This is a genomic window from Roseimaritima sediminicola (genome assembly GCF_009618275.1).
In the GTDB taxonomy this organism is placed as follows: Bacteria; Planctomycetota; Planctomycetia; order Pirellulales; family Pirellulaceae; genus Roseimaritima; species Roseimaritima sediminicola.
Window position 1 is genome coordinate 1 of the sequence record NZ_WIAD01000053.1, and the last position, 41501, is coordinate 41501.

Sequence of the window (41501 nt, forward strand, 5' to 3'; positions counted from 1 at the left end):
GAAGCCTGACTCGCTTAGGCTCGCCAGGCTTCGGGGGAGAGGGGAGAAAACGATTCTTCTTCATACATAGAATCCGCCGGAGTCAGCAAATCTCAAATCGAGCACGATTCGAACTCGCCACTTCCAAAGTCTGGCGACTTCAGCTGCGTGTGGCGGTGTCCAAGCTCTGGCGACACTCGGCTGCGGTGTTTGGCTGCTTTCGGCGGAGCGAAAGGCGACACTCGGCTACAACGCGGGGACGTCGACCAGTTCCAACTGGACGCGGATGACCTCTTCGCTGCCTGCGAAGAAGCTGTCCAGGACGCGCGGATCGAACTGCGTGCCGCGGCCTTCCTCGAGGATCTGAAAACACTTCTCGCGAGGCATCGGGTCTTTGTAGGGCCGAGCGCTGCTGAGCGCGTCGTAGACGTCGGCCACGCTGGTGATCCGAGCCTCCAGCGGGATGTCCTCGCCCTTGAGCCCCAGCGGATAACCGGTTCCGTCCCAGCGTTCGTGGTGCGACAGCGCGATGGTCGACGCCAGCCGCAGCAGCGGGCTGGCCTGGGCCGCCAACAACTGGCCCCCGGCCATCACGTGCCGGCGCAGGGTTTCGGTTTCCGCCGGCGAATGGGCGCGGATGATTGAATGCCCGATCGCCGCGTGGCGTTTGATGAAATCGAATTCATCCGGATCCAGACGTCCCGGTTTGTGCAGCACCGCGTCGGGGATCGCGATCTTGCCGACGTCGTGCAGCTGGGCGGCCAGCTCGATATTGCTGACCTGCTCGGCCGAAAAACCCATGCGCTTGGCGATGATCCCGGCAAAGCGGCCGACGCGGACAACGTGGTTGCCCGTTTCGGTGTCGCGATACTCGGCCGCCCGAGCCAAACATTCGACGACTTCCCGCCGCGAACATTCCAGCTCCCGCGTGCGCTCCGCAACCCGCTGCTCGAGCTGCTGGGCGTAGCGGGCCATCTGGTTCTGATAGGACCGCATGATCAACGTGTTGCGGACGCGGGGCAGCAGGTCGTTGGGGTCGACCGGCTTGGCCAAAAAGTCGGTTGCGCCCAGCGTCAAACAGGTGCGCTTGGTCTCGTCATCGGCGTTGGCCGTGATGATCAGGACGGGCAGGAAGCGGAGCCGGGGATGTTGACGCAATTGTCCCAGCAGGTCGATTCCGGAAACCTCCGGCATCATTACGTCCAACAGCAACAGGTCGGGCCGCTGTTGCTCGAACCACTGCATGGCGATGGTCGAATCGGTGCTGGTTTGGATGTTGGTGTAGCCGCTGCCTTCGAGGTACCGCTTGAGCACCCGGACGTTGGCCAGCTCGTCGTCCAGGATCAGCACTTTGGCGGAGGTGATCGCCGGAGGCTTGCCCGCCGGTGGCGATGGTGGCCGATTTGCCGCGGGACGCCCGGCGGTCGCAGCTTGTGCCGCCGCACCGCCCTGCCCTGGACGGACTGGACCTCCGGCCGGGGAGGCCGACCCCGGACCAACGACCGGTGGACCCGCGGGCTGAGCGTGCTCGCCGGGAAGAGGATTCGCCGTCGACATCTGCAATCCTTTTCTAGCCGCCTAGTCGCTGGGAAGAGAACCGTACTTCCCGATTTATCGGCAAGCGGCCAGCCCAGCATTAAGCAAACGGTAACCCGCTCACGTCGCTGGAGTCTAGGCTTTAGCCGAGCGGGCCGCGTGCGCTGTGAATCGCCTAAAGGCTAGACTCCAACGCCGAACTCCGGCGAGGAACGCCCCCGTCGCTGGAGTCTAGGCTTTAGCCGAGCGGGCCGCGTGCACTGTGAATCGCCTAAAGGCTAGACTCCAACGCCGAACTCCGGCGTGGTTCGGCTAGACGGGGACTTCGACGTGATCGATCATCTCGAGCAAACGTGCAACCAGTTCGCCACACGCCTCCGCGTCTTGGCGTTCGGCGGCTTGCTGCAGCCGGGCGGCCGGATCGACCAACGGTTGAAAGCCGGTCGTGCCCGCCGAACCTTTCATCCAGTGCGCGATCTCGCTGAGCGGTTTCCACTGGCCGGCTTCGAAGGCCTGCTGCAGGGCGCGACCGCGTTGCTCGAGCCGGGGCAGGAAATCGATCACGATCTCGCGGAACTCGGCGTCGTCCATCGGCAGCGACGAGCGGATCGGCCGATGCGCTGCCGTGGACGTCGGCGGCGTGTCCAGCTGGGCTGCGATGTCGGCCTGCAGTTCGGATACGCCGGCCAACAGGGTATGCGCGGTGTCCGGGGCCGCCGCCTGCCGCGCAAGTGGCTGGGGTTGTCGGGCGGACGGTGCCGGCCCTGTCCCCGGCGATGCGTCCCCCGGCGATGCGTCCCCCGGCGACGCGGTCGACGATTCGGCGGCGGTTTCCGGTTCCGCTTCCACGCCGACGTAGCCGGCGACGGTTTGCACCAACAGATCGACGTTGACGGGTTTGGTCAGAAACTCATTACAGCCCACCTGCAAGCATCGCTGGCGGTCGCCTTTCATGGCGTTTCCGGTCAGCGCGATGATCGGCACATCGCAGCCGGTCGAACGGATCATACTGGTCGCCTGATAGCCGTCCAGGACGGGCATCTGCATGTCCATCAGGACCAGGTCGAACGCCGTGCGGCTGAGCTCTCGCAGCGCTTCGCGGCCGTCGCACCCGGTCCGCACTTGGGCTCCGGCGCGTCGCAGGATCAATTCGATCAGCCGGCGATTGGCTTCGCCATCGTCGACCACGAGGATCTGTTTGGCCGGCAGCCGCACGGTCGCCGCGGCGTTGGGTTCGGCGGTCAGCCGTTTCACCGCCGCTTCGATCTCTTCGACCGACAGCATGCGGGTGTGGCGGAGCGAGCCGGTGGGAATGCGCACCAGGAATTTGCTGCCAACGCCTTCTTCGCTGCTGACCGTCAGGCTGCCGCCCATGGCTTCGGCGAATTGACGGCTGATCGCCAGCCCCAGCCCGGTGCCGCCGAATCGGCGAGTCGTCGACCCATCGGCTTGCTGGAAGGCATCGAAGATGCGGGCCTGCTGTTCGGGCGTCATACCGATGCCGGTATCGGCCACTTCGATTTCGATGTTGGGCTGTTTGCCGCGCGTCATTCGCACTCCGATGCTCACACCGCCACTCTCGGTGAACTTGATCGCATTGCCGGTCAAGTTGGTGACGATCTGACGCAGTTTGGTGGGGTCGGACTGGATGAACTCGGGCAGTTCGGTTTTGAAATCGGCCTGGAGGTACAGCCCCCCCTCTTCGGCTCGCTGCGACAGCACGCTGACCACGTCGTGGGTGATCTGCCATACCGAGCAATCGATTTTCTCGACCTGCAGGCGGCCGGATTCGATCTTCGAAAGGTCCAGGATATCGTTGATCAATTCCAGCAGATGTTGGCCGCTGCGATGGATCATATCCAGGTACTCGACCTCCTCTTGCCGGCTGGCGGCCATCCCACGGCGGAGCACATCGGCAAAGCCCAACACGGCGTTCAGCGGGGTGCGGATCTCGTGGCTCATATTGGCCACGAACGCACTTTTGGCGGCGCTGGCGGCGTCGGCCTGGTCGCGGGCGGCGCGCAGTTGCACCTTGATTTCTTCCAGGTGCGTGACGTCGTCGCAGCAGACCATGACGCCGCGGACCACACCGCCGCTGGCCAGCACCGGCGAGCAGCTGATGTTCAACGTTCGCTGGTCGCCGTGGGCGTCGGTGATTTCCAGCATCTGACCCACCAGGGCGCGGCCGTTCTGCTGGGATTCTTCCCACGGCAGCAGCACGGTGTTCGGGTCGCTGCGCCGGGGCTGGTCGGCGGGCTCGGCCCAGGGCAGGCTGCGGACGGGACGCCCGACCAATTGTTCCGGTGACACCTGCAGCAGCTCGGCAAAGACGCGGTTGGCAAAGCGGATAACGCCTTTGTGATCGATCAACAGCAGGCTTTCGGCCAACACGTCCAGAGCTTCGCGAACTCGGCCCGGCACGGCGCTGTTGGGATCCAGTTGCCGCAGCATGCGTCCGAAGTAGACCCAGAACATCAAACACGTGACCGCCCCGATCATCAGTGGCACCGAGATCGCTTTTTGACGAACGAACCCAAACAGACTGTCGTCGTTGAGAGGTTGGAAAGCGACTTCGACCGCGCCCCAGGGATCGCCTTTGGCGATCAGAGGGACGCGGATCTGGTCGGCCGTCGAGGCAGCGTCCTCGCCGAGCAACCATTCGCTTTCGTGCGCGCCGGTGGAAACCATCAAGCGGCCACCGCTGCGGCGGATACCCACGCTGCGGATTTGAGGGTTGTGTTCGGCGACGGCCACCAAAGCCATCTCCATCATCGGCACCTGGTCCTGGGCCAACATGGCGGAACTGTATACGGCGATCGATTCGCACAGCTGGGCCCGGCCCTGGGCGACCACCGGGCGTTCGTCGGGAAGGATTCCGAAAAACACCGACATCAACAGGGCGCTGACGACAATCCCCGCAGCTCCAAATGCCAAACGCAGCCGTGCGGTTATTTGACGATTCATTCCGTTGTGCTCATCGATCGGCGTCGGTCTGCGGCGGAGCCTCCTCCACCATCGATTCCAATGACTCTCCGTCGTCTTCGGTCCCATCGACGGCATTCAGGATGGCCATGGGGTCCATTAATCGCCACATCGGCAGATTGGCCATCACACTGCTAAGCAAAATCCCGCCGCGGATCACCCAAACCACATACCCCACCGTAATGCTGGTCGTAGCCGTTACAGTCGCGCCAATCGTGACCGTCGTGTTGGAGACCGACGAACCGACTTCGTTTTGCATGGAATGGATCGCCTGCCACATCTGCGGTTGAGTGATGGCGGCTCGGATCTGGGAGGCAGCGGTGGCGTAGGCGGTGCGGAGCTCCTCGGCTTGTTCGGCCAGCGGCGTCTCGCCGACGGCCCGCTCGGCCGTCTCCACCACGGTCTCCAGCGTTTGTTCGGCCACCAGGGTCCAGCCAGCCGGCGGTGCGGTTTTCGCAGCCAGGACGGCAGCCGTGGGGTCGACGCCCGTGGTCGATGCCTGGACCGCTTGGCCGCTTTCAACCGGCGCGTTGGGCACGGCCGGTGCCGCGGCGTCTTGGCCGGTTTCGCTCTCTTCGCTCTGTTCGCTCGCGGCGTCCGCGTCGGCGTCACTGTCGGCCGGCTCGCTCTCGACGCTCGGTTCGGCAGGCGGCGCGACGGGCGCGGCGATCGGAGCCGTGTGGGTGGGCGGCGGTACCAGCGGAGGTGCCAGGTGGACACAAACCGGATCGCTGGTCGTCGTGCCATCGGACAGGCGGTAAGTGAACGAGACATCACCGCGGCCGTCCGAGCGGTATTCGAACTGACCGCCGCCCAGATCCACCAGCACACCCTCCTCGGGCAGCGTCAGGATCTGAACCGTCAGAGCGTCTCCGTCGACGTCGATGTCGTTGGCCAACAGATCGGCAACCGAAAACCGAATGACTTCGTCGGTCACCACGATCCGGTCGGCACGACCCACCGGTCGGTCGTTCACCGGCGTGACCGTTACGTTCACCGTATGGGTGACGCTGGCGCCGGAATCGTCGATGGCTCGAACGTGAATCTGCGTGGTGCCGTGCCAGTGGTTCCTGGGGGTCACGTGCAGGTCGTCGCCCTGGATGCTGGCTCGCAGCTGGCTGCCGTCGGCGACGTCGACGCGGTACTCGAGCGTGGCATCATCGATGTCCTGGAACCAGGACGCCAGCGATACCGTCTGCGGCGTGTCTTCTGCCGTGGTGATCGCGTTCGCGGGCGAATCGATCACCGGCGCGTCGTTGACGTCCTGAACCTCGACCACGAAGGATTCGCTGCTGCTCGTTACGCCGTCGCTGACCGTGACGGTGATCGTGGCCGATCCGGTCTGGTTGGCCACCGGTTCGAAGGACAGCGTGCGATCCCGACCGCCGGCGGTCACCCAGATCGAAGCATCCGAAATCAACGCCTGGTTATCGGAGGTGGCCGTGACGACCAGGGTATGCTCGGCATCGTCCACGTCGTCGATCGTGATCCCGAGGTTGCTGCGCACGTCTTCGGGGACGGTTTGACTTCCGATCGGCGTGATCTGCGGGGTGTCGTTCACCGCATCGACCTGGACCACGAATGAGGTGGTGGTTGAGTACACGCCGTCGCTGGCCGTAACAGTCACCGTGGCGGTGCCGGATTGGTTGGCGGAGGGCGAAAGCGTGATCGTGCGATTGGCCCCGCTGCCGCCCAGCACGAGGCCGTCGGCTGCGAACAACGCCGGGTTATCGGTCACGGCCGTGACCGTCAGATCGCTCGCCGCACTTTCTCCATCGCCCACCACAAATGCCAGCGGACCGCTGCTGGTGTCTTCGTCGAATCGCTGGTCGGCGATCGCCGTGATCGCGGGCGGCTCGTTGACGTCGGTCACCGTAATTAGAACGGTTTGTACCGTGCTCGCGCCGACACCGTCCCGGGCGGTGATTTCAACCTCGTAGACGTTGTTGGCGCCAACGTCCGAGGGGGCTTCGAAGTCGAATGCCGGTGCATGCAGGCGATCGTTACTGATAATACTGAATCTCGACTGGTCGGCGCCGCCGGTGATCGTGTAGGTGACGGTGTCGGGGGTCAGGTCGGCATCGGTAGTGACCAGGGTGTGCTGGAGGGCTTGGTTTTCGGCGATGCTGACGTTGGCGGGCGAAGTCCAAACGGGGGCGTTATCGTTGCGGTCCAAGACGGCCACGGTAAAGGTGCGGGTCGAGGACGATCCGTCACTGCTCCTCGCCCGGACCACGATGCTGTGGGACGTATCGGTTTCGGCGTCCAGCCCGCCCGCGACGGTGACCACGCCACTGGCGGCGTCGATCGCAAACCGTCCGCCGGCGGAATCGTCCAGGCTGTACGTGACCGTGTTATTGGTCGCATCCGCATCGCTGGCCTGCGCCGTGAGGCCCACCGCGGTGCCCACCGCGGCGTCCTCAGCAACTTGGTTTGCCGCGGCATCATTGTCGCTGATCGCGCCGACGGGAACTTCGTTGACGTCGTTCAAGTCGATCCGCAGGTCGACCGTATCGTCTGGGGTCCCGCCGATCGTGTTGTCGTCGACGCGGACGCGGACGTCGTACTGCGACTTGGTTTCGAAGTCGAGCGAGACGCCGGACTTCAGTTTCAGATCATTGCCGACGATTTCGAACGCCCCGGCGTCCGCGCCGGCCAGGCTGAGCAGGTTCGCGCCGACGCCGTCATCGGAAATGACGATGTCGGCGACTTTCAGGCCGCCGGTCGTGTCGGTGTTTTCGTCGATGGAGGCGACGATGTTCGTCAGCGAGACGTTGGGCGCGAGGTTGGCGCTGACCGTGATCGAAGCCGTGACGGTATCGCCGCCGAGGCCGCTGTCGAGTCCCGACGATGAAGCCTGCACATCGAAGCTGGCCGTTCCGGTAAAGTCGTTCGTGGGGGTGAACTTCAGGCCTGCAGACCCTTGAGCGACTGTTATGAAATCGCCATTGCTGATCGGCGTGGTGCCGTCGTTGTGGTACAGCGTGCCGCCGGAGATGCCGGTGATCTTATAATGCGTCGTCCCGGACGGATTGGTGGCGTTGGGTGAAAGGACCAAGCCGCTGGTCGACTGGACGTTCTGGACCGTGGAAGCATCGGTAACGGTGGGCGTGTCGGTCACGTGAGCGACACTGACTTGGTGGTCTGGAAGCAGCGCGATGAAAGAAGGATGGTCCAGGCCGCCGGTTCCAGCCGTAACCAGGGTGCCCAGAGCGGCTCCGGTGGTGGTGTCGAACATCAAGATTTTGTCGTCGTCGTAGGCACTGGCGTACAGGATGCCCTCGGGCGAAACCGCCAAACCTTCGGCTTTGTCGATGCCGACGGCCAGCGTGCTCAGGCCGCCGTCGTACTTTTTGATTTCGTTCGCTGAACCGTCGGCAAGCAACAGATTGCCCGCGCTGTCGAAGGCGATCTGATAGGCCCCGGACAGCCCGGTACTGATCACCTGCGTCGCCCCGCCGGTGCTGATATCGAACCGATAAAGTTCTTTCTTCTTCCAGCTGGAGGCGTATAAATCGCCATCCGGGCCGAAGGTCAATCCCAGTGGTCCATCGATGCCGCTGCTGTCATCGGCAAACACGTCCACAAAGGCCCCGGTGGAATCGTAGCGCAGGATTTGGTCGGTGTTGAAGCTGGAAACGTACAGGTTTCCCTCGGCGTCGAATGCCAACCCGGCGGCGCCGTTCAGACCGCCGCTGCCGGCCGCAACGAACTCGCCCAGATACGTTCCATCGGCGGCATAGCGGACGACGTTGTCGGAATCGAACCCGGCCACGTAGACCATGCCACCGGGACCAACCAGCATCTGCAGAGGACGACTCAGTTGTCCGCCGGAATTGTCAAGCAATCCGATCAGGGAACCGGTATTGGCGTCGAAGCGATAGATCTTGTCGCTGCCGCCGCTGTACTCGCCGACCAGCAACTCGCGCTCGGTGTGGGTGCCGTCCTCGTCGGTTGCCGCGACCAGGATGTTGTAATTGCCGCCGCGGGTGTAGGTGTGCGTGGCCGTGCCGGCAGCAAAGTTGTGAGTCGTCGTATTGCCGTCGCCCCAGTCGACCGTCCAGCTGGTGATCGTATCGTCGCCGGCATCGATCGCGGACAGGTTCAGCGAATACACCGCGTCCTCGGTGCCATTCGCATCGCCACTGACCACCAAATCGGGCGCCTGATTGGCCACGGTCAGCGTGGCGGTGGCCGTTGCTACGCCGCCATAGCCATCGTCGACCTGCACGCCGATCGTGTACGTCCCGTCGTCGTCGATCCCGGCGCCGGCCAGCGTAGCCCAGCTGACGGTGGGCGACATCGCAGTCGGTTCACCGGTTTCCCCGTACACCCCGTCGTTATCCAGGTCCCAGCGGAAGGCGAGCGGATGGCCATCGGGATCGGAAGAAGCGGCAGCGGTCAGGTTCAGGCTTTGCCCCTCGGTGATCGAGTAGGAACCGCCGGCCGAAGCGGTGGGGGCTTGATTGGCCGGCATCGAGAGGGAATCGAAAACCGTGATCCCGTTGAAGGATTCGCCGGCCGGATTGTCGATCGTCATATCCGTTCCATCGAACAACAGCAACGCGGTGGCGGCGGTACCGGCAGCGGCGTCCTGTTCGGTCTGCGTCACGCTGAGTGCGGCCACGTCAAACTGGTCGACCACTTGGCCGCCGTAGGTGTCGGGGCCATCGACCACGACCAGCAGGGTGCCGCTGGCCAGCTGGGTGCCGCCGAAGTAGGTCGCTCGCTGCAGCAGATGCAGACCCTGCAGCTCGCGGGGGCTGCCGGAGATGGGATCCAGACCCAGCGGTTGACCGCCCAGCAGCAGTTCGGTGTCGGTGGTTTCAGTGGCCGCGCCTATGCCCGTACCGACGACATTGAAGGTGTAGATGTTGTGATGCAGCGAGGCATCGGAGTGGGCCACTAGGAAGGTCCCCTTGGTCAGCGTGGTGCCGCCGACGACCGTATCCTGTTCCACCAGGGACAGGGCGTGCACGTCGAAGGTCGTCGTCGCATCGTGAACGCCGCTGTCGGCGACCGCCCCGTCGCCATCGATCAGCATGCTGTACGTTCCGCTGCTGTAGTTGCCCGGCGTGTCGGGACGGAACACCAGGATGTCCTTGCCATCGACACTCAGGCCGCCCACCGTGCCGGCTCCCCCGCCGGTGTCGAAACTCAGAATCAGGTCGCCGTGCTGGACCGTGAACTGCGTGCCCGTGGTGCCCAGCGTGACGGTGCTTTGCACGTAGTGCATGGCCCGGATGTCGTAGGGAGCGACGAAGCCGGGCAGTTTGGCGATCGTGCCCGACGTCACGCCGCTGGCCGGATCGAAGGCGTCGCTGGCATCCCCGAACCGCAAGATTTCGTTGTCGTTCCAGTTGTTTCCGCCTCCGTCGGCCGATCCGTCGGTCGTGAACAGCAGCTGGCCATCGATGGGCGTGCCAAAGCGACGCGCAAACACGCCCGCCGTATCAGCTTGACCGGCTTGCTGGCCATTGCCCGTCCAGACGGCGATGAAATGGTTCAGGTCCTGCATTGCGACCGACGCTTGGTCCTGGGTACCGCCCGTCGTCTGGTTGATCCGGAACTCATCGCCCACCCGGTTGCCGCTGGCGTCGTACTTCTGGCCGAAGACGCCGCTGGAGTCCACTTGGCCGGTTTGATCGCCGTTGCCTTCCCAGACGATGATAAAGTTGCCCGCATCGTCCATGTCGATCGAAGGATCCTGTTGGTCTCCGCCACCGGTTGTCGCCACGTTGACCGCCGACGACAGAGGGTTGCCGCCGTTGTCGTAGCGTCGCATCCGCACGTCGCGTGAACCCGCGTTGCCCTCGCGCCAAGTAACCACCAGCGATCCGTCTTGGTGCATCGCCAACGCTCCGTTGCCGGCGTTCGTGCTGCCGTCGACCGTGATCGTGCCGCCGACGGGCGAACCGTCGGCCAGGTACCGTCGCAGCTTGACGCCGCCGGCATCGTCCCACAGCACCGCAAAGTCGCCGCTGTCATTGATCGCCACGGCCGGGTCGTAGTCGTTGCCCGCCCCGCCTGCGACGATCAAGTCGCTGCCGTCCAGGGCCGCACCGTTGGCGGCGAATCGGCGCGCATAAATATCCGCATCACCCAGGGCATCCAAGCCTTTCCAAGCGATCACGAAGCGGCCGTCGGAGGCAACGGCGATGGACGGAGTGGATCGAGCCGATAGCGATGCGTCGTTCACCCGGAACTCGCCGCCCAGGGCGTTGCCAGCGCTGTCGTAGCGGCGGGCCATCACGTCGGCGTCGCCCAGACCCGTCTTGTTGGTCCAGGCCACGACAAAATTACCGGCGGCATCCATCCCCACCGTGGCCCAGTGTTGATCATTCACCGTGGTGCCGCTGCTGACGTGAATTTCGCCGCCCTGGGCGACGCCAAGGCGGTCGTAGCGCTGGGCGTACACGCCCCAGCCGGATCCATCCTGGTTGTTCGAAGACCAAACCACTACGTAGTCGCCGCTGTCGGCCAGGGCCACCGAGCGGTGGCTGCCGCGGCCTTCCAGCGACGTCTGCTGCGAGCTGCCGGTGGTAGAGTTGACGCGAACTTCGGTGCCGGAGGTCAGCGAGTAATCCGCGGCGCGAATGGGAACCGCGCCGACCGCCCACTTGCCCGACGTGGCCACGCTCCAGGTCGGAGTCACGCTGGCTGCGCCGGCCATCAACGTGCCCGATCCGTTGGCTTTGCTGCGATGCAGGTCCCAGTATTCGGTTTGCCCGCCGCCGGGGACCAGGTTGTAATTGTTGCTGTCATTGAGAGCGGCCACGCTGAAGACGGTTTCGCCATCCGCCGAGGATACGTCCGCCGATAACGTCGAAGACGTACCCTGCCGCGACGCAAAACTGCCCAGCGCTGCCTCCTGATCCACACCATTAAAGGTCATCACCCCGATCGTGGCACCTTCGTGCTCCTCGTCCGTGAAACTGACGTGGACGTTGTGGGTACCCAGATCCGGAGCGAGCAAAGACCAGATCTCGACGCGGGCTGTCGAGCCGTCGTTGTGATCTTGAGCCCCGACGCGAGAGAGCGCCTTGCCGTTGTAGCTGACACTACTGACCCGCTCTCCTTTGTCTTCACCGAACGAGATACCTACCAACATCAAGCGGTCGGTTCCGGACGTGGTATGCGAGACGCTGCGGCTGTCAGTCTCCGACGCAGCGGTTGCGGTGCTGGTCGCATCGACCGTGACGTTCAGCAGGTGTCCCCAGTTCTGCTGCAGGTGCTGGCTGAAGGCGATGTCGGTTTCGATGTGACCGGTGCTGTATTCCAGAATCCAGTCTCCACCGAACAATGCGTGGCCGGTATCGTCGGTGCTGGCGGCGACGTCGCCGTCGGTGATGCGGGCCAAGGCGTCGATCAGTTCTTGCCCCTGTTGTGAAGCCGCCAGGTCGCAGCCATAAAACAACAGATCGGCATCCGCACGGAGAGACGCCTGCCACTGAGAGAGCGCCTGGGTGTGCTCGGGCAGCGTTTCGTTGCTCAGCCAGGAATTGCCCAGCCGCAGCGCCCCGTCTTCGCCGTGCGAGACGATGTGTACCGCGTCGATGTCCTCGTACTCGGCCAGCCACTCGGTAATCTGTGCGAGCCCGTCGCGGCTGCCATCCAGGACCAGCACGTCCGTCACGGAGGCGTTGGTTTCGGCCAGATCCAGCAGCAGCTGTTCATGATCTGCGGCGGCCGGATCGATAATGACCAGTTCGCGCCGCGGCTGCGCTGCGGTGGTGGTATCGGCGGCCGGAGTGAGCGGCATCTCCGCCGCGGAACCATCCGCGCCCGTTTCGGCGACCGCCTGCACGATGGGGGTCGCGCTCAGCAGCAGTCGCTGTTCCAGCGCGGTCGCGTTCAATCCGTCACAACCGTGGCCACCGGTATCATCGGTGCGCAGGGCCTCGCCCAGCAGGTACCGCGCCCGGTCCAGCCAGGTGCTGCATCGATGTCGCAGAGCCGGCAGCGAGCCGAACGGTTTGGATTGGGAGGGTTCCGAAGGTTGAACGGCCATCGCGGAGGGTCTCGGTGAGCAAACAGAGGGATCCACTTGAAACCTAGGTCTCAACCGACCGCCGCGTGCCTTCAAGCAGCAGAAAAGTTCGGCAGGTCATACGACTGCAAGTCGGTCAAAGCAACGAGGAGGCGATACGCGGGTTCGTCGAGCGCAACCGCAGGACCAGCCCGCAGGGCGACACAGCCCTTGCCGGCGGTGTCAACCGCCGGTCCGCGCCCCCAAACCAATAAAAGCCCCGGAGGGGCGACAGAGCAGCGTGCGGGCTGTGTCGCCCTACGGGCTAGCTATCTCGCACTCAGGACCCGGGGACTCACGTCCCCGGCAGGGGCTGTGCCGCCCTCCGGGCTAAAGGGGTAACGGTTCCATCACGTTCCCGCCGTGGGCACTGGGTTCTAAACAATCTGCCTCGCGCCTCCGCTCAACTCGCACCAGCGGTACAACCGGAACCCGCGGCCGGCGGGTCACGCTGTGAGGGCTGCGAAGCCGATGACAGCGAAACCGGATCATCGCACCGGCGGCACGGATGTCGCAAACGCGATTCCTTGGCCGCGTTCCGGGCAGGATGGTCGCTTTCATGGCAGGTCCCACCGCTAAGGCAACCCGCACCACCGCCCTGTTGTTGGTGCTCGCCGTGGCAAGCCTGGCCGCCGGTCAATCACCCCAGTGGTGGCACGGAGCGATCCAGAAACCGCTGGGCATCGCTCCCAGCGCACAGCCGATCACCGCCGACGATGCCACTGCCCAGGCGCTGGCCCAGTCGCCCGAAGTTCGCCGGATCGAGCTGGCCCCGATGATCGCGCGGACCGAAATCACGCGCCAGAGAGCTGCCTTCGACTGGAATAATTTCCTCGAAACCAACTGGGCCAACCGCAGCGATCCGATCGGCAGTATCCTGACCACGGGCGATCTGAGCGGACGCTTCGAAGACGATCTGTTGACCGGTGGCGCGGGCGTGCGAAAACAGACCACCAGCGGTGCCCAGTGGGAATTGGCTCAGCGATCCGGTTGGCAGCGCAACAATTCGACGTACCTGATCCCCAATCCCCAAAGCACTTCGCGGCTGGAATTGACCGTCACCCAGCCGCTGCTGCGCGGACGTGGCCGCCAGGTGAATTACTTTCGCGTGCTCGAAGCCCAGCTGCAGACGGAAGTTTTGCAGGCCGATGCGGTCGCTCGGATGCAAGAACATGTGTTGCAGGTCGGCACGGCTTACTGGGATCTATACCGCACCCGCTGCTCCTTTCTGATCCGCCGGCAAGCGGCCCAGCGCGCCGACCAATTGGTCCAATCCTTGGACCAGCGGCGCAGCGTCGACGCGACCGCGCGCCAGATCCTGCGTGCCCAGACCGCGGCGGCCCGTCGCCGAGCGGCCTTGATGACGATCGCCTCGGAGGCGGATCGCACGGCCACGCGGCTGCGCCGACTGATGGGACGCACCGATTACGCGATCGAACTGGTGCCCACCCAGCTGCCCCTCCAAGATTCGCCCACCTACGATCGACAAGCCGCGGTCCAGCTGGCGCTGAGCAACCGTCCAGAAGTCAGCAAGGCCGTGCGTGAAGTCCGCACGGCCAGCCTGCGAGTGGGGGTCAGCCGCAATGCGTTGCTGCCTCAACTGGACCTGATCGCGGGCAGTTACGTGGCCGGATTGGCCAGCAACCGAAACGTATTTCCCGCCTACGGCAACCAATTCGTCGATGGTCGGCCCAGCGTGAACCTGGGCCTGCTGTGGCAACGACCGGTCGGCAACCGGGCTGCGCGCAGTTTGGTTCATCAGCGCGAATTGGAACTACAGGAAGCGATGGCCGGTTACGAAGCCGCCCTGCAAGCGGCGCGGGCCGATGTGGAACTCGCCCTGGTCCGCTTGAACGTCACCTACCAGACCATCGACCAACGCACCCATTCACTGGCCGCCGCCGATCGGGAACTGCGCTACTTGCAAGATCGCTGGCAGACCGCTCCCGGCGCGGGCGGCTCGGCGATCCTATTGCTCGAGGATCTGATCGAAGCCCAGGGGCGGTTGGCCGATGAAGAGGTCGCCCTGGCGACCGCCGAAGCGGAATTCAACATCGCAATCCTGCAACTGCATCAGGCGCTGGGAACCTTGTTGCGACCCGCCGCCCTGGCCTGCCCTCCTTGGCAATCGGAGTCCGCCGCCTTGCTGGACGCGTCCGACCAAGGAATGGATGCCCAGAACGAAGGCATGACGGTCGAGGGCATGACGGCCGAAACACTGCCGCCGCCGGTGCGTCTCGACCAACCCGAGGTGGCGCCATGATCGCAGCCACGCCGAAACCGTCACCGCCGAAACCATCGTCGCCGCAACCGGCCGCGGCCCCGCGCACCGAACTGGCGCGGCAAGCTCACGCGATGGCGTCGCGGATGGATGCCACCCCGCTGCGGTCGCACTTCGACGCCTTGCGGGTCGCCGTGCTGCGCGGGGCGCGGCCCGATGAAGACGAAGTCTTGGTCGCGGCCCTGGCGCTGATGGCGTCGGCGCTCCGGCGCTGCTGTGGCATCACGCCGTACGTGGTCCAGCTGCACGCGGCTGTGGTGATGGCCCGTGGCGGAGTGGCCGAGATGGCCACGGGCGAAGGCAAGACGTATTCGGTGGCCCTGGCCGCCGCCGCCCTGGCCACGGCCAGCCGCGGTGTGCACGTGGCCACGGCCAATGACTACTTGGCCGCCCGCGACTGCGAATCCCTAACGGACGCCTTTGCACTGCTGGGCCTGCGAGCTGCCCTGGTCGAACCGGCGCTGGACGAACCTCAAAAACGGTCCGCCTACGCCGCCGACGTGGTCTACGGCACGGCCAACACTCTGGCCTTTGATTACCTGCACGATGTGGTGGCCCGACGTCAATGGCGACAGGGTCCGCTGGGCCGTGGTCCCGCAGCGGTCCGCTTGAACCGCCGCCGCTTTGCCGTCCTGATCGACGAGATCGATCACATCCTGATCGATGAAGCCAGCACGCCGCTGATCCTTTCGATGGCCGCCTCGCCGACGCCCGATCCGGTCACCGTCGAACTGCATCGGCAAGCCGCCGAGATCGCCGATGGGCTGGTCGAAGGTGTCGACTGGACGGCGGCCGAAACCGGTTTTCACGTCGATCTGACCGCCGAAGGCCGGCGCCGCGCTGCGCAAATGCCGCCGCAAGGCTGCCAGGGCACCGAGCGATTGAAACGGCCGTGGTCCGAGTACGTCCAGCGAGCGGTGGAAGCCCTGCACCGAGTGCGACGCGACGTCGACTACGTGGTGCGCGAGGGCGAAGTGCAGATCGTCGACCCCGCGACCGGACGCATCAACCCGGATCGTCGCTGGCAGAACGGGCTGCATCAAGCGGTCGAGCACCGCGAGGGACTGACGCTTTCGGCCGAAACCGCCTCGACCGCCCAGATCACTCGCTGGCGGTTCTTCGATCGTTATCGCCGCTTGGCCGGCTGCAGCGGCACCGCCTGGGACGCCCGCGGCGAACTGCTTCGCGTCTACGGATTGCAAACGACTCGCATCCCCCTGCGCTGTCCCTCGGCGGCGGAGGAACTGCCCACGTGTTGTTGCGTTGACACGGCCACCAAGTACGAAGCGATCACCGACGAAGTCAAGCGGATGCACCGTGAGGGTCGCCCGGTGCTGCTGGGGACCGAGAACATCCAGCAGAGCCAGCAGCTGGCCGAGCACTTGATCGAAAACGGCCTGACGGTGCAGGTTCTCAACGGTGTCCAGCCCGCCGAGGAAGCCGACGTGGTGGCCGCCGCCGGAGCCGCCGGAGCGATCACGATCGCAACCGATCTGGCCGGCCGCGGTACGGACATCCGGCTTGATGACGATGTCGTGGCCCGCGGCGGATTGCACGTGATCGTGGTTTCGCCACGCTCCAGCCCGCGACTGGATCGCCAACTGGTAGGACGAGCCGCTCGGCAGGGACAACCCGGTTCCCACCGCACCTACATCAGTCTGGAGGACACCCTGATCCGCACGCACGCCCCCTACACGCGCCACGTCCAGTCGTTGTCGCAAGCCGCCGCGGCGGCCGCGGCCCGTGCCCAGCGACGCGCCGTCCACGCCCGGACGGTGCTCGCACAGCGCGACCGAGCCCGCGACAGCTTGGTGGGGTGAGTGCCCTCGCTGGACCCGAGAGCCCGACCCTCGCGGCGGGAGGGCGAGTATTCAACCTTTTTCAATCGCTACTGCCTTTATCGTTTGCCGGACTCATGACTACAAACCTCGACCTCCATCGTTCGATGCCGGACCATCGCGCCGCAGTGGCTTGTCTGCCCAGGCCGCTGCGGACCGTGGCCCTGGGCCTAGGCCTCCTGTTTGCCACGATCGCCTCGGCCCAGCAGTCGCAGCCTCTGGAAGGGTACACCGAGGCCTATCGGGACATCCACGTCGGATCCAGTGAGACCAGTCGGATCACGGCGGTCTGGGCCGAGGAAGGCGAACGGGTCACGATGGGACAGACGCTGGTCCAGTTGGACGATACCGTGTTGAAGGCCGCCCTCGAAGTCGCTCGGACCGCGGCCTCCGCCCGCGGCGAAGCCGAAGCGGCCGCCCATCAATTGGACCTCCGCCAGCAGCGGCTGGAACGACTGACGGCGCTGGCCGAGCGACAGCACGCCACCGAACAGGAACTGGTGCTGGCCCGCAACGAACGCGACGAAGCGGCGGCCCGCGTCAAAGCCTTTGAAGAACTGCAGCAGCGCCGCGAACTGGAACTGCGTCAAGCCGAACTGCAACTGGCCCGACTGACCATCAAGAGTCCCATCGAGGGCATCGTCGCCCAGGTCCTGAAAGACGTCGGCGAAGTGGTCTCGCCGGCCGACCCCAAACTGATCCAAATCGTGCAGATGGATCCCCTGCGAATCGTCGCCAGCGGCCCCGAAAAACGGCTCCGCGATCTCGAGGCGGGCATGCGCCTGCCGGTGGTCGTCGAAGGCCAAACGGTTCAGGCGACCGTGGAGTTCGTGTCGCCGATCGTCGATGCCCAGTCCGGCATGCGCTTCCTGAAACTGCGCCTGCCCAACCCCGACGGACGAATCGCCATCGGCGTGCCGGTCGAAATCCATCTGCAACCCGTGCCCCAGGCGATCGATCGCGAGCAGGCCATTCAGCAAACCCTGCGGCAATTCCGCTTCCTGAACCGCCGCTAGTGTCGCCAGAGTCGCCTTTCGCTCCGCGAAAGTAAGGAAACCAGAGTCTCCTTTCGCTCCGCGAAAGTAAATAAACCAGAGTCTCCTTTCGCTCCGCGAAAGTAATCAGAACCAGAGTCGCAACATTTCATTCGGCTTTACTCTCCCACTGGGAGAGTCGGGCTCTTAGGCCCGGAGAGGGTTTTCGTAAGGCCCTCCCCGGGCCTAAGAGCCCGACCCTCCCGCTGCGCGGGAGGGTGTTGTCGCGGGGTTTCACCGAAAGATTCATGCCGACGTGCTTAGGACAGTTTTGCCCACTACTTTCGCGGAGCGAAAGGCGACACTATGACTGAGCCATCCTGCGCATCACACGCGGCCCCGGTCGCCGGCAGCTCGGCGGATTCGCATCCGTTGATCGCCGCGCTGGAATCGGCTGCCGCCGCTGCCGCTCGGCCCGATCACAGCGAGGCCGCGTCCCTGGATCTGCTGACGCGCCTGTTGACCTGCCGAGACTCCACCGCCGCCTACCGCGACACGGCCCAGTGGTTGCAGGCGCACACCGATGCCGCGTTGGTCGTGATGGGCCGCTGTGACGATTTTCTATGTCGCGTCGAATCGCTGGCGGGAACGGCACATTGTCCGCCGGAGTTGTATCCGGATGTCGAAGCGGTCCTGAACGAGAGCATCGCTCTGGCGGGTCCGATCCGCGGTTCGACCCATCCGCAGCACCGCGATGTTTCGCTGACCTTCACGACGCTTTCCCAGCAGGTGCTCCAGCACAACCGCCGCCAGGTCGCCGCAGGCCGGCACTGCGGCCTCGTCCTGCCTCTGTTGGACGAGGACGACGCGGCAATCGGGGCGATCCTGGTCCTGTGGTTCGGACGCCAGGCAATCGATTCGCCGCAGGACCGGTTCCTGCGCCGGGCCGCACCCGGCGTAGCGGCCGTTTGTGGCTTGCTGGACCGTTCCCGCGAACCGCGCTGGCTCGAGCGCTGCAAGGCGCTGCGGAAGTCGCTGGCCGGACGCCGCGGGCAGATCCTGGCCATGGCTCTGGCCCTGGCGGTCGTCATCGGTTTGGTGCCCGTGGCCTATCCGGTGCGAGCGGACGTGACGCTGCATCCCCAGCACCGCCGGGTGATTGCGGCACCGTTCGACGCGCCGCTGGGAGAGATCCACGTCGAACCCGGCCAAGCCGTCCGCAGCGGCCAAGTGCTGTGTACGCTGGACACCGAACAAGCGGTCGCGGAACTGGCGGCTCACCAGGCCGAAGCGCGACGCATCGAAGCCGAGCGCGCCGGACACCTGGCAGCCGGCCGACTGGGCGAAGCCGAACTGTCGCGGATCGAAGGGCAACGCAATCGGGCCCAACGAGACCAACTGCGACAATACCTCCAGCGGGCCGAAATCCGCAGCCCGATCGATGGCATCGTCCTGGGCGAAGACCTCCAGCCCCATCGCGGCGTGCCGCTGGAAACCGGTCAACAACTGCTGGAGATCGCTCCGCTGGAAACCCTGATCGCCAAACTGGAGATACCGCCGGACCAGATTCGCTTCGTTCAAACGGGGCAAAGCGTTCGCCTGCACTTGGAAGCGGCCGACCGCATCGACTCGCTCCGCCTGCAGCGCGTGGCCCCGCGCGGCGAAGCCGACGGCCAGGGCGGGTATCGCTTCACCGCCCAGACCACCCTGGATAATCCGCGCGGACAATGGAAACCCGGCATGCAGGGAACCGCTCGGATCGATACCGTCCGGCGACCGCTGGCGTGGTGCCTGTTCCATCGCTTGTGGCAACGCGTCAAGAACTGGAGCTGATTCCGGCATGAGCACGGCTGCACCCGCCTGCATCGACGTCGCCCACTGTCGGTTGCGGCTGCGCGAAGGCGTGCAAGTGACCGTCCATCGCGATCGCCACCGACGTCCCTGGTTCCGGCTATGGCGGCCCGAAACGGCCCGCGACGCTGGCACAGCGCGTGAAGGGGCTCGCTTTCTGCGCCTGGGGCCGGCCGAATACCGGTTGCTGGCCCACTTGGACGGGCAGCGCACGTTGGAAGAGGCGCGGACGGCCGCGGCGGGCGAGGATCCGCAGTGGCGGTTATCGCCCGAGCAAGCCGAAGCGTTTGTGGCTTGGGCACAGCGCGAGCATCTGCTGCAAACGGATGCACCGGAGGGTGGCGGTGGGCGATCGCGGCAGTCGCTGGCCTGGATCCGCGTCCCTTTGCTGCGGGGCGGTCCCTGGCTGAATCCGCTGGTCCGCATCTTCGGATGGACGTTCACGGTTCCGGCTGCGCTGATCGCCGCGCTGCTGTGGATGGCCGCCGCCGCCGTGGTGATTGCCCAGCAGGATCGATTCGTGCACGACGTCCAGGCCGTGCTGCGCCCCTCGGGCTGGCTGTGGGCGGCGTTGGTTTGGGCGATATTAAAACTGCTGCACGAAGCCGCCCATGCGATCAGCTGTCACAAGTTTGGCGGGCGTGTGGGCGAGATCGGGTTGGCGTGGATGATCGTCGCCCCGGTGGCCTACGTGGATCTGACCGACGCCTATCGAATCCGGTCTCGAGCCGCTCGACTGGCTACGTCGCTGGCGGGCGTGTACGTGGAAAGCACCGTGGCGGCCGTCGCTTTGCTGTGTTGGTCGCAGACGCACTCGCCCGTTGCCGCGCACCTGCTGTGCACGATCGCCGCCACGGCCGGTTTGGCCACCGTGCTGTTCAACCTGAATCCCCTGATGCGGCTGGACGGCTACTATGCCCTGACCGATTGGCTGGACCGACCGAATCTGGCCAGCGACGCGCAGGTGCGGCTTCGTGACGCCGTGGCCTGGCTCGGTTTGGGCCGGGCTATGCCGCCGCGCTACAGCGCCGGTTCGCCGGCCGGGCTGTTGCTGTACGCCGTGGCTGCGGGACTGTATCGGATCAGTGTGATCGCAGCCTTGCTGTCGGCGGCCGTCCTTATGTATGGGCCTGCCGGGATGGTGCTCGGCGGGCTGGTTCTGGCCGCGCTGGTGTTGCGACCGCTCGTCGGCGCGGTCTGCGCCATCGCTTCGACGCTGCGCACGCGGCCGGCCGTGGCGCTGCGTCTGGTGGCCCTGGTGGGAGTGCTGGGCGGCGCGGGCTGGAGCGCGTACCGGCTCCGGCAAACGGTCTCGTTGGAGCGTGGTTGGCCGGCGGTGGTGGAGTTCGTGGACGATCGACCCGTACGCGCCGGCGCCGCGGGATTCGTTCGTGACGTACCGGTGCGCGATGGCCAGCGGGTCCGAGCCGGACAGGTGCTGGTACAGCTGGAGAATCCGTCGTTGGCGACCGAGTTGGCCGCCGCCCACAGCCGTCTGCAGGCCGCCGAGGCGCGCAGCCGAAACCACCGTCAACGGCACGAAACCGCCCAGGCGGTCGCGGAAGCTCAGGCCGCCGAGGCGCTCGCACAGCAGGTCCAGGAGCTGCAGCGGCAATGCGAACAGTTGACCGTGCGCGCCCCACGCGACGGAGTGTTGATCGCCGACCAGATCCAGCAGACGCTCGGCCAGTGGACGACCAAGGGGCAGTCGATTGGACTGGTGGTCGAGCCCCAGCGGATGAAGGCCATCGCGGCGGTGCCGCAGTCCCAGCTGGACGCGATTCGCAGCCTGCTGGCAACCGGCTCGGCGAAGGCCAGCGGCCCGCAGGCCCGGCCGAGGACGAACGATGAGGAAGGTTTGGAGCTGGTCGTGGGCGGTCAGCGCGTGAGCGTGACCCTGGCCAGCGTCGCCCAGCAGACCACCGTCTCGCCGCCCCACCCCGCGCTGTCGGCCGTGGCCGGGGGACCGCTGGCGGTGCGTCCCGACGACGACCAGCAGGCCGGCGAGCTGATCGAGCCGCAGCTGAAAATCGAGGTCCACTTGAGTCGTCCCTTGCAAAGCACCCGCGCCGGCCAACCCGCCCGTCTGCTCTACCGGCGGCATTGAGTTCGTCTTGCAAGGTTAAGATGCCGGTTTGGACCAGGGGATTCAAAACGCAGAGACGCAGAGAGCGCAGAGGAATGAGTTTTTCTGGCTCTAACGGAATCTATGTACGTCCATGGGGCTTTGAGGCTCGTGTTTTAGTCCCGCAGGGACGATAGGATGTAGCCACGGGCGCGAGCCCAATGCCATCTACTTTCACCATCGCTTGCGATTGAAGCGTTAGCGGAGCGGCGCAAGCCGCCCGGTGTGTGAAGGTTCGCACCGCAAAACCGGACGGCTCGCGCCGTTCCGCTACAAAGGAAGTGATAGTCCCGAAGGGACGACAGGAGATGCATTCCTGTCGTCCCTTCGGGACTAAATGCCGTTGGGGCCACCCATATCCATGAGCTGACGCCCATGGCTACATCGCGATCGCCACGCACGTGGCTGCTGCAACCGAGCTTCGCACGTCATACATAGAATCCGTTAGAGTCAGGAGCTATTAGATTCCTTTCTCTGCGCTCTCTGCGTTTAAACGAAGACACCCTACCTCGTTCGGAGCCGAAGAGGCATCATGGGAAGGCGGTTTCCGGCGGCCGGACGCCGAGCCCACCTGCAAGTGGCTACAATGGGCTGCTTGGTCTCTCCATCGGTTCGCGTCCTCCTCTTCGAAGGTTTTCCTAATGCGCCTGTTTGTTTCGCTGGCCGTCACTTGGGCCGTTTCACTGTCTGCGGTTGTGGCTGCGGAACCTGCCGCGGACTCGTCCGCTCGGCAATACTACGAAGTCCGCACCTACGAACTGGGCGCCGAGGGCGACGAAGCGGCGTTGGATGAGTACCTCGGCGAGGCGTTGATCCCGGCGCTCGAGCGGCAGGGAATCGGCCCGGTCGGCGCGTTCGCTCCCGTGGAGGCTCCGGCGGACCAGCGCAGCGTCGTGGTGGTGATTCCCTTCGACAACCCGGCCGGCGTGGCGCGTGTGGATCAGGCGTTGGCCGAAGATAAACGGTATCAGCAAGCCGCCCAGAGCTACCTGCAGAGCCCCGCCAAACGGCCGCCGTTCGCTCGCATCCGCAGCGAATTCCTGCGAGCCTTTGCGTGCATGCCTGAGTTGAAGGTGCCCGGCGAAGTAGCCCAGAACGAGGCTCGCGTCTACGAGCTGCGGATCTACGAGAGCGCGACCGAGCGCTTGGGCGATCTGAAGGTCGACATGTTCAACAACGGCGAGGTGCCGATCTTTCTGGACAGTGGCATTCGTCCGGTGTTCTTTGGCCAAGCGATCATCGGCCCCAATCGACCGAACCTGACGTACCTGACCGTGTACGCCGACGACCAGGCTCGCCAAGCCGCTTGGAAAGCGTTTCTCGCGCATCCCGATTGGCAGACCTTGAAAACCGTTCCCAAGTACGCCAATACCGTCAGCAAAATCCACAAGCAGGTTTTGGAGGCGAAACCCTATTCCCAGCTATAATGCAGCTTGATCCGCCTACGCTCCCAACGCCCCTTCTTTAGGATGAATCTCATGACACATGCATCGCAGTCCAGTCGCCGCCAATTCCTGCAGGGCGTGGCCGCGGCCGGCACCGCCAGCTTGCTCGCGCCCACGGCCGCACGAGCTCTGGCCGAAGCTTCGCCCAACGAGCGTCCGGTGTTTGCCACGATCGGCCTCCGCAACCAGGGCTGGGCGATCACCAACAAATCCTTCCAATTCGCCGACTTCGCCGCCCTGGTCGATGTCGACGCGGGCGTGTTGGAAGAGAACATCGAAAAGGCGGGGCAGAAACAAAAGCAGAAACCCGACGGTTACAAAGACTACCGCAAGGTTCTGGACCGCGACGATATCGACGCCGTGATGATCGCCACGCCCGATCACTGGCACACCAAGATCGCCGTCGAAGCCATGTTGGCGGGCAAGGATGTGTACTGCGAAAAACCGCTGACCCTGACGATCGACGAAGGCAAATTGATCGAAAAGGTCGTCCAGGACACGGGCCGGGTGTTCCAGGTCGGCACCATGCAGCGGACCGAATCGGGCCAGCGATTTTTGCAAGCCATCGCGTTGATTCGTGACGGCCGGATCGGCCGGGTCCGCAAGGTCACCTGCGGCATCAACGGCATGTCGGGTTCGCCCGAGATTCCCGTCGCGGACGTTCCCGACGGACTGGACTGGGATTTCTGGTTGGGACCCGCCCCCAAGGTGTCCTACCGCGCCCTGCCGGAAATGCGAAAAGGCTACGGCGGCGGCGTCCCGCTGTACAGCAATTGCCACTACGCGTTCCGCAATTGGCACGAGTATGCCGGCGGCAAACTGACCGACTGGGGGGCCCATCATGTGGACATCGCCTGTTGGGCCCTGGGGGCGACCGATACGGGCCCCAGCAAGATCACGCCGCTGGAGTACGAATTGCCGGTGCCGCACAAGGACGGTTATCCCACGGTCGAGGATCGCTACAACGCCGCGACCAGTTTCCGGCTCCGCGCCGACATGCCCGACGATGTCGAAATGATCATCACCAGCGAAGGGGACAACGGGATCCTGTTCGAAGGCGAGAAGGGTCGCTTTTTCGTCAACCGCGGCAAGATCGTCGGCAAACCGGTGGAGGAGCTGGAGTCCAACCCCCTGCCCGACGGCGCCATCGAAGACGTCTACGGCGGCCCGATCAGCGCGAACCATACGGCGAACTTCATCGAAGCGATGCACAGCCGCAAGCAGCCGATTTCCGACGTTTGGTCGCACAACCGGATGCTGGAAATCTGTCACCTGTCGAACATCGCCATGCGTCTCGGCCGCCAGCTCGAGTGGGATCCGCAAGCGCGAAAAGTCGTCGGCGACGAGCAGGCGAACAGCTTCCTCAGCCGCGAGAGTCGCCAGGGTTACGAGATCGACATGTAGGAGGTCGCCCTGCGACGGCCAGCGTGTTACCAGCGGAAGTCCCTGCGGCGGGCTTTCGCTGCATTGGTCTATTCTAGACCAGTTGGTAGAATAGGGCTCGCACGAAATCGGCCTTTAATGATTCAAATAGGGGAGACCTTCGTATGACCGAGATCTCCCAGTTGGCTGCAGACATGCTTCGCCAGGGCCGTCGCGGTTTGGCAGAGTGGGTTTGCAGTCGTCTCGAAGCCGCTGTCCCACCGGGGGATTCCCTGGCCGCCTCGACGCGATACGCGGTCTGGGTCCAGCAGGTTGAATCCCACATCCATACCCTGGCCGCATGTATCGCCTACAGCAGCCCGGCTCTGTTGGAGGAGTATGTCCGCTGGGCGACGGGCGTTTGCGAGCAGGCCACGCCGCTGTGCCGAAATATCTGCACGATCTACGACGAGCTGGTTGGGGCGGTTCGGGCCGAGTATTCCAGCGAGGTGCTGGAGGTGGTCGAGCGATACGTGGATCGGGCCCATCAGACGTTGCCTGTTGCTGCCACCGAAGCGATCCTCGACGGCTCAGCAAATCCCTACGCGGCGTTGCAGGAGGCTTTTATGTCCTCCCTGCTACAGACTCGCCGCAGTGACGCGCTGCGGCTGGTCCTACAAGCTCTCGAGGGCGGCACCAGCCTTCAGGCCATCTATCTGGACGTGATGCAGCCGACGCTCTACCGGGTGGGCCAGTTGTGGCAGAGCGGCGACATCACCGTGGCCCAGGAGCATTATGCGACGGCCGCTACCCAGTTCGTGATGTCCCAGCTGCAGCCGTACTTCTTGGCCGGTAAGCCCGCCTCACATTCGCTGATCTCGACCTGTGTGGGTGATGAACTGCACGAGGTGGGGCTGCGCGTGGTGACCGACATGTTGGAGATGAACGGTTGGAACACCATCTATCTTGGCGCCAACGCGCCGGCCCGCAGCATTGCCAATGCGTTGACCAACAGCGGCGCCGAAATGTTGGTGGTGTCCACCACGATGACCCGTCATCTGTTTACGCTGAGCGACCTGCTGCGAACGATCCGTACCACGCCGGGCTGTGAAGCGGTCAAGGTGTTGGTCGGCGGATACCCCTTCAACGTCGATCCCTTTCTGTGGGAAAAAGTCGGCGGCGATGGGACCGCGAACAACGCTCTGGAAGCGATCGAAGTGGCGGCCAAGCTTGCAGGAACGCCGCTCGAACAGATCCACTCCACGGCCGGCGAGTCCGAGTTGCCGGCCGCGCTACGGCTGGACTGGAACCTGCAACGCCAGATCGCCAACGAGGACGATCTAACTCGCCTGAATAACAACCTGATCACCCTGCAGCGTCAACTGCACCAAGCCAACCTGCAACTAGCCAAAGTCAACCAGGACAATCTTGACAAAGCCGAAGAATTGCAGCGGGCCGATCGCCGCAAGGACGAATTTCTGGCGATGTTGGCGCACGAGCTGCGCGGACCCCTGGCCCCCATGGAATTGGCCGTTGACCTGCTGCACAGCGACGAACTCGCTGCGGCCGAGCGGACCGAAGCCCGGGCCACGATGAAACGTCAACTGCATCAGATGCGGCATCTGATCAGCGACCTGCTGGATGCTTCGCGAATCGTTCACGGCAAGATCGAACTGAAACGCAAACGTTTGGATCTGGGGCGCGTGGTGCGGCGAGCCGTCGAGATCGCTCAGCCCTTGATCGATGAGAAACGGCACCGCCTGCATGTGAACCTGTCCGATCGCCGGCTGTGGGTCCAAGGCGACGAGATCCGTTTGACCCAGGTCGTTGCCAACCTGTTGACCAACGCGGCGAAGTACACGCCGGCCGGAGGCGAGATCTGGTTGGAGTCGTCCGGTCACGGTGATAACGGAACGCTGGAAGTGCGCGACAACGGCGTCGGGATCGAAATCGATCTGCTGCCCGATGTGTTTCAAGCGTTTACTCAAGAACAACGCTCGCACCAGCACTCGCGAGGCGGATTGGGGTTGGGGTTGAGTCTGGTGCAGCAGATCGTCCAATTGCACGGCGGCCAGGTCGAAGCCCACAGTGACGGCGCCGGGGAGGGCAGCCGCTTTGTGGTCACCCTGCCCATCGAAGCGGACACGGAAGAGCCACGAGACGCCGACAATCTGTCCGAGCACCCCTCCCACGACTTCGCCTCGCAGATAGCCACCGAACAAAACAGCGCCGAGGAGCGGATGCGACGGGTATTGATTGTCGAAGATACCGCCGGCATCGCTCGGATGACCGCCATCCTGTTCGAGAAACTGGGACAACAACCCATCGTGGCCTTCGACGGCGCGACGGCCCTGAAAGATTTTGAAGAGCTCCGCCCCGAGCTGGTCATCTTGGATCTGAACCTGCCGGATATGAGCGGGTTGGAGGTGATGCGCCAGATGCGTCGTCTGGAACCCGAGACGCAGACGTTGTTGGTCGCCCTGACCGGACACGGCGACGAACAACACCGCCAGCAAGCTGCCGAAGCCGGGTGCGACGAGTACCTGGTCAAACCGGTCGATATTCGCGATTTGATGCGGTTGGTCGACCATCCCAAATTAACGGCCGCCAGCAGCTCCTCCTGATCGGTTGTGCGCATCCGGGTCACACGCCTCTCCCTGCTGCAGTTGGCGGCTCTGGCGGACCAAAGCTTGCATCCGAGCGGCCGATTGCCGGCCGAATCGTTTCTGCATCCACCGCAGCACCGGGTAGGCCAGCACGGCGACCCAGGCCTGTGGCCGCGAGAAGGCCAGGATGTCGTACCAGACGGTACCGCCATCATCGATTTCGACCGTGAAACGTTCCTCGCCCTTGCCCACGTGTTCGGGCAGCGTGCCATAAGCAAAGCCAAACCGCTGGGCGTCCTCCGGGCCATCGATCGCATACACGATCCGGCACGCATTGATCCACCACACGCCCATCAGTTGCGCGACCACGGCGATCATCTGGCCTTCTTCGATCGGTGTTTCGACCGGTTCGGCTTGAACCCATCCGATGCGGAACTGATCCCAACGCTGTAGCGCAGCCCGTGCGGCCAAGAAGTCCTCCTCGCCCTGCCCGATGGCGACTCGCGTGTGATCGACCACAAAGCCGCTTGGCGGCCGGTGCCGCGTGGCTCCGAGGTCTGCATAGCTGAACGCCACATCGGTCCGCTCGTCCAGAAAGCGACGGATGGTTTCCGCGCTGGGCTTTTGCAACTTCAGCATCTCGGTCCTCGTGGGATCAGCAATACTTCTTGCCCTGCGCGGTATTCTATCAAGCCGGCAATAAATAAATGAACGCTTCGACGAGGAAGGTGGAAAATAGAATGCCGAACAACGACGTCTCGCCGACGCCCGGCACGCCGCGGGTGCTGCTGACCGGAGCGACCGGTTATGTGGGCAGTCGCCTGCTCGAGCGGCTGGAGCACGAGGATGTTCGAGTCCGCTGCCTGACGCGCCATCCCGAGCGGTTGGCGGAGGACGTTGCCGCGTCGACCGAGGTCTGCGGCGGCGACGTGCTGGAGCCCGACAGCTTGGGCCCTGCACTGGAGGACGTGGACACGGCTTACTACCTGATCCACTTGATGGCCGGCGGCGGTGATTTTCGCGAGCAGGACCGTCGGGCCGCCGAGAACTTTGCCGCCGCGGCGCGGGCGGCAGGCGTGCGCCGGATCATCTACATGGGCGGGCTGGGCGACGATTCCGACGGTTCGCTTTCGCCGCACCTGCGAAGCCGTCAGGAGGTGGGCGAGATCCTTCGCGACTCGGGCGTGCAGACGATCGAGTTTCGGGCGTCGGTCGTCATCGGCCAGGGCAGCCTGTCCTTCGATCTGATCCGCTCGCTGACCAATCGCTTGCCCGTGATGCTGTGCCCGCGCTGGTTGGCCACCGCGACCCAGCCGATCGCCATCGGCGACGTCCTGGAGTATCTGTTAGAAGCCCGGACCGTATCGCTCGAAGGCAGCCGTGTGTTCGAAATCGGCAGCAGCGATGTGGTAACCTATGGCGAGCTGATCAAGTGTTATGCTCGCCTCCGCGGGCTTCGTCGCTATCTGATTTCGGTACCCCTGCTGACCCCCTACCTGTCCAGTCTGTGGCTCGGATTGGTGACGCCGACTTCGGCCAAAGTGGGACGGCACTTGATCGAGGGTTTAAAGAATCCCACGATCGTCAAAGACCCGTCGGCTCGCGAAGCATTTTCGGTTCGGCCCATGGGCGTCGAAGCCGCCATGCGGCAGGCTTTGGAAAACGACGACGCGCCGGCAGCCTGAAACCATTTCCCTTCCCCAGCAGGCCGCGAGCCCGTGGCGTCGGAGAGCGAACCATGAGCGTATCTGTACCGTTTGTTTCATGCCTGCTGTGGTGGTCGGTGATCGGCTGGATGCCACTGGCCGAGGCGGCCCAGTCGCTGGTCGACGGATCGACCGCGCCCGCCAAACTCGACGGTGACGGCAGCGTGCAAATCCACGGCGAGCAGAAAATGTGGCACAAGATCACTTTGGATCTTGCCGGCCCCTACGCCCACGAACAGGACCGCTCGCCCAACCCGTTTACCGATTACGAGATGGTGGTCCAGTTCACGCACGCCGACGGGACCCGTTATCGCGTGCCCGGCTACTTCGCCGCCGATGGCAACGCGTCCCAGACGTCGGCCGAATCCGGGACCACGTGGCGAGCCCATTTCGCTCCGGATCGCACGGGCACCTGGACGTATCAGGTCCAGTTCCGCAAGGGTTCTGGGGTCGCGCTCGACAAGTCGGCGTCGGGCGGGGCGCTGCAACCTTTCGATGGCCAAACCGGTGAATTCACGGTCGCGGCCAGCGACAAGGGTGGTCGCGATCTGCGGGCCGAAGGTCGCTTGCAGTACGTCGGCCAGCACTACCTCCGCTTCGCAGGTTCCGGCCGGTACTTTTTGAAAGTCGGTGCCGACGCTCCCGAGACGCTGCTGGCCTTCACCGACTTTGATAACACGATCGCCAACAACCCCAAGAAGGGACCGCTGAAGACTTGGCAGCCGCATGTGCAGGATTGGCGCAGCGGCGACCCCACCTGGGGCGACGGAAAAGGCAAGGGCCTGATCGGCGCGATTAATTATCTGTCGGGCAAAGGTTGCAACGCGTTTTCCTTCCTGACCTACAACGCCGGTGGCGATGGCGACAACGTTTGGCCATTCGTCGATCGCGACGACAAAATGCACTACGACTGCAGCAAGCTGGATCAGTGGGGCATCGTCTTCGATCATGGCACCCACCGCGGGATGTACCTGCACTTCAAGATGCAGGAGACCGAGAACGACGATGATCGTGGCAAGGGCGAGGGCGTAAAAGCAAGCCTCGATGGCGGCGATCTGGGACCGGAGCGAAAACTGTATTGTCGCGAACTGATTGCCCGCTTCGGACACAACCTGGCCCTGAACTGGAACCTGGGCGAAGAGAACACGCAGAGCACCGCCCAGCAGCAGGCCATGATCGACTACATCACCGACGTCGATCCCTATGACCATCCCATCGTCGTCCACACCTATCCCAATCAACAGGACAAGGTTTACCAACCGTTGATTGGCAACCGATCGAAGCTGACCGGCGTGTCCTTGCAGAACAGCAGCTTGGAGACGACCCACGCACAAACCGTCAAATGGCGGCGGGAGTCGGCCGCCGCGGGCAAGCCGTGGGTGGTGGCTTTCGACGAATCGGGTTCGGCCGCCCACGCCCAGTGCCCCGACCTCGGCTACAACGGCTTCGACGGTCGCGACCGTTCGGGCGAAATGGTTTATACCCAGCACAAGGTCCGCAAGCAGACGCTGTGGGGCAATCTGATGGGCGGCGGTGCCGGATGTGAGTACTACTTCGGGTACAAGTTCGACCAGAACGACCTGCTGTGCGAAGACTGGCGGAGCCGCGATCAGAGCTGGGACTACTGCCGGATCGCCATCGGATTCTTCCACGATCACAAGATCCCCTTCTGGGAAATGGAGAACGCGGATTCGCTGGTCGGCAATGACCAGCACGCGCCCGGCAAGTTCTGTTTCGCCAAGCCGGATCAGTTGTATCTGGTTTATCTGCCCGAAGGCGGCGAAAGCGAGCTGGATCTGAGCGAAGCCGAAGGTCGCTTCAGCGTCGAGTGGTTCAATCCTCGCGAAGGCGGCCCACTGGCCGGCGGATTGGTCGAGGAAGTGCAAGGCGGGCAAGCGGTACAGCTGGGCAAGCCCCCGGCCGATGGCGACCAAGACTGGTTGGTGGTCGTCCGCCGCGACGCCTAGGCTCTGGCTGAAAACCTGAGCCGACGGCGCGAGCCGCGGGTCCTTCCACCGAACCGAACCATTTCCGTGGAATGATTGCAGCGGCTGATCACCTATCCGTTCCACCCAACTAGGTTTTCATGCAAAGCCTCGTGGTGCGTCCAGATTGATTGTTGGAGTAGCCGATCTCGCCAGAGATTGGATCGGGGCAGAGTTAAGATCCAAAGTCTGGCGACTTCAGCTACGGCTGGATGCGAAGTGGACTCCGGGCGATCTGCCCCACTGCCCCACTGCCCCACTGCCCCACTGCCCCACTGCCCCACTGCCCCACTGCCTACCGCACCCCGACCCAGCATTCGATTAAACTGCTCGGTTAACCTCGAAAACAAGGTCTACCAGCAGGAGTCGATGCATGCGGATGGTTCGGGTGCCCGGCGACGGATTCACGCGGCAACTTTTCGAGGGCCCGACGATCGCGTGCTTTCGGTCACCGGCGGCGTGTTCATCGATGGCAGCTACGAAGGCGACTTGATGGCCGAGGCGGGCGTGGCTTGGACCGTGGGTCGTGAAGCTCGGCAGACGTGCGGCGAGTCGCTCGCTCCGGAGCAGGCGGACGACCAGCTGCAGGCGTACAACTTTCGTTTCATCATGACCCGCGACCCGGAGAACCGCGTCACGCCAGTCGCCCCACCGGGTTATCGACGCGAGGATTTTGTGGGCGTGCTCGATGCGCTGGAAAGTGGCCAGATCCGCCGCGTGTTCGACTACCCCAGCCGCTGTATTTTCAAAGCCCATCTGCCGGTATTGCCGGGCGGCAAGTACGACATCAACGATGTGTCTCGCGGTCCGGTACGGCTGTCGCTGCCCGGCGTGAATCGGGGCTGGCCCGCGGGCGACCACCGCCAGCGGCAGGAGATCTTTGCCGAGCATCTTCGCGATCAGGTCGGGTTGTTGTACTTCTTGCAGAATGATCCGGCGGTGCCGGCACGGTTTCGGCAAGAAGCCGCGCAGTGGGGATGGTGTCGCGACGAGTTTGTCGACAGCGATCATTTGCCACCGCAGTTATACGTTCGCGAAGCCCGCGGCGGAGCTTCCGCCGGCAGACCCCGAGCTGACGCGCGGCCAGTTCATTCGCGCCGCAGCCGAAGTCGCCAGATTCTAAGCCGCGTCATCCATCGAGCTCGAGGCATCCTCGTAGCCGTTTGGGCGATAGCCCCGGTTCCAGAGCATCAATCGAATTCATTTTCTCCCCTCTCCCCCGAATCCTGGCGAGCCCAAGCGAGTCAGGATTCGGGGGAGAGGGGTCGGGGGTGAGGGGGATTGCCGCGCGGTGTCTTCGTCTCTGTGTTCTACTCAGTGATACGGGATGCGCCAAATATACAAGAAGCTGAGTTACATGCATTTGCGCTGGAGGCCCCTCACCCCCGACCCCTCTCCCCGCCGGCCTGGGCAAGCACCACTTGCCCAAACCGGCGGGGAGAGGGGAGAAAACGATTTCGATTGATGAGAAGCCGTCAAAGGGAGGGCGACAGCCCCGGTTCCAGAGCACGTGGCATAGGCTTCCAGCCTGTGTTTGTTTCCTCACAGGCTAGAAGCCTATGCCACAACTTCCAACTCACTCCGCTCCCCTCGGCCGCGTCATCACCCAGAACGTGGCGACGATTGCGGTGGCGACCAGCAGCGTGACGGCCAGCAGCGTCGACGGCGATAGCGGAATCTCCAGAGCCGTAATCCCCACGGCGGCCAACCCGGCCAGGCCGACGGCCGTCAAGGCTTCGCCGGCGATCACGCCCGAGGAGAACAGGATGCCGCGGTGCAGCACACGGTCATGCCGCTCGGCCGCCTTGCCGCGGGTGTGCAGGTAGGCCAGCACGCCGCCGATCAGAATCGGCGTGGCCAAGCCGAACGGCAGGTACATGCCCACGGCGATCGGCATCAGGTGAGCTCGGTGGCGGGTGCGGCGTTTGAGGATCTCGTCGATGATCAAGATCACCGCGCCGACCGCCGCTCCGATGCCGATCAGGTTCCACGGAAGTTCGCCTTCGCCGGAAAAGCCCTTGGCCAGGGCGGCAAACAGGCTGGCCTGCGGAGCCGGCAGGTTCTCGCCACCGATGCCTCCCGCCGTATTCTCGTGCAGCAGCGTCAGGACCGGCGCCATCACAAACGCGGCCACCCCTACGCCCAGAATCTGCATGATCTGTTGCCGAAACGGCGAAGCCCCCACGATCGAACCGGTCTTTAAGTCATTGCAAACGTCGCCGCTGGTGCAGGCCACACAACAGACCACCGCGGCGATCCCCAGCGTGGCCACCATCGCGGGCGTTCCGGAATAACTGAACAACCACAGCAGGCCTCCGGAGGCCAGCACCGCGGTGATCGTCATCCCGCTGACCGGGCTGTTCGAATTGCCAACCAAGCCCACGATATAGCTGGCCACGGCGGTAAAGAAAAAGCCCATGGCCAGCATCACCACGGTGGACAACACGGTCACGCCGACGCTGTGCGTAAAACGATAATTTAGCGCGGCAAGCAGCGCCGTGCACACAACGCCCAAGATCACAATCAAGGAAACCGGCAGGTCGCGGTCGCTGTGGAGGCGGGGCGTGTTCCGGCGACGGTGTCCCTGCGATAGCTCTCGCACCGCGGCCATCAATCCGGCCCGCACGGCGAACAACGAACTGATCCCACCGACGACCATGGCCCCGACGCCTACGTAGCGGATCTCGCTGCTCCAAATCGTCCAGGCCGCGTCGACCGGATCGTTGTACTGGGCTCCGCCACTGAGCAGCGGAATCCCGATCAACCACGCCAAAGCACCTCCGATAAAAATCAAAATGGCCACGTGCAGGCGAACGATAAAGCCCACGGCGACCAGCATCGGCGAGAGGTCGCCGCCGAAATAGAAGATCCGTTCGCCGGCCACGCGAGCGACTTGCAACGAGTCCTGCATGACGCCAAAGAAACCGGCAGCGAGTTTGAAGATCGCTCCCAGCAGTCCGCCGGCCAGCAGTCCATAGGCGGCCGACTGTTGCGTCGAATCGCCCTCGCCGGCTTTCAATACGGCCGCACAGGCGATGCCTTCGGGATACGGCAGGTCTTCGTTATCGACCACAAACACGCGCCGCATCGGGATCATAAACAGGATCCCCAGCAGGCCGCCGGTCAGGGCGACCAGGGTGACGGTCCAAAAGTCGAAGCTCTGCCAGTACTGGATCAGGATCATCGCCGGCATGGTGAAGATGATGCCGGCCGCCAGCGACTCGCCGGCCGAGGCACAGGTCTGAACCTGGTTGGCTTCGCGAATGCTCGAGCGGCGAAACAACAAACGGAACAGCAGCATCGCCATCACCGCGGCGGGGATCGACGCCGAAACCGTCATCCCGGCTTTCAGTCCCACGTAGACGTTGGCCGCACCCATCACCACGGCCAGGGTCAGCCCCAGCACGATCACGCGCACCGTCAACTCGCCGCCACCCCAGCCCTGGCCGGCGGGCGGAAGCGAATCCGGTTCGCTGCCCGTCGATTGGGACAACCGCTGGCCGCTGGGTTCGGTCGGAATGCCGGGTCCGGTCGGGGAAGAAAACGAATCGTGCGTCATTGCAGGGACTCGGAGCAGGAGGAAGCTTGACGAGGCGAGCAGGACTCACCGCGCGGTCGGTTGGCCCCCGATTCTACGGCAATTCCCGCGAGAAACTCAGCCCCAGACGTTTGGGGGGGCGAGAACGTCGGCCGACCGTCCTGCGAAAACTTTTTCTCAGGCCCTGACCGGACGTGTCACCGCCGTTCGCATAATCGCATTTATCCGACTCACCCGAGCCGCATCACTCAAACCCAAGGAATGGAAGATGACTCTCGTGACGGCCACCGCATGCGACCTGGATCCCACGGCACTGGAGCACCCGCCGCGCCCGCTGGAGCAGCTGGCTACGGAGTTTCTCGGCGGCTGCGACTTGCAGGCTCGCCCCTACCAACAACGGATCATTCGCTCGGCCCTGCAAATGTTCGCGGGCCGCTTCGAAAGGCGTGACGGAGGCCTGGCGGAGCCGGCGGCCAGCGTGTTGATCGAAAGCCCCACCGGCAGCGGCAAAACCGTGATGGGATTGGCCACCGCGGCCCTGCTGCAGCGCTTGACCGGGTGCCGCGTGGGTTGGGTCGCGATGCGCCGCAACCTGCTGGCCCAAGCCGCTGCGGAAAACGCCCGCCGCCGCTTCGGACTGCAGATGCAGACGATCAGCATGTTCGACAAGCACCCGCCCGAAGCGGACCTGTTGGTGATCGACGAAGCCCAGCACGATGCAGCCACCAGCATGGCCAACCTGCACTGCCAGATCCGCCCCCGATGGACCCTGGGGCTGTCGGCCACGCCCTACCGCAGCGACCGCATCAAGCTGTGCTTCGACCATGTGATCCGCGACGCCGGGATCGCGTCCTTGATCGCCGATGGATACCTGAGCCGCTACCACCACTACACGATTCCCTCTTACACACCGCAAGCGATCGCGGACCTATTGATCGGCGATCCCGACAAGTGGGGCCAGTCGCTGGTCTTCTTCCACCGCCGCGAGCAGTGCGATCTGTTGAAGCTGCTGCTGACCCAAGCCGGCGTGCCGTGCGAAGTCGTGACGGCGTCGAGCAATCGCGAGCGACAGCTACAGCAGTTTGAATCCGGCCGACTGCCGGTGCTGATCAACATGGCCATCCTAACCGAAGGCTTTGATTGTCCTCGGCTGCAGACCGTGTTCTGCCGGCCCAGCGGCAAAGGCTGCACGATCCAAATGGCCGGCCGCGTGCTACGGCCCTGCCCTGATGTGCCGGTCAAACAGATCGTGCAGTGCCGCCAAACGCCGCACCCGATGCTGAAGACCGCGATGGCGGCCGAGCAGTACCTGTGGACCGAGTCCGGGTGGCGCAGCATCCGCGCCAACGCGCGACTGGACGAGCTGACGAGAATCGCCCGACAACGTGTCGCCCAGACAACCGTGGCTCTGCCCAAGTTAGTGTCGATGCACCGCAGTCGCACCAACCGTTTCCCCGGCTCCGGCCGCGGCGGACTATGAACTTTCGACAAATCAGCCGTTTTGACGCTAGCCACGGTTGTTTAGGAACATGAGCCGTTTTGGCGCTAGCCACGGTTATTTAGGAACATGAGCCGTTTTGGCGCTAAGCACGTCGCAACATTTCATTCGGCTTTACTCTCCCTCTGGGAGAGTCGGGCTCTTAGGCCCGGAGAGGGTTTTCGTAGGGCCCTCCCCGGGCCTAAGAGCCCGACCCTCCCGCTGCACGGGAGGGTGTTGTCGCGGGGTTTCACCGAAAGATTCATGCCGACGTGCTTAGCCACGGTTTGAACGTTTAACCGGATCGTTTTCTCCCCTCTCCCCCGCGGCGCCGCGAGCGTCAGCGAGTGAAGCGGTGGTGGGAGAGGGGCCGGGGGTGAGGGGGCTCGGGTGCAACCGGCTGGAACTTAGCAAAGGACGGATTCCGACATGCGCTCGATAACTATGCAGAACAAAGACGAGGGACGCGTGACAACCCCCTCACCCCCGACCCCTCTCCCCCGAAACCTGACTCGCTTAGGCTCGCCAGGCTTCGGGGGAGAGGGGAGAAAACGATCCTAAACAACCCACTAACCACTAACTGCTAACTGCTAACCGCTAACCGCTAACCGCTAACCGCTAACCGCTAACCGCTAACCGCTAACCGCTACCAACCAACAACTACCAACTAACAACCAACAACCAACAACCAACAACCAACAACTAACAACTAACAACTAACAACTAACAACTAACAACTATCAACTATCAACTATCAACTATCAACCAACAACCAACAACCAACAACCAACCCACTCGACGTTTCTGTTTCGTTTTCCAGGTTTTTGAAAGGGACTGAGATGACCACCGCCACCACAACCGTTGCCGCCACTGCCACCACCCAAACCGCCGAGTCCATGCCGCTGGATCAGGTTCGTTTCGATTACGGCACGGCCCGGGTCTCGGACATTCAGATCCACGACGTAACGCGTTCGCCCGGCGGCCGACTGACGCTGGACCAGCTGGAGATCGCCGGACGTCCGGTCGCGGCCAGCCGCCGCTTCTGGCGATCCTTCTTCACCCGCTTTGGCATCGCCGAAAACGTGTTTCGATACTTCACGCCCGCTGAAGTCTTTGGACGGATCGAACAGTGCAACGGCGACGACACGTTCCAGTACTGTGTGGCCAGTCCCAGCACGCCTCCGCACAAGCGGAAAAACAAAACGCCGCAGGACCAGATCTTGGCGATTACCAACATCAAACGACCGGTGATCCGTTACGACGAAGTCATCGATCTGCTGCAGCGGTACGGCGGCCACGACATCCACTACCACGACGGCGTGGTCAGCAGCACGCACCAACCCCGCGGTGGCTCGCGGCAGTTTGCGATCGGAGGGGACGCGTTTCGTGATCGCTTCTGCATGGAAACGCCCGTCGACGGTTACGGGCATCCTCGGCTGTTCCTGTCGGTGCTGCGGATGGTCTGCACCAACGGCATGATCGGCTACTCGCGAGCCTTCCGCAGCGACATCTCGGTCGGCAAGCACATGGATCACTGCATCGCTCGAGCGCTGGAATCTTTCGACAACGGCGACGGCTACTCCGCCCTGCGGCAACGCTTCGAATCCTCGCAGCGTTCCTGGGCGTCGGTTCGCGAATGCCTGCAACTGGGACAGTGCCTGGAACGATTATTGAAAGATGACCAGTTCACCCGCTCGGGTCTGCTGGGGCGCTTCCGGACCCTGGCCGGCAACCTCTCGGAGCTGTACGGCCTGGCCAACCTCGAAGCGCTCAGCGATAAGCGGCGGCGCGTGCTGCCGGCCAAGTGCCGCGTCTACGACCTAATTAATTTCGCCAGCGAAGTCGCGACGCACCACGCCAAGAGCGAGGGAGCGAATCGGCTGCAAGCCTTCATCGGATCATTGATCAGCGACGAATACGACTTGGAAGGAACCGCCGACGACGCGGCCGAGTTCGACGCGTTCTTCGTCCATCCCGACGACCATCTGCCCCCGCAAAGTCGCAACTGAGCGAGAAAATCAAAGCTCGCCTGTTCCAGATACTGAGCCGTTTGGGCGCTAGCCCGCGGTTTCTAGCCATCCATTCAGTTCTTTTCTCCCCTCTCCCCCGAATCCTGGCGAGCCTAAGCGAGTCAGGATTCGGGGGAGAGGGGCCGGGGGTGAGGGGGTTTGGCGGCGCGGCTGGTATTCCGTGGCCGTGGAACCAGCCCGCAGAGCGACACAGCCCTTGCCGGCGGTGTCAACCGTCCGGTTTCGTCTGCCCAAACAAACCAAAGCCCCGGAGAGGCGGCACGCCCCAGGACAACCTGTGTCGCCCTGAGGGCTAGCGATCGCTTGCCGCCAGCCACCGGGGACTCACGTCCCCGGCAGGGGCTGTGTCGCCCTGCGGGCTGATGCCGGCCGCTCATCCCTAGAGCCGTAGGCGCGCTTTCTCGGGCCTCCCAGCCACGACCGCGTTTCCCGCCGCACCGATGCGCAATCGGTCATGGTGTGGAAACCATTTTGCTTGACCCCAAACCGAACGCTACACTAACCCACTCACCCCCACGCTTCTCTCACCACTAAAAAACAATGTATCGGGGCAGCTTTTTTGCGACGGGCTTTCTGAGCATGTTTATCCGTGGCGGACACTTGCTGGCCGCCACCGCTGTCCTGATATGGGGCATCTTTCGACGTCGCTCGCGTCAACACCGGGCCGCTACGTAAATGGTTACCAGACGCAGCCCTGTTGCCATCTCTCTGTTGTGCCTGCACGCGGTGCTGCTGGCATACAGTGCCTGGCGGCACGCACCGGGCTATGACGAAATTGGACACTTGCCGGCGGGTTTGGGCATTTGGCAATACGGCGATTTTGGCTTGTACCGCGTCAACCCACCGCTGGTCCGCTGCATCGCCACCCTACCTCTGGCACTGCTGGACGTGGAAACGGATTACGTCCAATTTGCCGACACGCGGAGCCGTCCCGAATTCGTCATGGGCGCTCGCTTCTGGGAACACCACGGCTTGCGAGCTTACACCTACCTGTCCATCGCTCGGTTCACAGCCATCGGGTTCAGCCTGCTCGCCGGCGCGGCGATCTACCACTGGAGCCGCGAACTGTACGGCCAGCGAGCCGGCCTGTTCTCCCTTGCCCTGTGGTGCTTTTCACCGCTCGTGCTCGCCAACGCCTCGATGATCACGCCCGATGTGGGCGCCTGTGCGATGGGCACGCTGACCTGCTTTGCGTTTTATCGGTGGCTGAAAGAACGGACCTGGGACCAAACGATCCTGACGGGCCTTCTGTTGGGGGCGGCCGAATTGACGAAGTTCACGTGGGTCCTGCTGTTTCCGTTGTTGGTGCTGCAGTTTGTCGGCTGCGAGGCGGTACGGCGAAAGACGGAGTTTCGCTCGGCGCTGCAGCTGGTCACGCTCTTCCTGATCGCCGTTTTGGTCATCAACGTCGGCTACGGATTCGCCGGTTCCTTCCAGCGGTTGGGCGATTACCAGTTCGTCAGCGAAACGCTCCGCGGCAGCGGTGATGAAGGCACGAACAACCGTTTTGCGGAGTCTTGGCTGGGTGCCGTTCCGGTGCCGGTACCGGCGGAGTACGTGCTGGGGATCGACCGGCAGAAGCTGGACTTTGAAGGCGGCTTCGACTCGTACTTGCGAGGTCAATGGCGTGACCACGGTTGGTGGTACTACTACCTATACGGCTTGGCGGTCAAGACACCGAGCGGTTACCTGGCCATCTTTGCTCTGACCGCCGGAACGTTTCTGACGACGCGGGCCTCCAAAGCAGAAGTGTTTCTGATGTCGCCGGCGATCGCGATCATGGTGTTGGTCAGCAGCCAAACCGGTTTCAGTCATCACATCCGTTATGTGCTTCCCGCCCTGCCCTTCGTGTACGTATTGGCGGGAAGACTGCTGGAGGCGTCGCGGCACCGGTACGTCCGAACCGCGGCCCTCGTATTGCTCGGCGGCGGCATCCTTCCCAGCTTATATGTCTACCCGCATTCGCACGCCTACTTCAATCTTGCTGCAGGCGGCCCGGCTGGTGGGCACAAGCACCTGCTGGAAAGCAACCTCGACTGGGGGCAAGACCTGCTGTACTTGGCCGAGTGGAACCGGCGGCACGGCGAGATCGGACTGGATGGAATGGCCTTTCGATACAATACGCTGCCGCTGGAGGATCTGGGGCTTCCCGAAGCGCTGCCGCCGAGAAAGGACCAAGGCCCGCAGCCCGGCTGGTGGGCCATCTCCGTCCAGAAGCTGCACAGCCGCGACGGAGCGTACGCCTACTTCCTCAACTACGAGCCGGTCGCAACGATCGGCTACACCACGTACATCTATCACCTGACCGAAGAAGACATCTCGCAGCGTCGAAACAGTTCTTCTAAGGATACCCGCGAGGCACCTAATTTAAGGCGACACTTGCCTGCGTCGGCGAACGTAGATTAAAACACCTGACGCAATCGCAGTAAGTGTTACCAACGCCAACAAAATCCTAGGCGGCGATCGGACGTTCTGGTCTGCGCCGTTGAGCTGTCCGGCGAAACCCACGAATGGGCGTGTTTCCTTTCGGAAATCGAAAACCTTAGTGCGGCCTGGGACGTTGAAGTATCGATAGTCAAAAAATTTCTCCGGAACGTTCGATGAAACGAAACGCCACTCGAGCTTTCCGCTGAAAGTGTGATGATAGCGATCCAGCGATTCGACAAGCACATTGCCTTCGCTGTCGGTGTCAAAGTCATTGCAAGGCAACCGCGACTCGATGGCCACGGGCACCCATACGGAATCAATCTTCCGCCAGTCAATGCGAACCATAGCTGGCTGGTTCTCGCTGAGCGCACGCCGCACCAACTCGGCCTCATCATCTGGGTTTAAAGGGGTCGTCGCAAAATAATCTTCAACCGGTATTAATTCGTCACCATCTGGGCCAGTTGCAAACTGGGTAATGCTGTAGTCTGTTATCCCAAAACCCCGATTTGCATCCACGATATAGGTCGTTTTGTCGACAAATTGCTGTTCGGGTCCGTTCCTGCTTACGTAAGTGAGTCCATATCGGCCATCGCCTAGAGCCTCGCAAACATACCCTACTCGATTGAGCCTCTGCGAGAATGTTTCCAAAGCCGACTCAAAATTATGTGACTTCCGTGCATTTATGAGAACTAACCCCAGGCACCTTGGGTCGAAGATATAGTGCCCGCTGCCAAGTCCAGAGAACGTCGTCTCTTCTGGGTGGGTGATAATCAACTTCGGCAATTCAGGAAGCGTAGACATGTGCATGCACATGTCTGAACGCAAGCACTTGATCCACATGATCGGCTCAAGTGTGCTTTTTCCGTTAGCCAAGGCCTCATGGTGACCTTGGTACTGATAAAACCAAGCGTCATCGGCAACCGAAAATGCTCCCGCGTTGTGGAATTCTATCATGCGGTCTTTGCCGTTTGAAAGTCGCACCGACTCTCGTCCAGTAAAAGAAAAAACTCCACTACTCAGACGCTCGCGTTCAAATCGGATGCCCTGCAGCACATCTTGCAACGCCAGTTCATCCGCCGCTGCGGCACTTGGCACCCCGCTCGGCACCAAGCAAACGGAGATGAGTAGCGCAGAAAGCCGGCGGAAGAACTTTATGATTTTCTGCATTGCTCGTCGCGCTTCTTTACAAGAGGTATGTTTCTAAGCAGGTGAAGATAAATGGTTGGTTGTGTTTCCATTGGTCGTTTAGGCGTTCGCCGCGGTTCCAGGCGGGCAACCGTGTGCTGGTTCAGCGGAAATTGGAATTGGGCGTCGAGTGAGTAGAACAGGG

20 protein-coding genes are annotated in these 41501 nt (G+C 63.4%); 14 read left to right on the top strand and 6 right to left on the bottom strand.

The features are described 5' to 3' along the window. Positions 1 to 225: 225 nt before the first annotated feature. The 3 genes from GE027_RS19015 to GE027_RS19025 all read right to left on the bottom strand — a co-directional run bounded on the left by GE027_RS19015 (position 226) and on the right by GE027_RS19025 (position 12508). Positions 226 to 1536 carry an HD domain-containing phosphohydrolase gene (locus tag GE027_RS19015; RefSeq protein WP_153558809.1) on the bottom strand — a complete coding sequence of 437 codons (1311 nt, stop codon included), beginning with the start codon at positions 1534 to 1536 and terminating at the stop codon, positions 226 to 228. Between the two features lie 291 nt (positions 1537 to 1827). Continuing rightward, positions 1828 to 4479 carry a hybrid sensor histidine kinase/response regulator gene (locus GE027_RS19020; protein WP_162006822.1) on the bottom strand — a complete coding sequence of 884 codons (2652 nt, stop codon included), beginning with the start codon at positions 4477 to 4479 and terminating at the stop codon, positions 1828 to 1830. Between the two features lie 10 nt (positions 4480 to 4489). After that, on the bottom strand, positions 4490 to 12508 hold the full coding sequence (locus GE027_RS19025; protein ID WP_153558811.1) for a DUF4347 domain-containing protein: 8019 nt from the start codon (positions 12506 to 12508) through the stop codon (positions 4490 to 4492). Positions 12509 to 13085: 577 nt separating this feature from the next. Here GE027_RS19025 and GE027_RS19030 point away from each other — a divergent pair. The 8 genes from GE027_RS19030 to GE027_RS19065 all read left to right on the top strand — a co-directional run bounded on the left by GE027_RS19030 (position 13086) and on the right by GE027_RS19065 (position 27026). Further along, complete coding sequence (locus tag GE027_RS19030; RefSeq protein WP_162006823.1) at positions 13086 to 14789, top strand: TolC family protein; 1704 nt, start codon at positions 13086 to 13088, stop codon at positions 14787 to 14789. After that, positions 14786 to 16627 carry a preprotein translocase subunit SecA gene (locus tag GE027_RS19035; protein ID WP_153558813.1) on the top strand — a complete coding sequence of 614 codons (1842 nt, stop codon included), beginning with the start codon at positions 14786 to 14788 and terminating at the stop codon, positions 16625 to 16627. Before GE027_RS19030 ends, GE027_RS19035 begins: the two co-directional genes overlap by 4 nt. Before the next feature lie 95 nt (positions 16628 to 16722). Next, the gene (locus GE027_RS19040; RefSeq protein WP_153558814.1) at positions 16723 to 17661 is read left to right on the top strand and encodes an efflux RND transporter periplasmic adaptor subunit; all 939 of its coding nucleotides are present in this window, start codon (positions 16723 to 16725) and stop codon (positions 17659 to 17661) included. 324 nt (positions 17662 to 17985) lie between these two features. Beyond that, positions 17986 to 19452, top strand: a complete 1467-nt coding sequence (locus tag GE027_RS19045) for an efflux RND transporter periplasmic adaptor subunit (RefSeq protein ID WP_153558815.1) — start codon at positions 17986 to 17988, stop codon at positions 19450 to 19452. 7 nt (positions 19453 to 19459) lie between these two features. Next, complete coding sequence (locus tag GE027_RS19050) at positions 19460 to 21577, top strand: HlyD family efflux transporter periplasmic adaptor subunit (protein ID WP_153558816.1); 2118 nt, start codon at positions 19460 to 19462, stop codon at positions 21575 to 21577. A gap of 659 nt (positions 21578 to 22236) precedes the next feature. After that, positions 22237 to 23022: an NIPSNAP family protein gene (locus tag GE027_RS19055; protein WP_153558817.1), complete on the top strand. Its 786-nt coding sequence runs from the start codon at positions 22237 to 22239 to the stop codon at positions 23020 to 23022. Positions 23023 to 23073: 51 nt separating this feature from the next. Continuing rightward, positions 23074 to 24444, top strand: coding sequence for a Gfo/Idh/MocA family protein (locus GE027_RS19060; RefSeq protein WP_153558818.1), 1371 nt, complete (start codon positions 23074 to 23076; stop codon positions 24442 to 24444). 143 nt (positions 24445 to 24587) lie between these two features. Continuing rightward, positions 24588 to 27026 carry an ATP-binding protein gene (locus tag GE027_RS19065; protein ID WP_153558819.1) on the top strand — a complete coding sequence of 813 codons (2439 nt, stop codon included), beginning with the start codon at positions 24588 to 24590 and terminating at the stop codon, positions 27024 to 27026. Here the strand turns inward: GE027_RS19065 and GE027_RS19070 are convergent. Then, complete coding sequence (locus tag GE027_RS19070) at positions 27000 to 27647, bottom strand: DUF1990 family protein (RefSeq protein WP_153558820.1); 648 nt, start codon at positions 27645 to 27647, stop codon at positions 27000 to 27002. The genes GE027_RS19065 and GE027_RS19070 overlap by 27 nt on opposite strands. A 101-nt stretch (positions 27648 to 27748) precedes the next feature. Here GE027_RS19070 and GE027_RS19075 point away from each other — a divergent pair, with 101 nt between their 5' ends. The 3 genes from GE027_RS19075 to GE027_RS19085 all read left to right on the top strand — a co-directional run bounded on the left by GE027_RS19075 (position 27749) and on the right by GE027_RS19085 (position 31974). Beyond that, positions 27749 to 28693: an NAD(P)H-binding protein gene (locus GE027_RS19075; protein ID WP_153558821.1), complete on the top strand. Its 945-nt coding sequence runs from the start codon at positions 27749 to 27751 to the stop codon at positions 28691 to 28693. Positions 28694 to 28746: 53 nt separating this feature from the next. Next, positions 28747 to 30681 (top strand): DUF5060 domain-containing protein, encoded by a 1935-nt coding sequence (locus GE027_RS19080; RefSeq protein WP_153558822.1) that lies wholly within the window; start codon positions 28747 to 28749, stop codon positions 30679 to 30681. Between the two features lie 387 nt (positions 30682 to 31068). Then, the gene (locus GE027_RS19085) at positions 31069 to 31974 is read left to right on the top strand and encodes an FAD-dependent oxidoreductase (protein WP_261344070.1); all 906 of its coding nucleotides are present in this window, start codon (positions 31069 to 31071) and stop codon (positions 31972 to 31974) included. A 301-nt stretch (positions 31975 to 32275) separates the two neighbouring features. Here GE027_RS19085 and GE027_RS19090 read toward each other — a convergent pair whose 3' ends face one another. After that, on the bottom strand, positions 32276 to 34258 hold the full coding sequence (locus GE027_RS19090) for an OPT family oligopeptide transporter (protein ID WP_153558823.1): 1983 nt from the start codon (positions 34256 to 34258) through the stop codon (positions 32276 to 32278). 247 nt (positions 34259 to 34505) lie between these two features. On the opposite strand from GE027_RS19090, the gene GE027_RS19095 reads away from it, so the two are divergent. The 3 genes from GE027_RS19095 to GE027_RS19105 all read left to right on the top strand — a co-directional run bounded on the left by GE027_RS19095 (position 34506) and on the right by GE027_RS19105 (position 40150). Further along, positions 34506 to 35717, top strand: a complete 1212-nt coding sequence (locus tag GE027_RS19095; RefSeq protein WP_153558824.1) for a DEAD/DEAH box helicase — start codon at positions 34506 to 34508, stop codon at positions 35715 to 35717. A gap of 836 nt (positions 35718 to 36553) precedes the next feature. Next, positions 36554 to 37723 carry a DUF932 domain-containing protein gene (locus GE027_RS19100; protein ID WP_237607657.1) on the top strand — a complete coding sequence of 390 codons (1170 nt, stop codon included), beginning with the start codon at positions 36554 to 36556 and terminating at the stop codon, positions 37721 to 37723. Between the two features lie 696 nt (positions 37724 to 38419). Further along, positions 38420 to 40150, top strand: coding sequence for a glycosyltransferase family 39 protein (locus tag GE027_RS19105; RefSeq protein ID WP_153558825.1), 1731 nt, complete (start codon positions 38420 to 38422; stop codon positions 40148 to 40150). Here GE027_RS19105 and GE027_RS19110 read toward each other — a convergent pair. Next, positions 40112 to 41338 (bottom strand): hypothetical protein, encoded by a 1227-nt coding sequence (locus tag GE027_RS19110; RefSeq protein WP_153558826.1) that lies wholly within the window; start codon positions 41336 to 41338, stop codon positions 40112 to 40114. The two genes, GE027_RS19105 and GE027_RS19110, sit on opposite strands and share 39 nt — an antisense overlap. Positions 41339 to 41501 lie beyond the last annotated feature (163 nt).

Bases quoted from the DNA above. Each gene is read 5' to 3' on its own strand.
- GE027_RS19015 (WP_153558809.1), bottom strand. From the start codon at position 1,536: ATGTCGACGGCGAATCCTCTTCCCGGCGAGCACGCTCAGCCCGCGGGT.
- GE027_RS19020 (WP_162006822.1), bottom strand. From the start codon at position 4,479: ATGAATCGTCAAATAACCGCACGGCTGCGTTTGGCATTTGGAGCTGCG.
- GE027_RS19025 (WP_153558811.1), bottom strand. From the start codon at position 12,508: ATGGCCGTTCAACCTTCGGAACCCTCCCAATCCAAACCGTTCGGCTCG.
- GE027_RS19030 (WP_162006823.1), top strand. From the start codon at position 13,086: ATGGCAGGTCCCACCGCTAAGGCAACCCGCACCACCGCCCTGTTGTTG.
- GE027_RS19035 (WP_153558813.1), top strand. From the start codon at position 14,786: ATGATCGCAGCCACGCCGAAACCGTCACCGCCGAAACCATCGTCGCCG.
- GE027_RS19040 (WP_153558814.1), top strand. From the start codon at position 16,723: ATGACTACAAACCTCGACCTCCATCGTTCGATGCCGGACCATCGCGCC.
- GE027_RS19045 (WP_153558815.1), top strand. From the start codon at position 17,986: ATGACTGAGCCATCCTGCGCATCACACGCGGCCCCGGTCGCCGGCAGC.
- GE027_RS19050 (WP_153558816.1), top strand. From the start codon at position 19,460: ATGAGCACGGCTGCACCCGCCTGCATCGACGTCGCCCACTGTCGGTTG.
- GE027_RS19055 (WP_153558817.1), top strand. From the start codon at position 22,237: ATGCGCCTGTTTGTTTCGCTGGCCGTCACTTGGGCCGTTTCACTGTCT.
- GE027_RS19060 (WP_153558818.1), top strand. From the start codon at position 23,074: ATGACACATGCATCGCAGTCCAGTCGCCGCCAATTCCTGCAGGGCGTG.
- GE027_RS19065 (WP_153558819.1), top strand. From the start codon at position 24,588: ATGACCGAGATCTCCCAGTTGGCTGCAGACATGCTTCGCCAGGGCCGT.
- GE027_RS19070 (WP_153558820.1), bottom strand. From the start codon at position 27,647: ATGCTGAAGTTGCAAAAGCCCAGCGCGGAAACCATCCGTCGCTTTCTG.
- GE027_RS19075 (WP_153558821.1), top strand. From the start codon at position 27,749: ATGCCGAACAACGACGTCTCGCCGACGCCCGGCACGCCGCGGGTGCTG.
- GE027_RS19080 (WP_153558822.1), top strand. From the start codon at position 28,747: ATGAGCGTATCTGTACCGTTTGTTTCATGCCTGCTGTGGTGGTCGGTG.
- GE027_RS19085 (WP_261344070.1), top strand. From the start codon at position 31,069: ATGCATGCGGATGGTTCGGGTGCCCGGCGACGGATTCACGCGGCAACT.
- GE027_RS19090 (WP_153558823.1), bottom strand. From the start codon at position 34,258: ATGACGCACGATTCGTTTTCTTCCCCGACCGGACCCGGCATTCCGACC.
- GE027_RS19095 (WP_153558824.1), top strand. From the start codon at position 34,506: ATGACTCTCGTGACGGCCACCGCATGCGACCTGGATCCCACGGCACTG.
- GE027_RS19100 (WP_237607657.1), top strand. From the start codon at position 36,554: ATGACCACCGCCACCACAACCGTTGCCGCCACTGCCACCACCCAAACC.
- GE027_RS19105 (WP_153558825.1), top strand. From the start codon at position 38,420: ATGGTTACCAGACGCAGCCCTGTTGCCATCTCTCTGTTGTGCCTGCAC.
- GE027_RS19110 (WP_153558826.1), bottom strand. From the start codon at position 41,338: ATGCAGAAAATCATAAAGTTCTTCCGCCGGCTTTCTGCGCTACTCATC.